The sequence below is a fragment of the Enterovibrio paralichthyis genome (assembly GCF_019209835.1).
In the GTDB taxonomy this organism is placed as follows: Bacteria; Pseudomonadota; Gammaproteobacteria; order Enterobacterales; family Vibrionaceae; genus Enterovibrio; species Enterovibrio paralichthyis.
In genome coordinates this window covers 57672-115342 of sequence record NZ_JAHUTS010000012.1, presented here as the reverse complement: position 1 = coordinate 115342, position 57671 = coordinate 57672, and the positions used below count along the sequence as shown (strand labels likewise).

Below are 57671 nucleotides of genomic sequence, written 5' to 3'. Positions count from 1 at the left end.
TGAAAAAGCTTAAACGGATGGTAGATAAGCACACAGTGCAAAACCTTGCGCCAGTGGCACCGGAAACCCTCTCTCAGATCCCCTGCACCGGACACAACCGCATTGTGCTGCTTCCTATTGAAAGTGTTGAAGGTGTCTACAGCGATCTCAGTGGTGTGCATGTCCATACCGCCGACAAAACCGCCACCACCCAACTCACCCTGAAAACGCTGGAAGAAAAAACACCGCTGTTGCGCTGTCACCGGCAATACCTTGTCAGTATCCACCATATCCGGGAAATAAAATTGCTGGAAAATGGCTTGGCAGAAGTGATCACCACGAGTAATTTCACCCTTCCGATCAGTCGCCGCTACCTCAAAACGCTCAAAGAAATAATCGGGCTTTCCAGTTTTTGATTTCTTGACCATTTTAGCAGGGGCTTCCCGCCTCCCTGCTTTCCTTTGAGTGTCACAGATACGTGGCAACTGCACGTAAAATAATGGGCTATCGTCCAGAGTAATCCATTGGGTTATCCACGCTGCCTGGATCCGATACCACTCTACACTCAACAGGAATAAACGATGTCAAACCCGTCTTCCGAACCTCATCATAAGCACATCAGTATTTGGGGCGTCGCGGCGCTTGGCATCGGTTCTATGGTGGGTGCCGGCGTGTTTGCGCTGCTGGGGCAAATCGCCATCAATGTGGGCGGGGATACCTGGGTTGTATTTGTGATAGCAGGTATTGCGGCGCTTCTCTCCGGCTACTCCTACGCAAGGATGAGCGCAATTTTCCCTTCACGGGGTGGTGTAACCGACTTCTTTGCCATTGGCATTTCATCGGCACGTTTCGAACGCACATTGTCCACCTTATACCTCATTACCCTGGTATTAACGCTGGCTTTGATATCAAAGGCATTCGGGGCTTACCTTGCCCGCGTATTGCACCAGTCATCCAGCCCCTTCTGGGTTAATGCGTATGCGTCAGGCGTCATGATAGCGCTGACGCTGGTCAATATGCTGGGCGCAAAAGTGGTGGGACGGGTTGAAGTGGTGCTGGTGACCATCAAGCTCACCATACTGACCATTTTTATTGTGGTGGGCGCCATTACACTTCGCCCAGCCATGCTTGAAAACCATGCCCACACAGAGACATCCATGATGTTTTCCAGTGTTGGCCTGGCGTTTTTTGCCTATTCCGGCTTTGGCCTGATGGCCAGTGCCGCCGCCGATGTCACCGACCCAGAGCGGGACATGCCCCGCGCCTTTATGCTGGCGATAGGGCTGGTGATGGTGCTCTATATTGTCTTGTCCCTGGTAGTTCTGGGGAATGTGACACCGACCGATCTCGCCAAGTACACAGATACAGCAGTGGCAGAAGCTGCCGAGCCTTTCCTCGGCACCTTTGGCTTTTTCCTGGTGTCTATGGCTGCCCTGGTGGCAACGGCGTCATCCATTGTTGCCAACATATTCTCCATGCTCAATGTGGCTTCACAAATGGGTGACAATGGCGCCCTGCCTTCCCCCTTTCGCAAGAAACTGGTCGGCGGCGGGTCTCCGGGCTTTTTTGCATTGATTGTGCTGGTGATCATACTCACCAACTTCTTTAACCTGTCATCCATTGCCAATGTGGCCAGCGCCACCTTCCTCGGCTGCTATCTTGCGGTTTTCATTGTCTGCTGGCGCAAGCGTAAAGAGTGCCACGCCAACCCCTGGCTGCTGGCAATTGGCTTTATTTTTATGCTGGTCATCTTTGTTTCGTTTATCGGCGAGATGATCATTGCCAAGCTCTGGTTACAGGTCGGGCTGCTCGCAGCGGCGGCAATTCTTAGTTTGATGATTGGCTGGCATGCGCCTCACCACACGGCGAACAAAGAAAAATGATGGGAATAGCAACACGCTTGAATGGATTGAGCGGCGAGTCTAAAGGCCGTGTATTTACGCTGTTGGGTGTGATGATACTGAGCTTCGACAGCCTGCTGGTTCGCCTGATTGACTGCGACGAATGGACGTTGATTTTTTGGCGCGGTTTCCTGCCCGCGACGGTCTTTTTTATCGCCCAGTGGATCATGGATAAAAAAGTGCTGGAAGAACATTTCTTCCACCCCGCCCCCAGCACCCTGTTTACGGCAGTGCTGTTTTCAGCTTCTACTATCTGCTTTGTGTTTTCGCTCGACCATACTCAGGTCACCAGTACCTTGGTGCTAACCAATACTGCCCCGCTTATTACGGCAATACTGGCTTTCATTTTTCTCAAGGAGAAACTCTCAGTCTCTACGATTGTCACCATCATTGTTTCCGTGGGCGGGATATGGCTGGTCTTTGGCTATAAGCCCACAGGCGCTGAGCTCGAAGGTGATTCGCTGGCGCTGGTGACGGCGGTATCGCTTTCGGTTTACCTCATCATGCTGCGTAAAACCAAGGCGCGTTATGGCACAGTTTTCCTGATTTATTCCGGCTATCTGGTGGCGGTAATTGCCTTATTGGCAGGGGCGAAACCCTTCTCGTTGAGCTTTCAGCAGAACATCTACATTTTCCTGCTGTGTTGCATTGTACTGCCTGGATCATTCCTTTTAATCATTGGGCCACGCTACCTGCCTGCGGCTGAAGCCAGCCTTATCCTGCTGCTGGAAGTGCTGTTTGGCCCTTTGCTGGTTTGGCTGTTTATTGGTGAGAAGCCAACAGAATCCGTCGCCATTGGTGCTGGCATCGTGGTATTGGCACTGGCGGGACACACGCTGTGGTCACAGCGGCACCAACACCAACAGAATTAATCTTTTTTCATCAGCCCTTCGCCGGAATGCAGCAACATATCGAGCAGCTGATCATTACTAATAGGCTCGCCGGAAAGCACACTGGCGAGCACGACACTGCCAAAGAGCTGGGGTGCTAAGAGCACATCGGCATTCACGCGTTTCACTTTCTTGATGTTCTTAGCGTCATTCACCGCCGTGACCGCTTTGATGTTCGGAGAGATGGCTTTTACCGACAGCACAATAAATGCGTTGGTCGCATCATCATTGGTGAGCGCCAGCACGGCCTGACAATCCTCGACCCCGGCGTCCGTCAGCACATCACTGTCCGTGCTGTCACCGGAGACAATATCGAGCTTCGCCCCAATGCGTTGTTCAATCTGGGTGAACTTATCTTCGTCTTCCACCGTGATCACCGTGACATCAAAGCCCCGTTTTATCAGTTGCAATACCGTCGCAGAGGCCAGTACCGACGTTCCACAGACGATAAAGTGGTTTTTTCTGTTCATGGGCTTTTTAACTCCTCGCACGAGACGGCTTAACCCCCCGCTGATAATGGGTGCAAATACAGTGGTTAACGATGTGGCAAACACCGTGATACCGGCAACGATGACCGACACGGTAAACAGACGTGCAGCCTCGGTTTGTGGCGTAATATCGCCATAGCCGACCGTGGTCATGGTCACCATGGAAAAGTAAAACGCCGTGGATAAATCCTCAATAACCGGCTTGAAGCCGTCGCCGAAATACATCGCGCCATAGGTCGAATAAAACAGCAACACAGCAAAACTGATAAACGCGGCTATCCCCCCTGCTGTGGCGCTGGAACGGTTGAAATCCTTACTCATTAAAATGAGCAGTATGGCGGCGCCGGACGCCCAGTAGATGTTGATGCCGAGGTGGGAGAAAAAATGCCAGGTGAAAGTGAACACAATCATCAGCAGGATCAGGGTGACGGCCCATGCAATTCTCGCCCGGAACAGAAGCCCGACGGCATTGAGCATCAGGAAAAGCCCGAGCAACAGCCAAGGCCCGTTCGCTGCATCTGACCAGTTGATGTCCTTGAACGTTTTTATCTGGAACAGGGAAAGAAGATTGACGTTATCGCCCCAAACGGAGCGAAAAATCAGGAAACCCGTGATAAACACGACAATTGCAACAAGGAAGTGGCGCAGATATTGCCACATCGAAACCAATTGCTGCCAAGTAAGAGTTTTCAAACCAAACAACGCCCGCTAATAAAATTCCTCAAAGTATAGCCAGCCCACACTCGGGGCTTTGTTTTTTCATCAAGACAGGATGCACATAGGTTTGTGTTTCAACGGGACTTTTCAGACAAATGCGTCGGGGAATAACAGGGGTGAAGTAATTCAGGGATTAATTCGGCAAAGGTGTCGCCATGGGTGGAAAAGGTGTGGCCGTTGTTGGGGGGAAAACAGGGATTGCATGTCACTCAATCCCTGATGTATCAAACTCAGGCAACCGCTTCGGTGGCCATACAGTCAATTCTGGTGATCCCGCCGTTTTGAATCAGGAAAAACGCATCCTGAGGCAGATCCTGCGCCCAAACTTCCTGATAGCTGAGATCCAGCAAGATCCCCCTCAAAACAATCCCCGTCAGGCCATGGCTGATCACCACGATATCCTGCTCTTCCGGCAGTTCAGAGATCCAGGACAGTAGCCGTCCTTTTACTGATTCATACGTTTCACAGCCCGGCGCCTGAATGTACCAGTCCCTTCTTTCCAGCAACGCGGGATTTTCTTCAATGAGGGATGGAATGGTTCGCTGTTCCCACTCGCCCAACGAAAACTCTTTGAGTCTGTCATCCTGCGTCAGCGTGGATTGGTCATAGCCAATCGCGTCACAAATAATCTGTGCGGTTTGAACAGCGCGGCCAAGAGAACTGCAGTAGACGTGATAAGAACGGTCGGTGAGATACTCTCTTAACGTAGTTCCAACAGAGAGTGCCTGAGACTCACCTTTGTTGGTTAAAGGCGAATTGCAGTGTCCCTGCAACTTTTGCTCTGAGTTGAACAGCGTTTCACCGTGTCTGATTACGAATATTTTCCTGGTCATGCTTTGGCCCGTGGTATGTCATAGGCCATCAAAAATATAAGAACCGCCCGGCAATTGCAAAATGCCGAATCTGGGTCATTTGTGACCCAATTGGCGACAAAATCAGCGTATTTTCGCTTTCTGACTCAATCTCAGTCACTTATAACCAAATGAATCAATCGCAAATAATTATATGCTTATTAAGCATTTAGCATTCTAGCGATTTCACTTGCTGGTAAATTTTTATTGCCCGATAATCGCGCAGTTTTCTCACCTTTTCTGCATCCACTTTCTCTTAGGATCTGAGATTGAACACCTACTTTTCTTCCCTGCGCACACATTGTGATGCGCAATTTTTCGGCCGCCTGATTGGTATCGGTTTGCCCATTGCGCTGCAAACCATGCTGTTCTCCAGCCGAAGCCTTGTCGATATTTTGATGCTCGGCCAATTGGGCGAAGCCGACGTCGCCGCTATCGGTGTGGCCGGTAAAGCGCTGTTTGTCGCCACCATCCTGATCTTTGGTGTCACCACCGGCGGTGCTTTGCTGACCGCGCAATACTGGGGCGCAGGAAACCTAGAAGGGTTTCGCCGTAAAACCGCACTTACCGCCATCATGACCGGATCAGTCGCTGTCTGTTTCGCGGCGATTTTTATGGTATTGGCCGAAAGTGTGATGGGGCTGGCGACCAATGATGCCCGCGTCATCGAACTCGGGGCGGAGTATCTGCGCATTACCGGCGCTGCCATGGTGACGATTGCCCTCGGCAGCAGCTTGTCTGTTTCCCTGCGCGCCATGAACAAACCGGGGATCAGCACCTTTTTCAGCTTTATCGGTATCAGCCTCAACATGTTCCTGAACTGGGTACTGATATTTGGTCATCTCGGCTTCCCGGCCATGGGGATTGCCGGTGCAGCATGGGCGACGCTGATCAGCGGTATCGTTGAGGTCAGCCTTCTGTATCTGTTCGTTTATCGCAACCAGATGGCAGCGGCATTTAACTTCCAGCATATCCGCGAAGCGTTCGAGCCTGTTGGTATGAAGCGCTTCCTGTCGCTGTCTCTGCCAACCGCAGCCAATCACCTGATTTGGTCGAGCGGCATCTTTGTCTACCACGCCATTCTTGGACAAGCGGGCGTAGAAGGCTTGGCAGCGCTTTCGGTGATCACACCGATTGAATCTTTCGCACTGGCGCTGCTGATTGGCCTTTCCAATGCCGCCAGTGTGTTGATGGGTAACCAACTCGGCGCCAACCGCTTGGAAGTGGTTTACCCGCAAGCCTGGGGCATTGCGCTGTTCAGTTTCGGCGGTTCAGTGGTTATCGCGGGCATTATGCTGCTGGTGTGCCAGCCGGTATTAGGACTGTTCTCCGCACTGTCACCGAGTACTTTGGCGCTGACTGAAAAATTCTACTGGGTATTTGCGGGCATGCTGATCATCAAATCTGTTCCGATGAGCATGATTGTCGGCGTGCTCCGCGCTGGCGGTGATATCCGATTCTGCCTTTATCAGGACATCGCTGCCCAATGGATGATTGGTATTCCGGTTGTCGCTTTTGCCGCGCTGGTGTTGAAAGTGCCGTTGGAGTGGGTTTACGCCCTGTTTGCGGTGGAAGAAATCGTGAAATGGCTGGGCTCGATCTATCGCGTACGCAGCAAGGTATGGATTAAAAACCTGGTGGCTTAACCTCACAACGGGTACAAAACGAAAACGCGGGCTGAATCTATTTCAGCCCGCGTTTTTTTAGTCTGTTCGACGCGCAGATTACTGGGATTACTTGATATCAACCCGCCGGTTCTGCTCCCGCTGTTGCGCACTTGCGTTGTCATTCAAAGGCTGCTTTTCGCCAAATGACAGGGCATTGAGCTGTTCTCGTTCTACGCCGCTTTGTTCAAGATACGCTTTCACTTGCTCCGAGCGTTTAAGTCCGAGGGCAAAGTTATACTGACTTTCCCCTACCGCATCCGTATGGCCTTCAAGCTCAAACACATGCTTGGTCTGTCGGCCAATAGAAGCAATCCGGTTAAGCACCTCGATTGACTGAGGTGTAAGCTGGCTGCTGTCAAAGTTGAAATAAACACGCGCCAGCAAACGATCCCCGTTCGAGAGGCTTTCGCCGCCATTAACCAGCAGGAATTCCGCACAGGAAGGATCAACTTCGAACAGGTTGGAGAGAATTCCCACGAGCTGAGGATCTGACTCTACCTTTGACGCCATCAGGTTCATCCCACCCGCTTTTGGAATAATGCGAATTGCCTCACCAACCTGCACGGTCACTGATTTATCTACATCCGGTTTGGCGCAGTAGTAATTGAGAAGCTCAGAAGGCGTACTTGCCGCGGCGAAATTTGCAAAGAATCCAGCAGCCACTGCCAATGTCAGTATTTTTTTGTTTTTCATATCGTTACTTCAGGTGACCAATTTCTTCTGAGATAAGGTTTAGGATAATGTCGAGCAGTTCATCGGGGTCAGCCGCGTCATAGACATTCTCTCTGCCTACGCAGTCTGACAGCGCCTTGTTGTCCTGTATCCGGTAGTCAAAGCCAACAAAGGCCATCTGGAAGTTAACCGGACGGTTATCCGCCGTTTTTCTTGCGTTTAACTTTTCACGGATAACATCGCACATGCCTGCCCTCACTAAGCTGGCTGTTGGCACGCCATTCGCAAAAGTTCCTCTTTCCACATTGTCTATCCCATCAGAAAGGATAACCATCAGCTGTCGAGGGTTGGGCGAATCCAAACGTTCAAAGTACTGCGCCGACTTGATAATGCCTTGATACGATCCGGTCCATCCACCGGGACGGAATTCATATAGATCGTCCTTAACGGACTCAAAGCGATCTGTAAAGGGGACGTTGTAAAACCGGTACGACCTGTTTTCTTCGTAACGCATGAAATTACATACCATGTCACGGTCGTTGGCCTTGCTCTGCCACAAGGTCGCAAGCGTGGATCCTGTGTCTACCTTGTTCTGGTCGCCGAAATACCGTAGCTCATCAACAAAACCTAATGGCTTTCTTCTTTCGTCGTACTCTCTGTCACAACTTCTTTGGCATGAGTTCAGCCTTCTGGCACATTTATTTCGACAGCCATTGTTCCAACAGGAAGAGACACACTGATTGTAAGTATCGATACAGTCATCTTCACATTGCTCTAGCTGGTCTTCAAAGCGACAATCGGTGATCCCCTCAGTCGGTGATTTATCGGTGTACTCCGAATACGGGATGATGGACACCCGGTTCGGTGTTAACCCGACGCCCTGATATTTTTCCAGTTCATTCAATACATTGTTTACGATATCCCTGACAGCAATGTATTTGCGCTTCCCTTTCCAATAGTTCTCCATAGAACCGGAGTAATCGACCACAAAAGAGATATCAATGCTGTCACCCTGGTATTTACGCGCAATACCGCTGTGCGCCACTTCATAGTCACCGTCAAAGCCGACCATTCCATCCTGCGCCGGTAACCATGGGCTGTGTTTGGTGACAATCTCGATAGCATATTGGTTGTAGCGGGTTCCGCCTTCGCAATCAGTTTGCTGGCTGGCTTTGCACTCTGTGCGGACAACCTTGATTGATTCGATGCTCTCTTTGTCTTTGATATAAGCGTCAATGTAACGTGTCGCCAGCTGCTTGTTTTCCCAGTCGCTGTCACTGTTCTGCGCTGCCAGTGCCAAGGCAGACACTTCGGCCGCATCCCCCAAACGCGCTTTGTTTTGCATCGCCCTTGAGCCATCAATCGCCAGGGTGAACAGCCCAAACAACGCCGGGATCATCAGGATGAACATTAAAACGGCATGGCCACGTTGCTTGCGAAAACTGCTCTTCATATCAACGCCCCATCATGATTGAAGAAGATTGGACAGTGGTAAACTCTGTATCAAACGAGGCACCTGCCCAATTATCTGTTTCATAGCAAATGGTTACCCGGTATAGCGACGCCCGACGTCCCCAGCTGGTCATCATGGAAAGGTCCTGATGATCTGCCAGTGTGTCGGTCAATTGACAGCCACCACCCTGTTCAATGGTATCGAGCGTTTGTCTGCCATTTGGAAAAGTGAGCGACTCAAACGTTGTGCCCATTTTCGACGCATCATAGTTTGAAACCATACGGCCGAGTGAATGGCTAATAATGCTGTTCAGCTCTCGGGTGCTTTGACTGTCAATTTCCATGAAATCAGGGTCATACAATTGGGTTCGTTCTTTCAGCACGTTCACCATGGAGTAGGAAAGACGGTCCAACTGCCCCTGCATCGACAGCTTAATAACAATGTCACCGGTCAGGATGATAAACGCGGCGAACACGACAGCCAGTAAGGCAAACTCCACCGAAAAGGTTCCCCTTTGCTTAAATGGCAAATGCGTCACGCTCATACTCCTGAATAACGATAACTTCACGGCGAAGCACGCTGGGATCGGCAATTAAATTGCTGAATATTGGGGTGTAATCATACTCAACCGCATACAGTGCCAGCGCGCTGTGCTTGGAGCGGCCACATTCAATCTCCTGGGCGGTATCGTCCTTGCTCCGGCAATCGCCCTGATAGCGTTCAAGATCATCCACGCTATCAAGGTACTGCACGGTAAAACGGAAATTGTCGTTATCCACCAAGCCGCCATAACGCTCGGTTTCCTCCGTCACTACACGCTTGAAAATGCGCATAAAGCTTTGCGGACTCCCTTGCCTGTTGCCGTGGTCAAGGGATGCTACCTTGGCTTCCCTCGCCGCTTCAGCAATGGCTACGTCGGTGACGGCCGAGACATGGGCCAGGTATCCAATCTCAATCCAGGTGATGCACAATAAAAAGAAAGCACCAAAGCCAACGGCAAATTCAACCGACGCGATACCTTTTTGCTTATGCCGCATTTGATTTTTCATTGTCTTGTTCACGCAAACTTTCTAGTGCATCGCCCAATGGCATTTGTTGTGTGCTGCTTTCAATGGCCAGAATAATTTGCTCTGGTTCTTCGATATCAAAGTGTTGCTTGATCATTTCAGCCGCTTGTTCTTTTTGGCCATTTTTAACCAATGCGATGATCAGATTTGAATAAACCGTTGGGTCATTCGGGGATTCAGAATAAAGCAAAGCCAACATATTCACGGCTTTGTCGTAATTGCCCTGCAGGATATAAATCGAAGCCAGATTATTTTTTACTTTCTTGTCGTCATAAAAATAACGACGCGCCTGATTAAAGGCATTTTCTGCTTGATTAAAATCACCCAACTCGACATAAATGGCACCCAGAAGGTTATAAAGTTCGCCCTCTTTTTGCGTCAGATTGATGGCGCGTTCCGTTGTATTCATCGCAAGCTGGTATTCACCCAACATATAGTGCGATTTCGCCTGAATTTTAAGCACATCAGCACTGCGCTCATTGTCTGGTATATCTGAGAGCGCAAACAGCGCGGACTCAGCGTCGCTTTCATTCAGATAAACCTTGGCGAGTTTGATACGGGTGTCGAGGTTCTCGTTTTCCTTGAGCTGGGTCTGGTAAAGGACGATTAACTGCTCAGCATTCCCGCTTTTGACCAGCATGGCCTCGCGGTTATCTTCCGTGGCAAGGTAGCTCTGAGCGTCGTTTTGCACTTGCTGGGCACACGCTGTCAGCAGTAATAAAGACACAGATAGCATTAAGGTTTTATACATTGCCGGTCAGCCTCATAATTCCAGGGGCAACAATTACAAACACAATCGGTAGCATGATGAAGAGAATCAGGGGGACCGACATCTTGGCGGCCAGCTTGCCGATTTTCTCTTCCGCCTGAAGCATATTCACCATGCGGATGTCAGCTGCGAGCGTGGTCAGGATGCCGTAAATGGAAGAGCCGTAACGCAGGCTCTGTTTCAGTGTCATCACAAAGCTTCGCATCTCAGGGCTCGGGATCCTCGAATAGAGTTCATCCAGCGCCCTGTCCAGGCCCACAACGCCTGATCGTTCATTCATTTTTGCCAGCAACTTGGCAAGGTTTTTATCAAAGCTCTTCATCTCTATCGCCAGGTAGCTGATCGCCGCTTCAAGCGTCATACCGGTTTGCACACAAATAGCGAGCAAATCCAACAGGTAAGGTAACTGACTGGAGGTTTTCTGAATCAAGGCTTTTTTACGGTAGCCAAGGTAGCTGTCAGGCAGAACAATACACACCGTCAGCCAAACAAGAATCGCCACCAGCAATTTGCTTGTCTCAATGCCTGAAGATGCACCCATCAAACCAATGACAATGGCACCCAATACAAAAACGGAATACTTGAAATGCATGTAGTAGCTTTTGTATTTAAATGTCTCCAGACCTGCATCCAGGAATTTCTTATTGATCTCTTCTTCGGTAGAAGTGAACTGGGACAGCATCGAGTTAAAGATATCTTCGACTGATGTTTCTACCGATGTAACTGGCTCTTCACTCAAATAATGGTGAAATGTTTTCTTGCGTTTGTAATTGGCATAAACCAGATAGAAACAAAGCGATAAACCAAAGAACAACACAACCAATGCGATAAACAGCGTTAATTGGGCACTCATTATTTCTGTGCCCCTCGCATTAACATCCACACAATGGTCAGCCCAATGGTTTCACTCACAATCAAATAATAAAGAAGCGGCTTACCCGCTGGGTTGAACATGATGAACTCATAATTCTGTGGGCTTAAAAACTTCATACTGAACAGAAAGATAAAGGGTATAACCGCAACAATTTTGGCCGACGTTCGTGCCTCGGATGTCATCGCATATTTCTTTTTCTCAATGGCACGGTTATCAAACATCAGTCGGTTCAGACGGCTGATCACTTCTTTGAGCTGACCGCCGCGCTGCATGTTTGCACGCAGGGTAATAACAAAGAAATGAAACGCCGGATACGGAAAGCGGTCACAGGACTTTCTAAAGACAGAATCAGCGCTCTCCCCCATTTGAAGACGCTCGCCCATACGTTTGAACTCTTTGCCAACGTCGCCTTCCAGAGAGCGGCCAACATACACAATGGCATGCATAATACTCTCGCCCGCACTCACGGCGCTGGCGAGCATATTGAGGGCATCCGGAAACGCCTCTTCAAACTGCTTTTTTTCCCTTTTTTGCAGCCAGAAATAGCCCATTGTCAGCCCTGCAATTTCGACGATTGCAGCAACAGCAACATAACTGCCCCTGACCAGATGGGTGTTGAGCATGGAAGCCAATGCAGCCAGAGCGACAACCAGCGCCAGTAGTTTGAATACCGCGAAGTCACCAATCTGGCGCTGCACACGTTCCACCGTCTGGAACAGCTTCACGTGTACTTTTCGGTCTGAAAGTGTTGCCAGGTCAACCGCTTGCTGTGCTTCATCAATCGACTCAACGTGGTAAACCTTGATGTCTTCTTCGAGGTAGTACTTGCGGTTTGAGTTCTTGGCAGTCGGCCAAAAAGCGATCGCCACAGCCACCCCGCCGAGGAGCAATGCCAGCCAATAGATCATGCCAGCTCTCCGACTTTGAACACCTCACTCAGTTGTTGCTCAAGGCCAAAGAAGCGTGCTTTTTCAGCCAGGACAGAACGGTGCATCAAGCCTGCGGTGACATACTTGCCGTTTACTTTTCCATTTTCCTGAATGGATGACGGCTGGAACCGGAAGATCTCTTCCAGAACTACATTGTCACCTTCAAGGCCAACCACCTCTGCAACACTCATCACCTTACGGCTTCCGTCATGTAAGCGGTTGATCTGAATGATGATATCAACCGCACTCACAATGCTGCGGCGAATCGCCGTCAGGGGTAAGCTGCTGGTCGCCATCATCACCATTGCCTCGACCCTGGCTAATGCATCACGCGGCGTATTGGCGTGCAGCGTTGACATTGAACCATCGTGGCCAGTGTTCATGGCCTGCAGCATTTCAAACGCTTCCGCACCACGACACTCACCGACCACAATGCGATCAGGACGCATACGAAGGGCGTTAATCACAAGGTCTCGCTGGGTAATTTGGCCATTACCTTCAATACCTGCGGTGCGGGTTTCCAGACGCACAACATGCGGCTGAAGCAACCTGAGTTCTGCGGCATCTTCGATGGTCACAATCCGCTCTTTTTCAGAGATAAACTGAGAAAGCGCATTGAGCATGGTGGTTTTGCCTGAGCCCGTACCACCGGAAATCAGGATGTTGAGTCGGCAGCGCGCAGCAATCATCAACACTTTGGCCATTTCCGGGCTCAAAGCGCCAAAATCAACCAGCTGCGAGAAGTTGATAGATTGCTTTTTAAATTTACGGATCGAGATCGACGTACCATCAATCGCGATAGGCGGAATGACGATATTCACCCGGCTGCCATCTTCCAAACGCGCATCACAGGTCGGAGAGGATTCATCCACTCTGCGTCCAACACGGCTGGCAATGCGTTTGGCGATTTGAAGCAGTTGGGCTTCATCAATGAACATGGCATTGGTCTGCTCAACAATACCGTTGCGCTCAATAAATACCTTTTCATGCCCGTTGATCATGATGTCACTGATGGTGTCATCGTCCATCAGTGACTGCAGCGGGCCCAGGCCATGAAGCTCGTCAACCAGACTCTGAACATATTCAGCCCGCATCAGGGCAGACACAGACAGCCCAAACTTCTCCACCAGCATATCGACGGCATTGGCTAACTGCTGGGACAGGGCACTCTTGGAAAGCGTCTTGACGGCATCGGCATCCAGGGCTTCAAAAATCTGCGCCCGGATCTGCGCAAACCCCTTTTTCGTCATATCCATCATTTACCCCTTTTCAGTAAACGTTGGATAAAGGAAGCCCCTTTCTGCTCTTCAAGGCCGAGCAAAAGCTGGGTGATGTTAAAGACGCTACGGCCAAACGGCAGCTGAGCCTGGAACATGTGCGTTCTATCCAGAATCATCTTGCCCATCTTTGGCTCGAACGGGCAGATAACATCGGGCGCATGGCCGAGGTAATCTTTGATATCAGATTCGGTAATGGTCGCGGCATTCTCTGGCATGGTGTAGTTCAGCACGTTAACGACACGGGCATGCGAGTTCTGCGCTTCAATATATTTCTGTGCGCGTTTGGCTTCGCGTAAGCTCGACACCGTCGGCTCAATCACGATCAATATGATGTCTGAGTAGCGGGAGATATATTCCAGATCCGCTTTGGAGTTGGTCGAGCGGGAAAGGTCTTCAAGAATAAAGTTATACTGGCCCGCCAGCTTATCCGCCAATGAACGGATGTATTCCTTCATCTCCAATTCATTCAGCTCATCCGATTCCAGTGACAACAGCGCTGCCATGTTGGACAGCTTCTTCACCATGCTCGCGGCATACGTCGCATCAGCACTCGCCGTGATTGAGCTTCGGGTGACGGTTTTCTTCTGGTGTTTTTGCAAAAACAGGCAAATATCCATGTTTCCACCACGAAAATCGTGGTCAATGATCAGGCATGAACTGTTGCGCTTGCTGGAAAGCTTTAGCGCGATCTCCGAGGTCATGATGGTAGCGCCAACGCCACCCTTCGAGCCCCAAATCGCGACCCTTTTCGCTTCGCGATCTTTACCCAAGCCGCTTTTGTGCTTGCGGTTGTTGTCTACGTTACGGACGAAGTCAATCAGCTCTTGTTTTGGAATTGGCCAGAAGACGTAATAAAAGCCCATCGCTTTCAGGTTTCGGATGGTTGAGATCGAATCTTCACTACCGATAACAATCACAGAGGCATCGTTTGGCAGCAGATGGCTGATACGCTCCATGTGTTTGGACACATTGGCGCTTCGGTTCGCTTCTACAATCACCACTTCAATGTGGGAGTCACGCACGTGCTGGCGAATATTCGCATCGGTGTTTTCCAGCATTGAAGGCGCAACAAGGCCTTCAAAACGGAACGCCTCTTCGACCAAATCCACACACTCTTGTGTTTGGTGGAACAGAACCGTCGTGATCAGCTCTTCTGCCACGGCTTTTTCTTCGGTCCGGCTCTTTAAGATATCAACAAGATCAAACATTTAAATACCTGATAGTTCGAGAGGATGCGTTACTTGTAGAACTTGCCTGGAAGCATTTTTTCTGGGTTGACCATTGACTGCCAACGCGCTGAATCTGTGAAGCAGCTGGATTCATTCCAGCCAAATTTGCCCACTTGCTGGTAGCTGCAAACCGGCGCAACCACTTTGTATTCAGTCAGCACAAAACGAATGCTTTCGCTTTCGGCTAATGACGTTTGCTGTACATCAAACGTGTCAGGACGGAGTCCAAATTGCGCCGCATACTGTTTTGCATGGGCGAACAGTTTCTTGCCTTGAGACCCGCTCCATGCCACCGAAACGCCTTTGGCTTCAATCGAGGCGAAATTTTGCTGAATGAACTGCTCGATTTCTTTTTCAGCCCCTTCAAGGCTGCGACCCGGTACGGAAAGCGTCAGGGTTTGCGTCACTGGCACCAAGGTAATGTCCGCACCCTGACGTTCAACAACCCGTTCAGAGCAACCGGCCAATACGCCAAGCATCAGCAATGTGGTGAGATGTTTAACGGCCAGTCTGGAAGAAATGCCAATCACAGTTTGAATCCTCCGGTTGCCATGATTTCCTCAACCCATTTTTCGGTTGCGGTTTCGTAGCCTTTTTCAATGTGGAAGAAGCGCTCCATCGTGGCGGTTTTCTTCATTGTCGGCAGTTGAATTGACGTCGGCTCTACCGGCTGAACAAGGTTCACCGTTGCGACGATAATAAGTTCGGTTTTCGAGCGGACTGTTTCTGTGTTTCTGAACAGTGCCCCCAGAAGCGGGATGTCGCCGACAAGCGGGATCTTGCTCAGTGACTCTTTGTCTTCGGTACTCATCAAGCCACCCAGCACAAAGCTTTTGCCATCGCCCAACTGGACTGTCGTTCTTGCACGGCGCGTTTTTAATGCAGGCAGGTCGTAAGCGCTGTTGGTGTATTGGGCATCCAGCGAGCTGACTTCAGGCATGAGTGACAGCATGATTTGGTCGTCTCTCAGCACCTTCGCCATGACATCGAGCCGGATACCAAACTCTTTGTAATCCACATTGGTGGCGCCATCGATAACACTCACCACAGGCAATTCACCACCCACCAGAAAGCTGGCAGTTTCACCTGAAATAACGGAAAGATTTGGTTCAGCCAGCACCTGGCCGACCGTGTCATTCCCCATCGCCGTGATCACAGACACAATGTCTGAGACGCTGAAATTGGTCAGTTGGTCGACAAACACCCCGGTGCCTTGACCTGAGCTGCCAAATTTGATGCCGAACTCTTCAAGGAATGAGTGAGATACTTCCGCAACGGTGAGCTTAACGTTGACCTGTTTCGCCACGACGACTTCAATGTTGTTCACGATGCCGTCATAGTGAAAACGCTTCATAAACTCCAGTTCGTACTCTTCTTCACCGCCCGTCCAGTTCACCTTGAACTCTTGCTTTTCTTTTTCCAGCAAGGTGCCGACCAGTTGATTGATCTGATCTTTTTCTTTTTCGGTTGCGACAAAACCCGACAGGACGACCTTGTCACCGATATTGGTGACGGACACCTGGGCTTGCGGGTAAAGAAGCTGGATTTGCTGCGAGATGACGTCGAATGATTTGTTTACCCAGATTTTGCGGGTTGCGAGTGTGTCACCACCGCTGCCGTAAACAGCGAACGAAACATTACCGACGCTCTTGCCGAAAATAACGACTTTGCGCTTGTCGATAACCTGGTAGTCGGCAATGTTTGGATCAGAGATAAAGACGGATTCGATATCCTCGTTCACTGTAACCGTGGTCATCCCGCCTTGATCGAGATTGGTAATACGCTGCGCGTGCGCCGCGGTTGCGACACATAGACTGATCAACAGCAGCCACAGACGCGGAGCGATGAAAGAAAAGCGTTTCATGGAAAGGCACACCCGTGATTAATTAATCGTTACTGACTCTGCGCGGTATTCGACAACCGATTTAAAGTTGCTCAACACGTCTCCGGCATCGGCGTGTAAGTCAGCCTTTTGGTATTCACCAATCGATTTGTGTACTTCAATTTCTGAGATTCGTTTTGCAACGGTAAGTGTTGCGACTTGCTTGCGGGTGAGTTCCAGGATGAGGTTCACTTCCGTGGTACCCGTTTCATTGCGGGAACCGGGAATAAGCTGTTTATCCACTTTGAGGACTTTTACGCCAGTGAGTACGGGCGTAACGTACATATTGCGCTTACTTTCGGTAGACGCTTCGGAAGCATCCATCGAGAAAGCACTTGGCAGGGAAAGCGCCAGGATATCGACTTTAGAGCCATTCGTGATCACGCCGCCAACCACAGATTCAGGCGACACCTGAATCGCGTAGGGCACGCGCTCTTTGGCAATGATCAGGTCGATATATTGCTCATCTTCGGGGTTGACCATCACATCAGCAAACGCGACAGCGCCCGCTTCCAGTGAGGATTCGTACACGGCACCTTGCTCATAGTCCAGGGCCATATCCTGATTCACACCCAATTCGTTTGCCTGTGACTTTGGCATATTGGTGACTTTGAAGTGGGAACGCTTGACCTCCTGGCCGCGCGTTACCGGCTGATTGAGTTGCCAGACCGTCAACGTGCTCTCTTGGGCAGGCTGACCAGCTACAGCAGATTGTGTTTCGGCGTTTTTCGCCAGATTTCCGGCAAGGCCATACAGGCCAAACAAAATCGCCCCAACAGCAAGGCTCAAAATCACAACTTTTTTCATGGTGTCCCTATGGCAGCAAGGATACTCAAACTACAACCCAGGCTTATCGCAATCCCATACGGGATGCCTCTGGCAGGCTTTTTAAACAACCTTGTTCGGATGACATAAAACAGGCTGATCAAACCACCCAGCAGCGCGATGATGAGGACAGTAGTGGATAGAAAGTTAGAGGGAATCGCCAAAGAATAGGCAGCAAGAAGTTTGCTATCTCCGCCTCCCAGAATGCGGTAGTGGCTCAACAGCACACCGATTGCCATCACAGCGAAGGGGTGAAACATATTGCTCCACTGGTCGTTAGCAACCATCAGGCCGCCACACAACAGCGCAGTAACAATACAAAGGGAGTTGGGTATTCTTCGGTATTTACAATCACTCACCGCAGTGAGGAATAAGAGAATGGCCAACAGTGACATCAGCCATTCAATTGGGCTCGGCATTAAAGATCCTTAGATCCTTGTTAACCGCTTAAGACGTAGGTCTTAGCTGAGTTGCGATCTTGTCAAATGCGGCCTTCAATGCGCCAACAATACCGGTATCACCAGAGCCAAAAGCAACAGCAACAACACCTGCGATTGCTGCAGCGATCAGGCCGTATTCGATAGCCGTTACACCAGCTTCATTTTTTTTGTAGCTTTGAGCGGCTACGGATGCTTTTACAAATAGTTTTGTCAACATTCTTTATTATCCTTGGCTGAAAAATTGGGATTTAAGTGATTTAGCTCCCAAATTGGCGCGCAAAATATCACGCAGATTTCACACCATCAAGATAAATGTCTCACTTTATGACGAATTCTCACTTTAGACTCAGACATGAAAAAGATGATGACCCCAAGTGGGGACTGGCATTGGCTGACACCCCCTTTATCGATGACTTTTCTCTCCTGTATCCACATTAAGGGCTGAAACTGTTTCAGCCCGCGTTTGTTTGTATCAACGCTGTTACAATACACTGCATCCTAACGGCCTATTTTTTGGACTCTGTCGGAAAAATAGACGTCGAGTTCTACATTTGACGCATTTTGCTGATCCAGATCCCAGTTCAAATCCCCATCATGTGTGGCACCTTTCCAACTATCAGATAATGCTCGCAAATCTAGTTTGTATTTTCTCTGGATGGCCCATTTGCCCCGCAACACCGCACCATCCAGACCGTATCAGGATGTACTTTTCATATGTGGATACCGTCCAAGCTGACCACACCAGCCCCACTGCACAAGTCAATCCAACGCGCACGACTACTTACCGAACTTGAACAGGGACACCACTACCGTTTGGTGCTGTTCCAATCGCCAGCCGGTTTCGGCAAAACCACCATGGCCGCCCAGTGGCTGTCCGGCTGCGACAATGTGGGTTGGTTCAGTATTGATGAATCGGACAACGACCCGTTTTCCTTCGCCAACTACTTTATCGGTGCGCTTAATAAAGCCACCAACGACAGCTGCCCGAAAACTGCAGCCATGGTGCAGCGCAGCCAGTTTGGTAACCTGAAAAGCCTCTTTACCCACCTGTTTGCAGAAATTGCCCCTTGGCAGGAAAAAGCTTACCTGGTGCTGGATGACTATCACCTGATTGACGATGCTGACATTCACAGCGCGGTCAGCCATTTCATCAAGCACATGCCGCAAAACCTGACGCTAGTGATCACCTCCCGCACCCAGCCACCTCTGGGCATTGCGAACCTGCGTGTCCGTTGCCAGTTGCTGGAAGTAGATAACACAGCGTTGGCGTTTGATGACGAGGAAACCCACCGTTTCCTGAGCCAGTTCAATACCAAGCTTGCCGATGAAGAAATCAACCGAGCATTCCGGGCGCAGGTGGAAGGCTGGCCTTCAGCGCTGCAGCTTATCGCATTGAATGCGCAGCAATCCCGGGCGATCCCGACGCTGTCAGATTCCATCACCCTTACCCACCTTTGGGATTATCTGGCCGAAGAAGTGTTCGACCTGCTTGATGAGGAAAGCCGCGAGTTTTTGATGCAGTGCTCGGTACTGGATCGCTTCAACCCTGAAATTGTCAGTATGGTAACCGGCAGGGATGATGCCCTTGCCCGCCTGACCAACTTCAACCGCCACGGCCTGTTTATCAACGCTGTGGATGCCGACGAGCAGTGGTACCGCTTTCACAACCTGTTTGGTGAATTTCTCAGCCACCAGCGCCAACGCCTGATCCCAGGCATGGAGGATGCGCTGCGTGAACGCGCCGTCAATGCATGGCTGACCACCAACAACCCGAAGCAGGCGCTCGCCTGTGCCATGGAAGCCAAAGACACAGCCCTTCGCGTAAAAGTGCTGCTTAACCACGGCTGGTATCTGTTTAACCATGGCAATATCCGCCTGTTGAGTGCAGCGCTGAAAACCCTGAGTGATGACGAGCTATACAGCCAGCCTCCACTGGTTCTGCTGCGGGCTTGGCTGGCTCAGGCACAGCACCGATACAATGAAGTGGGCGAATTGCTGGAACAGGGTATGCAGGAAATGGCTGCCCGTAATATCACCCTGAAAAGCACTGAACAGGGTGAATTTGATGCCCTTCTGGCGCAGGTGGCTATCAACCAGAACCATGCAGAGCGGGCACTGGAACTCAGTGAGCGAGCCTTCGAGCAACTGCCGTCGAACACCTTCCATTCACGCATTGTTGCGACCTCCGTGGTCGGTGAAGTGCACCATTGCCTCGGCCAGTTGAGCCGCGCCCTGCCCCTGATGCAACAGACCGAGAAGCTGGCGCGCCAGCACGAGGTTTATCATCAGGCGCTGTGGGCAATGCTGCAGCAGTGTGAGATTGATGCCGCCCGTGGCGCACCGCATTCCGGCCTGGAAATTCTCGATAAAGCCGAAACCCTGGTGAAGCAGTACCACCTTGAGCAAGTGCCAATGCACGAGTTCATGCTGCGTCTGCGCGCACAGGTGCTGTGGGGGCTGAACCGTCTGGATGAAGCCGAAGCGCTGGCTAACCAGAGTCTGGATGTGATGTCCTACTACGACACCACCCGCTCCCTGCCTGCCTACACCACGTTGGCGAAAGTCTTTCTTGCGCGTGGTGAATTGGACAAAGCGGAACGTCATCTGGATCAGTGTGAAAAGCTGCTGGAGCAGGAAGAGTGTCACCTCGACTGGCGTGCCAATGTTTACATGGCGCAACTGGTGTTATGGCAAATGCGCGAAGAGCAGGAGCGCGCAGCCCTTTGGCTGAAAACCGCCGAAACCCCCGCAACGGCGACCAACCACTTCCTGCAGTTGCAGCACCGTAACCTGGCGCGCGCCCATTTTATCTGCGGCAATTACGACGAAGCACAGGCCATACTGACCCACATTTTGCAGGTCAGCCGTGAGTTGGAACTGATTGCCGATATGCAGCGCAACCTCACCCTGCTGAGCGCAGTGCTGGAAAAATCTGGCCAGCAGGAAGATGCGGAAGTGATCCTGACAGAAGCAATTAACCTGTCCACCTCAACGGGAATGACGGTCTGCTTCTACCTTGACCGCGTCTACCTGCAACCTGTGCTTAACCGTTTGTCGCGCCAAAGCAACGTCGACCAGTTGGTTCGCCACCAGATCCGCACGCTGCTCGAATCCATGCACCAAAACAACCTTTCCCGTGCGGTGCATTTTGACGAAACCCTGGTAGAAAAACTGCTGGCAAGCGACAGTCTGCCGGAAGCGGTGCGCACCAGTCCGCTGACATTAAGGGAGTGGCAGGTGCTGGGGCTGATCTATTCCGGTTTCAGCAACGATCAGATCTCCTCAGAGCTGGATGTGGCGCCGACCACCATCAAAACCCATATCCGTAACCTCTACCAGAAGATGCAAATCGCCAACCGTGAACAGGCCATTGCGATTGCAGATCGCCTGATCAAAGCGATTCACTTCTAAACGCAGCAGAAAATCCCCACAGGCGTAGCCAAAAGGCGTGGTTGAAACTCACCACGCCTCCTCCAATGCCTCCACCCCCTCTACGCCTGCCCGGCGTCCATCTTCCGTCACTCAAGCAAATTTCCGACTACCAGCACCAATCTCTTTAGCCCGACAAAACTTTTTTCCGCGCTACGCCCCCCTAAATCCGTAATAGATCCCACTTTTTCAGGCCGCTTCCCCGTCTTTTGTGAGCCGAATAACAACAATTCGCTACGCCCCAATTTCTCATCCCTAAGTTTGTTTTTCGGGGAGGATGAAGCGCCCTATCCGCCATAGCAAACTGGTATCAGTGAATTAGACACCCAAAACCAAATTAGAACTTTCAACACTGCTCCCCTTAAATGACGAGAAGAGGCAATAGCATGAGAACTCAAACCCAAGCGGCTGTGTTCGATAAAGAAGAATTCAAGAAAAGCGTATTGGCACACCTGACCAATACCTATGCGCAGCTACCTGAAAACGCGACCACCCGCGGCTGGTACCTGGCAATGGCGAAAGCCCTGAGCGACATGAACATCGGCAATCTGGCAGAAACAGAAGCCGCACTGAGCAAGAAAAACGCCAAGAAAGTTAACTACCTCTCTATGGAATTCCTGATCGGCCGTATGACAGGTAACAACCTGATCGCGCTCGATATCTACCCGGAAGTCACTGAAGTGATGGCGGAATTTGGCTTGAACCTGACTGACCTTCTGGAAGAAGAACGCGACCCGGCACTGGGCAACGGTGGCCTTGGCCGTCTTGCAGCCTGCTTTATGGATTCGCTGGTAGCGCAGGAATTCCCGGCGGTGGGTTACGGCCTACATTACGAGTACGGTCTGTTCCGCCAGTCATTCGAAAATGGCGAACAAAAAGAAGCGCCGGATGCATGGAAAGGCATGGAAGGTTACCCGTGTGAAGTGGCACGTCCTGAACTGACGCAGAAAGTCGGCTTCTGGGGCAGCGTAGAAACCTACCTGGATGAAGAAGGCAACACCCTGCGCCGCTGGCAACCAGCCCTGCAGGTAGAAGGCCGCGCGTGGGATATCCCGGTTGTCGGCTACAAGAACAACAGCACCTACCCGCTGCGCCTGTGGGAATGTCACGCGCCAGCGCCGTTCGATCTGGCACGTTTTAACGATGGCGATTACGTCAATGCCCAGTTCAGCGAACTGGAAGCCGCGAACCTGACCAAAGTGCTGTATCCAAACGACAACCACGAGCAAGGCAAAGTACTGCGCCTGATGCAGCAATACTTCCACTGTGCCTGTTCAGTGGCCGATATCCTGCGCCGCCACCTTTCCCTTGGCCGCTCGCTGGAATCCCTGTCCGAATTTGAAACCATCCAGCTGAATGACACCCACCCTACCATCGCCATTCCCGAGTTGATGCGCGTATTGATGGACGACCACGGTTTTAGCTGGGACAAAGCATGGCATATCTGTAGCCATACCTTCGCTTACACCAACCACACCCTGTTGCCGGAAGCGCTGGAGACATGGAGTGCGGAACTGATGGGTCGTTTGTTACCGCGTCACATGGAGATCATCTTCCAAATCAACGCGCAGATGCTAACCGAAGTGAAAGCCAAATGGCCGGGCGATGCGGAGAAGCTGCGTAAGTTGTCACTGATCCAGGAAGGCGAGCAGCAAATGGTGCGCATGGCGAACCTGTGTGTGGCGTCATCCTACGCGGTGAATGGTGTGGCAGCGCTGCACTCAGACCTGGTGAAACGCGACCTGTTCCCGGAGTTCAATGCCCTGTACCCGAACCGTCTGCTGAACGTGACCAACGGTATTACCCCACGCCGCTGGCTGAAGTTCTGTAACCCTGCGCTTTCTTCGCTGATCAACCAACACGTGGAAGGCGACTGGGCGAAAGATCTGGATCTGCTGGGTAGCCTCAACAAACTGGCAGGCAACAAGAAATTCCAGAAGCAATTCATGGCGGTGAAGAAACAGAACAAACAGCGTCTGGCTGACTGGGTCTCTGCCAACATGGGTATCACCCTGAACACCGACGCGATTTTCGATGTGCAGATCAAACGCCTGCACGAGTACAAGCGCCAGCACCTGAACCTGCTGCACATCCTGTCTCTGTACCAGCGTCTGCTGAACGAGCCGGGCTTTGATATTCACCCTCGCGTGTTCATCTTCGCGGCGAAAGCAGCGCCGGGTTATGCGCTGGCGAAAGACATCATCTTTGCCATCAACCGCGCAGCAGAAACCATCAACAATGACTCACGCATCGGCGACAAACTGAAAGTGGTGTTCATTCCGGATTACCGCGTCAGCCTGGCGGAAATCATTATCCCAGCGGCCGATGTCTCAGAGCAGATTTCCACCGCAGGTAAGGAAGCATCCGGTACCGGCAACATGAAGATGGCACTGAACGGAGCCCTGACCATTGGCACCATGGATGGCGCGAACGTTGAAATCCGCGAGGAAGTGGGCGACGACAACATCTTCATCTTTGGTATGGAAGTGGAACAGGTGATGGAAGCGCTGGCAAACGGCTACCACCCTGCCGAGATCTACCACCGCGACCCTGTCATCAAAAATACCATCGACATGCTTTACGGCGATGCGCTGACACCGGATGCACCGGGACGTCTGGCCAGCATTGCGGACAATCTGGTGCACAGCGACCCGTATCTGGTGCTGGCAGACTTTGCCGATTACGCCCGCGCCCATGCCGATATCGACCGCGCTTACCGCGACCAAAGCCACTGGGCGGAGATGGCAATCATCAACGCCGCATCTGTAGGCAAGTTCAGCTCAGACCGCAGTATCCGCGACTATGTGGACACCATCTGGCAACTGGAAGCAATCAACCTTTAAGCCCTAATCAGGCGGCCTGTCACAGGCCGCCTTTAAGAGAATGAATAGAAATGGATACACAAAAACTAAAAGCGGTAGCAAGCCGCGCCGGGCTTGCTGATACCTACATCAGCGCCTGGGGAGAGCCAACCAACGTCAGCGATGCCGTACTGGTAAAACTATTGGCTGCGATGGGATACGACACCAGAGACGACGAGAAACTGGAAGCGTCGGCAGAACGAAAACACCAGCAGGATTTGCTGGCGCCGGTCGTTGTGTTGCGTGAAAACCAGCCTGTGGATGTCACCCTCACGCTGGGTAAAACCGTGCGCATCGGTGATTTCAGCTGGTCACTCACCCAGGAAAATGGCGACGTGATTGAAGGCTGGCTGGAATCTCAGGTAGTCAGCGACACCCGCGCGCAGGATGGCAAACTGGTCTTCCGTCTGGCAGAAAAACTGCCAATGGGTTACCACCAGCTCACCATGCGCCGCAAACGCCGCAAGAGCGATTTCAGCTCGACCGTTATCGTCGCGCCAAAAAGTTGCTACAAACAGGCTTCCCTTAATGCAGACGAAAAACTGTGGGGTACCACGGTTCAGCTTTACACCCTGAAGTCCGAACAAAACTGGGGTATCGGTGACTTTAGCGATCTGATGCAACTGGTGGGCAACGTTGCCAGCCGTGGCGGTAATTTTGTTGGCCTGAACCCTATTCATTCTCTGTTCCCGGCTAACCCGGAAGGCGCAAGCCCATACAGCCCGTCTTCCCGCCGTTGGCTGAACGTGTTGTACATCGACGTTATCAATGTAGCGGAATTTGCCCTGAGTGATGCGGCGCAGCAGCGCGTAGGCAGCACCGAATTCCAAGCGCGCATCAAAGCCGCCCGTGACGCGGAATGGGTGAACTACAGCGAAGTGGCCGACCTCAAAATGAGCGTGCTGCCAATGCTGTGGGAAACCTTCAAAACCCGCCAACTGGCAAAACAGACCGACCGCGCACAATCTTTCAACCGCTACGTCGACGAAGGCGGCATGAGCCTTCTGCATCAGGCAGCGTTTGATGCCTTGCATGCTGAGCTGAAAAAGACTGACGACTCAATCTGGGGCTGGCCGGTCTTCCCTGAAAAATACCGCCACTTCTCAAACCCAGCGGTTCAGGCGTTTATCAAAGAAAACCAGGATGCGGTTCATTTCTACATGTACCTGCAATGGCTGGCGGAAGAACAACTGGCAGCGGTGCAGCAACTCGCTACTGACCGTGGCATGGACATTGGCTTGTACCGCGATCTGGCAGTTGGCGTGTGTGACTCCGGTGCAGAAAGCTGGGCGGACGAAGGCGCGTTGTGTCTGGATGCCAGCATCGGCGCACCACCGGATATCCTTGGCCCACTGGGTCAGAACTGGGGCTTGCCACCGCTGAACCCGGACTATCTGGTCAAGCACGCTTACACCCCTTACATCGACTTGCTGCGCGCGAACATGAAACACTGCGGCGCCCTGCGTATCGACCACGTACTTGGCCTGCTGCGCCTGTGGTGGATCCCACGCGGCGACTCTGCGCAGGACGGTGCTTACCTCTACTACCCAGTAGAAGAAATGTTGGCGATTCTGGCGCTGGAAAGCCACCGCAACCAGTGCAGCATCATCGGTGAAGATTTGGGCACTGTGCCGGACGAGATTGTCGAGCCATTGTTCGAAGGCGGCGTGCACTCTTACAAAGTCTTCTTCTTCGAAACAGCAGAAGATGGCGGTTACCTGTCCCCGGCGCATTACCCTGTGCAGTCCATGGCGACCCTGTGTACCCACGACATGCCAACCCTGCGCGGTTTCTGGCATTGCGATGACCTGCGTCTGGGCAAAGAGCTTGGCCTCTACCCTGACGAAGCGCAGCTGGAAGGACTTTTCACTGCCCGCGCTGAAATGAAGCAAAAGATGCTCGACAGCATCCGCTGGCATGGCTGGTTGCCGGAGCATATCGGTCAGGATGCCCTCTATGTACCGATGGACCAAAGCTTGTCCCACGCAATGCAAATGCATTTAGCGGCGGGCAGCAGCGCCCTGCTTGGCCTTCAGCTGGAAGACTGGCTGGAGATGGACAAGCCGGTGAACGTACCAGGCACCGTTGACCAGTACCCGAACTGGCGTCGCAAGCTTTCAGCCACTCTGGATGAGCTGTTTGCCCGTCCGGAAATCAACTGCCTGTGCCAGCGTCTGACTGACGTGCGTGCACAAGCCAGCCAACACAAGGAGTAATAGGCATGCTGGCAGATTCAGCAATCCCGATCACTACACTCCGTGAGCAGCTCGAAAGAGCTGCTTTTCCGTCTCCGTTTTCCGCGCTGGGGCCGAATGCCACGCCGGAATCGGCATTGACCGTCTGGCTACCTGAGGCCAAAAGCGCCTCACTCTTGCTGGATGACAAAGCCATCGCCCTGAACGAGGCGGCGCCGGGGCTGTTTACCCTTTCCAGCGACAAAGCCGCACTGGAAAACAGGCTGTACCGTATTCATGCCCGTTATACCGACGGTGAGCATACCTTTATCGACCCCTATCAGTTCCGCAATATTGCGCTGGAGGGTGCGCGCCTGCACACGCCTTCGACAGCCTATCGCGAAATGGGCGCCCAACTTTGCACCTTCGAGCGTGACGACAAAACCGTCGCTGGCACCCGTTTTATGGTGTTTGCGCCGAATGCCTCCGCTGTCAGCGTGATTGGCGAATTCAACCATTGGGATGGCCGCCGCCATCCTATGCAGCGTCTGGATGATGGCTTTTGGGCGTTGTTCGTACCGGGCATTGAAGCCGGTGTCAGCTACAAGTTCGAACTGAAAGATGGCCTTGGCAACCGCCTGCCACACAAGGCAGACCCTTGGGGTTACCATGCCGAGCAATACCCGTCTTTTGCCTCCAAGGTGTTCGATCAGAATGGCTACCAATGGCAGGATGAAAACTGGCAGCAACGCCCGTTTTCCCCGCCACACAAGCAGCCTTTGTCTTTCTATGAACTGCACGCCGGCTCGTGGAAACGCCACGAAAATGGCGAGTTCCTGACCTACCGCGAACTGGCAGACGAGCTTGTCCCTTACCTCACCGACATGGGCTACACCCACGTTGAGCTAATGCCGGTATCGGAATACCCGTTTTACGGTTCCTGGGGTTACCAGCCGGTTGGGCTGTTCGCCCCTACCAGCCGTTTCGGCTCGCCAGATGACTTCAAATTCTTCGTCGACCGCTGCCATCAGGCAGGCATTGGCGTGATCCTTGACTGGGTACCGGCACACTTCCCGTCAGACGATCACGGGCTGGCAAACTTCGATGGTACGGCGCTTTATAACGACCCGGATCCTCGACGCGGCTGGCACCCGGACTGGAAGAGCTTTATCTACGATTATGGCCGCGCGCATGTGCGCGAGTTTCTGGTCGCCAATGCCCTATTCTGGCTTGAGCATTTCCATATCGACGGTCTGCGCGTTGATGCGGTGGCGTCCATGCTCTACCTCGACTATTCGCGCAACCACGATGAATGGATCCCGAACCATGATGGCGGCAACCACAATTACGACGCCATTTCCCTGCTGCGCTGGGTGAATGAGGAGGTGTACCGACACTATCCGAACGCCATCACCATCGCGGAAGAGTCCACGGCGTTTCCTGGTGTGACCCGTCCAACCTCTGAAGGTGGCCTTGGCTTTGGTTTCAAGTGGAACATGGGCTGGATGCATGACAGCTTAAGTTACATCAAGGAAGACCCAATCCACCGCCAGTATCACCACAACACTCTGACCTTCCCGATGGTTTACGCCTACAACGAGAATTTTGTGTTGTCCTTGTCGCACGATGAAGTGGTTTACGGTAAAGCCTCTATCCACAACAAAATGCCGGGTGATGAGTGGCAAAAAGCGGCTAACCTTCGCGCTTATCTTGGTTACATGTACGGCCAGCCGGGTAAGAAGCTGAACTTCATGGGTACAGAGCTGGGTCAGACCGCAGAATGGAACCATGACGGGCAGCTGGAATGGCACTGGATGCAGTATGAAAAGCATCAGGGTGTGCAAAATCTGGTACGTGACCTGAACCATTTGTACCGTGAGACACCGGCGCTTTTCGAAGGCGATTGCGACAGCCAGGGTTTTGAATGGCGAATCGGGGACGACGCGCAAAACAGCGTGATCGCCCATGAGCGTTTCAGTGATGATGGCAGCCGCGTGTTGGTGATCAGCAACTTCACCCCTGTCGTGCGCGAAGGCTACGCTGTTCCTGTGCCGGTGGCAGGTAAATATGCCCTGCTGCTGAATACCGACGACAGCCAATACTGGGGCTCAGGGGTTTCTCCATCAAAAGAAATTAACGTGGAAGATGGGCACCTTTCCCTCACCCTGCCACCACTGGCAACCCTGTTCCTGAAGTGGATCCCTTAATCCTCATCTAAAGCCGAAGCCAATAAAAATGCCAGCGTTCAAGCTGGCATTTTTGTCTTTGCTAGGGGCTGCTGACCTTTGGTGATGATTTTTGCAGCAGTTTGTGGGGATTTTATGCAAGGCAGAGGCTTCGATGTGTAGCTAGCCTCCATGAGAAGCTGATAACGCAGCAGAAATTCCCCACAAACGCTGCCCGAAGGGTTCTGCTCTAAGCGTTTTATGCTTTGTTGAGGTGTATTTGCTTAGAATGACTAGGCGGCACACACCTCGCCGCGCCTGAAACGCTTATAGCTAGAACAAAATTTAACCACCAAAGGTCAGCAGCCCCTTAGGTTTTAGTCCTCATTCACCAGGTAGTTCGCCGCACGGATTTCGCGTTCCAACATGCCGTAATTTTCCAGCACTGGATACGCCCTGTCGGTTTCTGGCACGGCAAAGGTCAAGTCACCAAGAATATCCACGAAGTTCGACTCAACGCGATTTGGTTCCACCAGCTTGCCGTCAATATGCAGGGTGTTCTCTGCCGTATTCACCGTCAGGGTCTGGAGGCGTTTCAGCGGCAGAGTGTAATACTGGCGATGGCCGTCATCGGTATCAAATCCAAACGCCAGGGTTAACCCGCTTTCTTTGGCAGTGAGCAAATACTGACAAACCGCACCGGATTTTCTGAAATCCACCGCAAGCACATCACCCAGACCAAATGGCACATGGGCCGTTGCCTGTTCCCAACACGCCGGAAAATGCGGATAGAATTCAATGCGACCTTGCAACATATCCGGACGCACGCCCAGGTAGTCCTGATAGCCGTTGCGGTGGAACTCAGACACGGACCACGCCTGCGCATAAGTGCCGGTGGTCACCAGTTCGCCCGCGGCATCCAAAAACGCATCGAGGTTCTCGCTCATGGTGCCGCGATGGCCGAGCGTCAGGATCTGATCAGCAAGGTTTTTGGTCAGTTGGTAAGCCAGCTCGGTTTTGCCGTATTGGAGCATGGCCGACACAGAGAACCCCGCATTCCAGCCCCAAATGGTGCCGTTATGGTAGGCGGCATCCTTGTGGTACTCATCGCGGTTGTTGTGGTATGGGTGGAACCATGGGTCGTTTTGCGTCAGTGAACACACACCCCAAGGGAACATCAATTCGCTGAGGGCATTTTTCACCACATGCGCACCGGTTTCAGGAGCCACCAGCTCTCGGTTAAACGGCACTGTCATCAACATCAACTGGTTCGGGCGAACGCGGTAATCCGGCACGCCGTTTTCATCCACGCGGTCAGCCATGCACTGCGTTTTCTCATTCCAGAACAGCTGGTTCATGCTAGCCTGAACCTTGTCAGCCATGGTAGTAAAACGCCGTGCTTCCGTTTCTTCACCCACCAGTTGTGCCAACTCTGCCGCCACTTTCAGGCTGGTAAACCATAGCGCCTGAATATCGTTGGCGCGGTTGCCACGGGCTGACCAGGGGATTTGCCCCTGCAACTTGGCGTCCATCCAGGTATCAGGGTGGCGATGGGTCATCAGGCCATACTCATCAAGGTAATGGGTTTCCACCCCTTCGATGTACGCCTTCACCACCGGATACACAGCAGCCGCGAAGTCCCTGTCACCGCTGTAACGCAGGTATTCGCCAATTTCACGCACCATCCACGGTGTACCGTCCGTGGTGTTGTAAATGATATTGGTGGCGCTGGAAACGCGGTTGGGAATACGGCCGTAATTTACATCGCCTTTCTCTTTTTGCTGCATGGACGCAAAGTTGGTGATGATATCTTTGGCATCTCCGAAATCACCGTTTGCAAGCGTGATACCCGGCAAGGCGATAAAAGAATCCCGTCCCCAGCAGTCTTTGAACCATGGCAAACCCGCCCAAATCCCAGTGCCAAATTCGCGGGAGACAAACACCTTACCCGCCGCTTTTGACCACATCAGGGCGCGGTTGTAGGTCTCATCAGACGTCCAGAGATAGCTTTTGGTCAGCATGTCGTAAGTCGACTGAAGATGCTGCGCATAGCCATTGTTGGCGCTGGCCGCTTTCGCCATGCTCACCGCTTCTTGCTCCGTCACCGCAAAGGACAGATACACCGTCAACGCTGTTGTAGGCTCCAACGCTTCTATTACAGGCTTTACATGCATACCGCTCAGGTGCATGACCGAATCCAGTTGCGGGCAGCGTTTCAGGGTTTCTTCACGGAAGCTGAATGGCTGATCGGCACTGATGGCAACAAAGGCTGGGCTGTCTGACTGGCGCAGCGAAGGCTCCAGCGCATACACCACACAATCGTCACAACGTGAGACTGTGCTTTGGTTTATGGCAAGATTCAGCAGCGGCGCAACGCCCAGTACCGCTTCGTTCTGACTCTCAACGCGCAGCGCGGCGGTGCGGCTTCCTGAAAAAATACTCAGGGTGTCGGCGATACCCCCTGCGTAGTGGTGGGTAATGCCAAAAGGATACAGCGCCGCTTCAATGGCCTCGGTTTTATCCTGCAATTTACCATCCACCAGCGCCCCGAAAGTTCCCAGATACCAACCCTGTTTGTGGCGGTATTTTCCAGCTGCCACAAAGCGGTGAGTCTGGCCTTCATAGCAACCATCCACATTGTCACCAAACACAAACGGGAAGCTTTGTGGCTCGAGGATAGCTATGGCATCAAACAAAGCCTGTGGTGCCAGTACCGGCGACGCCTTGACGACAAGCGCCACTTCTGGGCTGCGGTTTGCTTTTATCTCAGCACTTAGCAGCGGTCGGTTTGGCTCGGCATCTATATTCTCGCCGCCCTGCTCAATACGCAGCACAGGTTCACGCCAGTTCTGAACCACCAGCGTCAGGGTATACAGGCCGGTTTGCGGCGCATCCAGAATAAGGTCATTACCAATACCTTTGGCAGGCATCAGCACCATTGCCGTTTCCAGTTGGCACTCGGTCGCCTTTCGTAGATCGGCAGAAAAAGTCAGTGCTTCCGTGCCATCTCGATCAGAAATCTTGAACTGGTGGCGATCAGCGGGAAGGCAAAGCGTCGCCTGATAACAGTGCTCGCCAACGTACTGCATCGGCGAATCATCACCCCAACCGTTAAAGGTGCCACGGATATAAAGGGTCTCAGAGATAGGTGGAATTGGGCTCACGGTACATCCTATACAAACAGAAAAGCCCTCAATCAACATCGAGGGCAAATAGAAATGAATGGTTATAAATCAGCGCGGTTAGTCATCTTCAGATTAAGGGCTCACTTCAAACACCAAAGCCGCCAACGGTTTGGCAGACAGGGACAACCAGCCTTCGCCGTTTTCAACAAACAACACGGAGGATTGCTGCCCATAGAGGCATTCTTTGAGTGGGTAGGCGCCGTCGGTGAGGTGCCAGTTTTCGATGACGTTTGCCGGGATTTTCAGCGATAATTCGCCTTTGTCGTTGTCGTCGAAATGGCTGAACAGGATAAGTTTTTGCGCGGCATCGTCGGTGCTGCGGGCGAAGGCAAACATGGTGCCGTCATAACCGTTGGCAGCGGCGCGGTTTTCATCGTGCAGCTCAAAGCAATCACCATCGAGTGCAGGGGCGCTCACGGTGAAGGTTAACAGGCGCTGGTAGAAATCACGCAGTTCACGCTCCTGTTCACTCAGCTGCCCGCCATCAAACGCGCCGTTATTCATCCAGCGTTGGTGCGCAGGGACGCCGCAATAGTCGAAAATTGAGGTGCGGGACTGGCGGCCAAACCCCATGTCACCCTCTGCGGCTTCCCCTACTTCCTGACCGAAATAAACCATGGCTGGCGCCGTGCCGATGCAGGCAGAAAGCAGCATGGCAGGTTTGCCCAGCTCGGCGTTTCCGGCAAACTGCGGGCTTGCCAGTCGCTGCTCGTCGTGGTTTTCCAGAAACTGCAGCATATTGGGTTCAATGTCTGCCAGTTCGCGGCGGATAGCGACAAGTTCGTCCGTGGACGCCTTGCCTTGCATGACTAACTTCAGTGCGTCGTAGAAATCGACTTTGTCATACAACGCATCCATTTTTCCCAGATGAACATATTGGCGATACAAATCAGGCTGGTAGACCTCGGCAAGCAGGAAAGCATCCGGGTCGATGTATTTGATGGCTGAATTGAGGTAGCTCCAGAACTCCACCGGCACCATTTCCGCCATGTCATAACGGAAACCGTCGACACCCAACATCAGCCAGTATTCGGCGACCTGGCGGAATTTCTTCCACGAATCCGGCACGGATTTCCCCTGCCAGAACCGGTAGTGCTGCTCATGACCCAGCTGCATGTACTCTTCCGGCAGAGCGTCAAAGTCCTTGCTGCCGTCTGGTCGCACGCCGTAATTGACCTTGACCGTTTCATACCAGTCATCAAAATCCGGCTTGGCTTTCTGTGCGCCGTTGCCTGTCCACTTGGCGGGAAACTCTTGGTAAGGCTGGCTGAGCATTGGGTGCTCTTCGCCGCCTAACAGCTCAAAGGTGTCGGCGAAGTCTGGCAACGCCAGCGCTTCATCCGGCAGGTAGTAAAAATTGTTGTCGCGGTGATAGGCCAGCGAGGTATCGTCATCCGCGCCGAAATCGACCACACCGTCAGGGTTATTCAGCCCCTGATAGCAACGGGCGACGTGGTTCGGCACGATGTCGATGATCACTTTCAGCCCTGCCCTGTGGCTTCTGTCCACCAGCGCTTTGAACTCGTTCAGGCGGTTGGCCGGATCGTTCGCCAGATCCGGATTGACGTTGAAATAGTCTTTCACCGCATACGGGGAACCGGCGCGGCCTTTCACCACCGCGGGGTGATCGTGGCTGATACCAAAATCGGCATAGTCGCCCACCAACGCATGATGCGGCACACCGGTATACCAGATGTGGGTCACGCCAAGGGCTTTGATTTCCGCCAGCGCTTTGTCGGTAAAATCATCGAACTTACCGACGCCGTTTTCTTCAAGGGTTCCCCACGGTTTGTTGGTGGTGTTTGTATTGCCAAACAGACGGGTGAACACTTGATAAATAACTTTTTTATTATTGTTTTTCATGATGTTGTTTTGCATTTATTCGCCTACTGGCTGACCAGATTGATAAAGGTCGCTTCCGCGCTTTTCGAGCCTGCGCGTTTGGCTTCTTCCAGCCATTTCAGTGCCAGTGCGATATCGCCGGACTCAACTGCCTGGGTGATTTTCTGGTTATAGAAGACTTCGCTTTCCGCCATCATGCTTTCTGTCGTGGTCTTTGCAGCCACTTCCTGCGGCGCTTTTTCGGCCAAAGGTTTGGCTTTCACTTCATCAACGCGGTAAGCGCGAAGGCTCAGGGGTTTGAGCGCCAATTCGAGCGAACCGAAGTTGCTGTGCTGGATAACTGGGTCAGTCACCATTGGGCGCGCCATGCCTAACTCTTCTGCGCGGATACGCTCAGGATGGGGAATGGTAATTTCGCCACGGCGGTACTCTTCCGGTGAGTACACCACCAGATACGGCGTTTGCTCCCTGTCCATCACAAACTGGGTTTCGTAACTCGCCAGATGGAACATGTCTGAGTTTTTCTGGCTGAAAGCATCCAGAGAAACGGTTTTCACCGGCTTGAACGCCGGGTCCAGCAACAGAATTTTCGGCGCGAATACCCCTTCTGAGCTCATCCAGCTGTTTAGGGTAATTTGCAGACGGTTGATGTTTTCCGGCATCGCAAACGCGGCAAAGTAGCTTTTACCACCCTCGATATCGGCAACCGGGGAATGGGCATCAATGGCGATATCCAATTGGTCGCCAGTCAGTGGGATCCAGCCAAACTGGCTGTAATCCGTGCAGCAAACGCTCTGTTCAATGGCGATGTTTTTCGCTGCTGGAAGGTCTGCGGTGGCACAGCCTGATACTGTGGCTGCCAGTAAAGCGGCGAGAAGTGCATGCCGTGTTTTCATAATGTTCTCCTTCGTCTGCGGATTGGAATGATGTCTGAGACGATAGCCCTGCACTCTTTGAAAAAACGCAGGGCTACAAACTCAAACAGGCAGCCCGAAGGCCGCTTAGGGTCTGTTGACCATTGGTGATGGCTTTTGCAGCAATTTGTGGGGGCTTTATTCAAGGCAGAGGGTTCGATGTGTAGTCGCCTACATGAGAAACCGATAACGCAGGAGAAAGTCTCCACAAATGCTGCCCGAAGGGTTCTGCTAAAAGCGTCTTATGCTTTGTTGAGGTGTACTTGCTTAGATTACTAGGCGGCACACATCTCGCCGCGCCTAAGACGCTTTTCGCTAGAACAAAATTCAACCACCAACGGTCAACAGACCCTATGTATATTTAGAACCAGATTTCAGCGTGGATACCGAAGATGGTGTCGTTGTCGCCATCTTTAATACCAACGTGTTTCGCGCTCGCCTCGTCATCAGTCTGGATGTAGCTGATGTAAGGTTTGATTTGTGGACGGCCGAAGTAGTCAGCGTTCACAGTGAAGACAGTTGCGATTTCAGCATTCAGGGTGTGGGTTTCAACCGCATCACCGGTGCGGCCCCAGTAGCCTTCTTTACCGGTTTCGTAACCGTAAGAACCGGTGAACTCCATGCGGAAGTTGTCGTTCACTTTGTAGCTAGGACGCATTGCCACGATACCGCGCTTCAGGTCTTCAGCACCGAACAGGGTGTCCAGCGCCTGGAACCAGGTCGCTTCTGTACCCAGTTGCCACTTGCTGTTGATGTTAGCCACACCGTAAGTGGTCAGGAACAGGGATTCATCTGACTCGATCAGCGTGCTCCAGCCACCGAAGTTCACACCACGGTTTGCTGCCAGGCCTTTACCGTAAGCAATCGCCGTTTGTGACCAGCCGTCGAAACCGTAGAAGTCGCGGTTGTAGGTGATAGCAAAGCCAACGCCGTTTTCTGCCGGATCAGAATCCACTTTTGGATCCTGGTTCGCGCGGTACATCACTTTCATGTCGAAATCGAAGCTGCCGCCCAGCGCCTGAACGCCGTAGTAGTACATATCCAGTGAGCTAACCGTTGTACGGTCGCCGTCTGCCGGTGGGTTGTCCGCAACGATGTCACCACATGGAGTGCCGCCGATTTCCGTGCCGTCTGCACAGATAAAGTCATTCACCAGACCTGCTTCTGGGTCTGCAGACACCACCGCGATACCACCGCGCTGGCCGTCATCGAACTTGGTTTCAAAACCCGCGCCTTGACCGGAAGACTGTTTCCAGAATTCACCAGACAGGCCACCCGCAGCGCGGTTCAGGAAGCGGCGACCCGCCCAGATTTCGCTGTCAGTTGGCAGGTAAGGCAGGTTACCCAGCACCACGTAAGCTTCTTTGATTTCAAACTGAGCGGTGTTGTTGGCTTTTTGGTTGCCCGAAGAGGTGTAGTAGTAAGAGTCGCCGTTGCCGTACTCAGAGCGCACGATAAAGTCGCTGAAAACGCCATTGCCGTATTCAGTGTGCTTTTTGATCACAAACTCGACCTGTGAGCTGCTCTTGCCCATGGTGCCTGCCGTTTTGTAATCCGGCTTGCCGAATTCGTTGTCGAAAGACTGGCCGTCGTTCATGCGGTAGTTCATTGAGCCGTAGCCGTGAACTTCCCAACCGTCAGTCAGAATGTCAGTCGCTTTTACGCCACTGTCGGTAGCAAACGCAGAATAAGAGGTAATTGCAGCCAGTACCGCTGCAGCAACTGGTAAGCGTTTCATTTATATGTCCCTTTTCAATGTTATTTGTTTTTTTAAATAACCAATTGGTCTCGGGGCACATGTTTATGCGAACGCGGATATGCAACATCCTCCACCCTCAGGGCGTAGTCAGGCGTAGTTGGGAGGCGTAGGCAAAAGGAGGAGTTGATGAGTGTGTATCGGCAATCACACAATGGGGGCGTAATTGCCGGAAAATTCGTGACAGGGCTATAAGAAAAACTGATAGCAAAGGGCAAATCCAGTGCCACAGGCACGGCGATGATGCAAAAAGCCGGGCTTAATTTTTTGTTAAAATTAATTCAGAGCCGTTGCCCGCTCACTGATGAGCTTGAGTAAGGCGTGAAGGTGATCACCCTGTTCGTGGTGATGATAATAAATCCCGACCGTTCCGCGCTGGCAGGAGCCGGTGTTCGCATCTGCGCGTGGCAAGGCGACAATGCCACGCTCGGCAAAAAAGTCTGCCATTTTCGCGGGATACGGCATCACCGCAGGCAAGGTGCGCAGAATGTCCATACTGGCGGAAAGCGACCCGACGTTATAGACAATCCGCTCCCCCAACCCTTTGCTTTGTGCTTCCCTTTGCTTGGGGCCCATATCGTCCAACAGGTGACGGTAAGATTCCGTATCCGGCGTCACGCGCAGCAGCGGATACAAACCCGCTTCCACTAACGGATTAGCACTCATCAGCAAGGGGTGGTTTTCCCGCACATACAGGGCTTCTTCATCCTGGAACACCGGTAGAAAAGAGACGGCACAGCGGCTGGAAAGCCCGACAATCTCATGCCCCATGAAGAGGTCGATATGACCTTGCTGCAGCAAATCCATCAGTTTGAGGTGGTTACCGAATTCCAGATCGACCGAAATCGCCGGGTTACTGTGGGTATATTCCGCCACCACATCTTTGATAAATAGCTCCCACCATGCATCGCCCGTCCCCATTTTGATTTTCTGGGTTCGCCGCGCTTTCAGATCCGCCATTTTATCCACCATGCGTTGGTGACGGCGCGCCATTTCCTGCGCCTGTTCACGCAGCAGTTCACCGAACTCCGTCAGCTCTACCCCTTTGGATTTACGGACAAACAGCGGCACACCGAATTGGCTTTCCAGCTTTCGGATAGTGGCCGTCAATGTAGGCTGGCTGAGGTTCAATTCAGCGGCGGCAGCGCTGATACTGCCTGACTCGGCGACAGCCAGAAACTGGCGATAACTTTTATCCACGGTGTGCTCCAACAATGGCATTTGACGCAATTCACAGTCTGGAAAGACGCTAAATTCAGCAGACCCTGCGAATTCGTGACGGGAGTGGCCTTTATACCCAATGATATAAATATTTTCTATATCACTCGCCTGTTCTTGTATTTCCGGTCACCCCGATTTGTTCCTAGTATTGCGCCAAGCATTCAGACTTATTACAGGTGAACCCATGCACACAACTTCACAGGCCAATGCCATTTATCCAGCAAATAATCCTTGGTGGCACAACGCTGTGGTTTATCAAATCTACCCGCGCAGTTTTTGCGACAGCAATGGCGACGGTATCGGTGATATCCAAGGCATCATCAGCAAGCTCGATTACCTGAAAACCCTGGGCGTGAACGTGATTTGGCTGTCTCCGGTGTATAAGTCACCGATGGACGACAACGGCTATGACATCTCCGACTATCAGGACATCGCGCCGGAGTTCGGCACCCTGGCAGACATGGATGAACTGCTCGCCAAAGCCCGCGACCGCGGCATCCGCATCATCATGGATTTGGTGGTTAACCACACCTCGGACGAACACCGCTGGTTTGAAGAAGCCAAAAAAGGCAAAGACAACCCGTTCCGCGACTACTACATCTGGCGCAAGCCAAACGAAGACGGCTCTGCGCCGGACGATCAGGGCTCTTTGTTCGGCGGTTCCGCATGGCAGTATGATGAAGCTTCCGGCGAATACTACTTCCACCTGTTTTCAAAGAAACAGCCGGATTTGAACTGGGAAAACCCGAAGGTGCAGGAAGAGGTTCACCAGATGATGAACTGGTGGATTGACCGCGGTATCGGCGGCTTCCGCATGGATGTGATTGACCTTATCGGCAAAGAGATCGACAAAGGCATCACAGGCAACGGCCCACGCCTGCACCCACTGCTACAGCAAATGAACCGCGCCACCTTTGGCGACAAAGATTTGTTGACCGTGGGTGAAACCTGGGGCGCAACACCGGAAATCGCCAAGCTTTACAGCGACCCAGCCCGTGAAGAGCTTTCCATGGTGTTCCAGTTTGAGCACATCACCCTGACTTGGGGCAACGGTGACAAATGGACGCCAGTACCGCTGGAACTTCCAACCTTTAAAGCCGTGCTGACCAAATGGCAGACAGAGCTGGCCGACAACGGCTGGAACTCCCTGTTCTGGAACAACCACGATCTGCCGCGTGTGGTCTCCAAATACGGCTGCGACGGCGAGCACCGCGTCAAATCCGCCAAGATGCTGGCAACCGCCATGCATCTGCTGAAAGGCACGCCGTATATCTATCAGGGTGAAGAAATTGGCATGACCAACGTGGCATTCGACACCATCGAAGAATACCGCGACATTGAAACCCTGAACTTCTACCGCGAACGCACTGAAAACGGCGTTTCACCAGAAGCCATGATGGCCGCGATCCACGAAAACAGCCGCGACAACGCCCGTACGCCAATGCAGTGGAGCGCTTCGACCCACGGCGGTTTTACCGAAGGCACCCCTTGGATTCAGGCCAACCCGAACCACACTGAAATTAACGTCGATGCTGCTCTGACAGACACAGACTCTGTGTTCTGGCACTACAAACACCTGGTCGAAATGCGCCAACAGCACCCTGTGATTGTTTACGGCTCATTCACCCCACTGTTCGCCGAACACCCAAGCCTGTTTGGTTATGTGCGCGAACTGGACGGTGTGAAGATTGTCGCCATCAACAACTTCTCCGCCGACACCATCACTGTTGATGTTCCGGCCGAATGGCAAATTGGAGGGGAATGCCTGGTTCACAATGGCGTTGCCCGTTCAGCACTGGAACAAATACTGACGCTCACGCCTTATGAATCGTTCGCGATTTTGGTTAAGTAAAGTCAGTTGGACAATTTGTGAAGTAGAAAAGACGAAGCCCCGAGTGATGATACTTGGGGCTTTTTTTTATTGGGAAGCTGCAAAAGCTGTCGGGATACTGAGCATTTGGCTCTTTTAGTCCCTTCCCCTTTTCAAGGGGAAGGTTAGGATGGGGTTGGCTCTTTGGGAGTTCTCACTTGATGCAGTACTGAGCAGCCTAACACTCAGTATGCACTCAGATGCATCAATGGGAATTTTGGTATAAAGTACATGACCTTGCGGTGTTAATCTATGTGTGAGTGAAATGCATGGCTGCTATCTGTCAACAAAAACTGGAATTTCTTAAAGTCCGTAAACTTAAAAATCTAATTGAGTTAGAGTTAGATTTCGATGGTTCGCCCGTAACTGCAATTCTAGGCCCAAATGGTAATGGTAAATCGACCGTCCTCCATGCGCTAGCTTGTGCCTATCAACCAGCAGATAAAGGGGAAAACCTAAAATTTAGTAATTTCTTCCTTCCAAGTACCGATGCACTTTGGAATGACTCTTACATGGAAATTACCCATACATATCGTGATGGCCCAACACTACATAGAAGCGTCAAAACACCATACGAAAAATCATCTCGATGGAAGCCAATTTACGCTCGACAACCGAAGCGAGATCTTTTCTATATTGGTATAGATAAATGCGTACCGATGATAGAAATGGAGAAGAAACAAGCAAAAATCAACTACTCTACAAATGAAGTAGCAGAAGATATATTTACAATCATCCTACAGAAAGCCTCACTGATTTTGAATCGTAGATACCTGAAGTACAATATACACTCTGCTTCTGGAAAAAATTTCATGGGTGTTGAAGTTGAAGGTTTGAGATATTCTGCTTTGAGTATGAGTGCGGGCGAGCAAAAAGTATTTCATATCCTTACCACTCTTTATAATGCACCAAGTAACTCTTTAATTCTAATTGATGAACTAGATTTATTGTTGCACGACAAAGCAATGATGGCATTGATCAAGGTTATCCATGCAAGAGCTACTGAAAAGTCTTTGCAAGTTGTATTTACAACTCACAGAGAGACTGTAATATCCTTGTCGGATATAGTTAACATACGTCACTTATTTAGCACACCCAACAAAACATTGTGTTTCAATGAGACAACTCCAGATGCAATAAACAGACTAACTGGTGAACAACCAAAGCCACTAGAGATATTCGTCGAGGATGATCTTTCTTCTGCAATTGTCACTAAGCTTGCTTCTCAGTTGCGCGGAAAGCGCTTGGTTTCAATTCAGCGATTTGGCGCAGCATCAAACAGCTTTACTGCTGCTGCAGGCCTATTATTCAGCAACCAAGACATATCCAACACACTATTTGTTTTAGATGGTGATGTTTACTCAACTAGAGAACAAAAATCCGCACAATTGAATAGAGTTATTACAGGGACAGATCATTTATCTGATACGTATAGGGCAAGAGCAATTGATGTAATCAAACAATATCATCTCCCTGATGGGTCTAAACCTGAAACGTACTTGCATCAACTAATCTGCAATATTGGTCATTCTGAAAATGAAGAATTCCAAGAAATCATTCAGGCTGCCCTCGACATTGTTGTTGCTGATGAAAGTCATAAATATATAAATGACATTATCGATAGACTTGGTCTGGAACGACGAGTAGGTCTGTCAAAGATAGTAGATTTGGTCGCGACTACGAACGCTTGGGATGATTACACCGCAGATGTTAGAAATTGGTTGAGAGAAAAGATTGAACCTTTACTTGAGCCTAGAGATAGTGCCGCGTAATTAATATCTTAGACTTACAGTTGGTTTTCCACCTTCTACTGTTCCAGTCGAAACTTCATCATAAATTGGTTGATGCCCAAGAGCACCCCCATCTAACTTCCCCCTTAAAAAGGGGGAAGAACCAAAAGCCAAAACCAGCAGCAATCTCTACCACAAAATCTGCGCTGACTTCCCTTCCACCGTCATCATCAACTCACGTTCACTGGCTTTCACGCTCTTGCTGCCAAACAGCGTGCTGAAACAGGTTTGCGTTGTGCCGGTTTGCCAGAGTGGCAGCGAAATGGTGGCTTGATCTTCGCTACGGTTGACTGCGCAAATCACGACGTCATCACCCAGGGTTCGTGCGAAAGCGAGCACGTCACCTTTGGCGTAAAGCCATTGCAGGCTGCCGCTTTGCAGGGCGTTGGATTCGCGGCGCAGTGTGGTCAGGGTATTGATGAAAGCGACCATATCCTCGCGGTTGTCCAGTTGCTCCCAGGGGAAGGTGCGGCGGTTGTCCGGGTCGTGCCCGCCTTCCATTGCCACTTCCGTGCCGTAGTAAATGCATGGCACACCAACCCAGCAGAACAGGAACATCAGCGCACTTTTCAGGGTAGCTTCATCGCCGTTCGCCATGGTCAGGAAACGCATGGTGTCGTGGCTGTCGAGCTGGTTGAGTTGTGATAGCTGGTTTTGCCACGGCACTTTGGCCATGGCTTCCATCAGCCACGCGGCGAAGGTTTCTGCATCCAGGTAACAAGGGTCGAACGAGATATCCAATCCGGTAAAGAAGGCGCGAACAGGATGGGCGAAGCCGTAGTAGTTCATTGCGCCATCTTCCTGATCGCCTTGCAGCCATTGGGTGGCTTCGAAGAAGTGTTCGCCCAGCACATAACAGTCCTGATTGACGGACTTGGCCGACTCGCGGAACGCTTTCACATAGTGCGCGTTGTTGGTCGCCCCTTCCCCTTCTCCCAGCATGTGGATGACATCAAAGCGCCAGCCATCAATGCCATAAGGCGGGCGCAGCCAATGTTTGATCACTGCATCTTCGCCTTGGTAGAAATAGTCCCGTACTGCCTGATTGAGGTAGTTGAGTTTGGGCAGGCTTTTGACGCCGTTCCAACCCACGTAGTCGTCGGAATCGCCGTCAAACTGGTAATACTCGCGGTATGGCGACGACGGATTTTTCCACGCACCGAGGCCATCTTCGCGACGCTCAAAACCATCAAACCACGGGTGGTTGAGTGAGGTGTGGTTGAACACCGCATCCAGCACGATTTTCATGCCGCGCTGGTGAAGGTCTGCCACCAGTTCGGCGAATTCTTCATTGGTGCCGAGGTGCGGGTCGATATTGAAATAATCTGAGGTGTCGTATTTGTGGTTGCTGGGCGCGGTGAAAATCGGGTTCAGGTACAGGGTGGTGACACCCAATGCCTGCAGGTAATCCAGCTTGTCGCGGATCCCTTTCAGATCCCCGCCATAGAATTCGCACGCGCCGTTGGTGCCATGTTCAGAAACCGGTTCGCCCCACGGTTTTGCCAGCGTTGGTTTTTCCTTGCCCTGCAAGCAATATTCGCCGTCTTTCACGCTGATTGACGGGTTGCCGTTAGCGAAACGATCCGGAAATATCTGGTAGAAAATCTGGTGTTTTACCCAATCTGGCGGCTGGTGCGCAGCGTTGTAGCGGAACTGCTTTTCCAGCCCCGGCACACGGATAGAGACCCCTTCACCGTGCAGCCACCACTGCTGGTTTCCCTGTACCGCTTTGAAGCAATACACAGTAGTGGGTTTGTCGCGGTTCAGTGGCAGTTCTGCCTGCCAGGTTTTCAGGCGGGAGGCGGCGGCGTTGTCGGTTTTCACCTCGTTCATCGCAATCAGCTTTTGCTCATTGTCCGGCTCACAGCGCACGTAAAAGGCAGTCGGTTCAAAACCGGCTTCGGTCACGACACGAACGGTCAGGGAATCCTGCGACGGGATCACCCAATGGCAATCCTGTCCGTGATAAAGAAAAGGTGTATTCATCGTCCATTCACCTCAATATCAAAAAGAGAAAAGCACAGCCCCATGTCGAGGCTGTGCTGAGATTCAGTTAACTCGGCGTTTCACCATCAGTTCGCCACAGGTGGAATACCCGCGCCGCGGCTGCCATTACGGGTCAGTTCGAACACGGCTGGCGTCCATGCCGGAACCACAATCGCGGTGCCATCCACACGCGCATCCCCTTTCAGGTCGCTGGTGTGCTTGGCGCTGAGTGCCAGACCGGATTGGCCCATCTCCACGATTTGCTGCTGCGGCGAGGCATTAATCACCACCACCAGACCGTCCACATTGCTGTCGAGGTCGTCACCTGCGTTGATGCCGTTATCAATCGTCATCACCACCAGGCCAGCAATTTGCGAAGCCCCGGTATTAAGGAAGCCAACACGGCGCAGCACGTCGTCTGCATTGCCTAACGTGATCAGCGGGTAATGGGCGCGAAGGCTTCCCAGCTCTTTGTAATAGCTGACCATGGTCTGCATTTCTGCCTGACCCGGCTTGGCATTGTCGCCATGGCCTTCAATCACTGTGTTGATCATGTCGTAATTCGGGCCGTCTTTGTCCTCACGCGGCAGGCCTTTGTTCCAGTTGTTGTCCTGCAGGCTGTAATCGACACGGTTGTACCAGTCACCGGAGTCGTACGAGTCACGCTGCATGGATTTGGAGCGCAGCAGTTCAACGCCCTGATGGGTGAACGGCACGCCCTGCCCCAACATGGCGGTAGCCAGTGACACCGCCTGCATGCGCACGCGGGTATCGAGTGGCGCTTCGTAAGGGATCTTGTACTGGTTGTTGTCCCACAGCGTTTGGTTATCGTGCTTGGAAACATAGTTCTGCACTTCTGTCGGCTGGTCGGCATAACCCGCAGGCTGGCCGTTGTAGTCGATGTGCTCGCCGCGTTTGCGCTCACCGGTGTAGGTGGTCAGCTCATAGCTTTTCAGGTTGCCCGCCATGCCAAGGCGAACCAGATCGGTGCTGTGTAGCGCGGTTTCGCGGCTGACGCCATTCATGTCATTTGGCATGACATACGCACCATTACCAAAGCCCTGATTGGCGCGCAGCGCATCACCGCCGTCGAACGGGCCACCGCCGCGTACGGCATCACGCAGACGATCGGAGAAAGTCCCCACGCCGGTTCCGGCCATGTTGCCCTGAATCGCCTGCTCAAAACGGGTGTTGTTGGCCACTTCGCCGAAGTTCCAGCCTTCGCCGTAGAAGTAGGTATCCGGGTTGACCTGGCGCACCGCTTCACGCGCTTCCAGGATCTGTGCTTTCGGGTGGTGACCCATCAAGTCGAAACGGAACGCATCCACTTTGTAGTCTTTCGACCACACCACCAGCGAGTCACGGATCAGACGTCCCATCATGGCGTTTTCCGGTGCGGTGTTAGAACAACAAGTCGAAGTTTCCACGCCGCCGGACTGGGTGTTCAGGCGTTGGTAATACCATGGCACTACCTTATCCAGCACTGAGTGATCCGCATCCGGGCCAACCGCATTGGTATGGTTGTAAACCACGTCCATGATGACGTTCATGCCGATGTTCTGCTTGATGCTCATAACCATTTCGCGGAACTCGCGGATACGGGTCATGCCATCAGGCGCGGTGGAGTACGAACCTTCCGGCGCGGTGTAGTGGTACGGATCGTAACCCCAGTTGAAGCTGTCATGACCTGCCACCAGTCGGTTGAGTTTCTGCACCAGTGGCGAATCCGGGCCATCGCTGGCTTTGAGGATTTCAAACACTTGCGCAACGGTTTTGTCGCTGTCGCAGTAGGATGCAAATTCGCTGTTTTTCGCTGCCGGATTGATATCACACAGGCGGCTGAACGGCTGATGAATATCAATCACCTTCGCCGGGTCTTCGTTGACAGAAACGATGTCGAACACAGGCAACAAGTGCAGGTGGGTCACGCCGCTTTGCGCCAGTGATGTCAGGTGTTTAACCGGCGCAGAAGCGGTTTCAGTCAGTGCCTTGAATTTGCCGCGATGCGTTGCAGAAACCGAGGCATCCAGCGCGGAAAGGTCGCGGATATGTGATTCGTAAATCACCATCTTGGCCGGGTTTTGCTGACTGTGCGGGCTTTGCAGCGCATCCCAGCCCGCCGGTTTCAGATCGGGATGGTCAAGGTCAACCACCTGGCTGAATGTCGAGTTCATCGACAGGCTGAGTGAGTATGGGTCGGTCACTTCATAGTGACGCACTTCGTTGACGGCCGGGTGATACACCGTCATGTCGTAGCGGTAGAAATCGCCGTGACCCAGTTTGTCTGTTTCCACAAACCAGCTGCCGGATTGGGCATCAAACTGCATCGGAACGGTGCCCGTTTTGGTCTTGTCGCTGTCGTAACTGACAAGGCTGACGGACTGCGCTGTCGGTGCCCACAACCTGAAGGCAGTTTTGCCATTGGCGACAGTTGCGCCGTAAATCAGGTTGTCATCATTCGCTGTGCCGTGTTCGACGTAAAGGGTATCCAGCACACCGGCGATTTGTACCTGAGTGGCTGACACAATCTTGCCTTCGGCATTTTTCGCCACGGCCACCAACTGCCCCCTGAGCAGGGATTTTGCCTCGTCATTGGTCAGCGGCAGGTGCCAGCTTGCCATGCCACCCAGATGTGGGAATCGGGACTGCCAGCGGCTCTCTGCATTGGCTGTCGCGTCGAGCTTTTTATCAAAGCCTGAAATCTCATCACCGGAGATATTCACACCGCCCGTGAGCGACTGATACAACTCAACATGGGTAACATCCGCAGGTGTGAGCAGGGTTTGTGCGTCTACCCAGTGCGCGGTTGCGCCTGTCAGGTTCAGTGGCGGCAGTTCCAGCGGTTCGTAGTAAACATTGCCATCGCCTTTGAAGGTAAAGGCGCGGAAGCCAATTTTCGCGGCTTCTTCGATATAAGCTTTTGCATCCTGTGACAGCGGTTTTTCATCGCCACGGTGCGGAATGAAGTTGATGCAGCCCTGGGTTGAATCAAGGATTGGCAGATCCCAGTACGCGCCGAATGCGTCGTCCACACCATCAAACTGAAGGCCACGGTTCCAGTCTGTATCCGTGCCTTTGTAGGCTGAACACTGCTCATTGTTCCAGACGTGAAGTGTCATATCCTGGTAGTCATTTTCCAGCATGTTTAAATACACACGCAGGTGACCCGGTGCCGGTGAGCCGGTGTTGGGTGATTTTTCGTTTTCAGAAAAAGCGCCACAACCCGAGAGGGAGACGGTTGAAATAATTGTCATTGCTGCTGCCAGTTTTGAAATTTTAAATGTAGGCATTGCACATCCTTAAAACAATACACAGAGGGTAGAATTTAATAATGCGTTTATTATTAATGTCTGGATTCTTGCATACGTTCTATTTCTTCGCTTTGCGCAGAATGTGATGACATGCCAAATATTGAAAATGAAATACACAACTCAAATAAACCCAAAAAAGAAAAGCCACCCTATTTAAGCGATGGCTTTTGGTTATGGGATTTATTTGCTGATAATTAACTGACTTCGATTCTCCGAAGACAAATTAATTACCCAGAATTTCTGCGGTTCGTGGTTTAATTTCTCGCCGCTCCAATAATCAAACCAATCGATGGCTTTATCGCTTTCCAATGTGACAGTCACCGGCTCCCAGTCATCCTTGAGATAGGTCATCGCAGCATGCAGCGTTTCGCCACTCTCAAGCGCCAGCTTGCCGTAGTTCAGCGACAAATCCGTAAACTGCACGGGCGCAGAAGTAAGCTGGCTGCGCTGGATAAGTCGGGAGAACGACGCTCTGGCGCTGCTGTCCATCTCTGCCAGCGGGTCGCCGGAAAGCAGCAAACCGCCGACAGCAGCGACCACATCGCGGTGGTATTGGTAAGCGGCGTCGTCCGTTTCCTGCCCCGGAATATCGGTCAGGGTGACGCAATCCGGGTCGATATGCCAAAGTTGCTGGTGCTGCCAGCTGCGGAAGAAACTCTCTCGGGCAATTTGGCTGAAACGGTGCGGCACACGCTCGACATCGTCTGATACGCGCATGGCATCCACCATGCCAAGGGACGGCCACATCGGCGCATTGCATCCCAGCAGCCAGGCATCGCCTGCCCCTTTTGCGATGGCTTCCATTCCCCGTCGATAGGCTTCAATACCTGTCACTTGTGGGTTGGCGCGTTTGCCTTTCAATGCGCCCCAATAGTTGGCATCCAGCTTGAACAGCGCTACGCCCCACTCTTCACGCATGGTTTTAACGGTTTGGGTCAGATGGTCGCAGACTGCTTGCTGGCTGGTATCCAGCATCAGCCACGGCAGGCAGCGCCAACCGCCATAGGTCACATCTTCCGCTTTCAGGGTTTGGCCATTTTCAGCGCGCACGAACCATTCCGGGTGTTCACGGAACACGGCAGATCCTGGCTCGGCGATAAACGGTGCCATCCAGATCGCAGGCTTTTTGCCACGCGCTTTGATGTCGTCAATCACGGCTTTTACGCCGCCCGTGAAGCGCTCGGAGGGTGTCAGCCAATCGCCCATAAAGGCCTGGTAGCCATCATCCAGCAACACCCATTCGATATCGTTGAGATCGCCACGCATCTGGTCGAGGTTAGTGCCGATGTCTTCGGCAGAAACCCCCGCGTAATAGGCGTACCAGGAACACCAGCCGATGGGCGATGCGTCTGCAACATGGGCTCTTGGCGGGTGATTGACAGCAATGGCCGCGGCAAATTGCTCATACACTTCTGCCAGCGTTTTGCCTTCGAAAACGTCGACGGATTCGAGATGGTGCTCGCCCGGTTCCAAGGTGATGTATTCGCCGTCCAGAACCGCGGTCACCTGCCCGTCTGTAAACTCAAAGAAACCGGCAAAACGGTGGCAAGAGGTAAAGCCGAACAGGGTGTAGCCTTCGCTTTCTTCAATCACCAAATAGTTGTAATAACGCTGTTTATCGTCTTTGCCATATATCCGGTAACTCTCATTATTATCCGGACAGCGTCCAACAGACTCATTATTATTTATTGAACCCGTTGTTTGGCATAGCATTTGAAAACCATCTCCAATAACACGACAGTTTTCATTAAATTTCTTTTCAAACCTGATAACAGGAAAATATTCAGGCAAATTTATTTCTTTATCTGAAATAATTTTCAATGCAATTTGATCGTTTCTCTTTGATTCAATTAATAAATCAGACAGCAAAGAATACGATTGTAGGGTGTTATTATTCATCGCATTTTACTCAATAAAAATGCCTGACATTTCGCCAGGCATGTTATACCCAAACAGCCTGAATCCTGCATCTTCAGGTAGTTTGGGGATATATTTAACCTTTAACGCCACCTGAAGTCAGGCCGCCAACCAGGAATTTCTGAGCCAGCAGGAAGACGATAGTGATAGGCATTGCCGACAACACAGCCGCTGCGGCAAAGTCACCCCACAGGTAGTTTTGCGGGTACAGGTATTGCTGCATGCCGACGGCCAGTGTGTAGCTGTTTACGTCAGTCAGCAGCAGCGACGCGACCGGCACTTCTGTCACCACACCGATGAACGACAGGATGAACACCACCGCAAGGATTGGCACAGACAACGGCAGCAATACCAGACGGAATGCCTGCCAAGGTGTTGCACCATCCAGCGCTGCCGCTTCTTCCAGCGATCCATCAATGGTTTCGAAATAGCCTTTGATCGTCCAGACATGCAGGGCAATCCCTCCCAGGTAGGAGAAGATCAGACCGCCGTGGGTATTAAGGCCAAGGAATGGAATGTACTGGCCGAGACGGTCAAACAGAGCATAAATCGCGACCAGACCCAATACCGCCGGGAACATCTGAAAAATCATCATGGCTTTCAGGATGTTGCTCTTGCCTTTAAAGCGAAGGCGGGCAAACGCATACGCACTGGTGGTGGACATACACACGATGATCAGCGACGTGATTCCCGCAATTTTCACCGTGTTCCACAGCCACAACAGCACAGGGAAAGGCGGTGGTGTCACGCTACCATCGTCGTTAGTGACATTCAGCCCCAGTGCCAGGCGCCAGTGATCCAGCGTTGGGTTGCTTGGAATCAACTCACCGCTGGCGAAATTACCCTCACGCAATGAGATAGCAATGATCATTAGCATAGGGAACAGGATGAGGGACAGAAACACACACAATCCGGCATGCGTTGCCCAAACACGGTACTTCTGCGATTTTGATTGAACCATAGGCATGGCGGTACTCCTTAATCCTGCGACAGCTTGGTAAATTTCAGGTTCAGCAGTGCCATACCGCTAACCATCAGGAAGATCAGGGTTGCAATGGCACCCGCAAGGCCAAAGTCCTGACCGCCACCACCTTCGAACGCAATACGGTAGGTGTAGCTCACCAGAATATCTGTGTAGCCCGCTGGCTCTGAGGTGTTGAGCATGTTCGGGCCGCCGTTGGTCAACAGCATGATCATCACGAAGTTGTTGAAGTTGAACGCGAAGCTGGCGATCAGCAGCGGTGTCAGTGGCTTCACCAACATCGGCAGTGTGATGTGGAAGAAGTTCTGTATTGGACCCGCACCATCAATCGCTGAGGCTTCGTACAGATCTTCCGGGATGGATTTCAGCAAGCCCATGCACAGGATCATCATGTAGGGGAAACCCAGCCAGGTATTGACCATCACTATCATGATCTTGGCCATCAGCGGATCGGAGAACCAGTTTGGTTGGATGCCGAACATGGCTTCCAACATCATGTTGATTTCACCAAAACTTTGGTTGAACAAGCCGCGGAAAATCAGGATGGAGATAAACGAAGGCACCGCGTAAGGCAAAATCAGGAGCACGCGGTACACACCTGCACCCTTCAATGGCTCCCACTGAACGATACACGCCAGCACCATGCCCACAGCCAGTGTCAGTGCGACCGCCAGGAAAGCAAAGACAACCGTCCAGATGAAAATGCCGACAAACGGCTCTTTAATACCGTCATCGGTCAACACGCGGTGGAAGTTATCCCAACCCACGTTCACCACAAAACCCGGAGAGACAGGTTTGCCCACGAACTGGCCTTCCGCATCGATTTGCTGGTAGTAGCCAATCTCGTGGTTCGGTTTGAAGTAGGTTTGCTCACGGTTGTTGTAAAGGGTTTCACCATCGCTTTGCATGGTGTAAAGCGGGCCTTCAGCGGCGAACTTGCGCAGGCCACTCATGCGGATTTCTTCGCCGTCCGGCATGATCAGCAGCAGTTTGGAAAGCTCGGTACGGTTTTGCACAATCTCTTTGATCGGCGCTTTTTTACCGTCAAACGATGTGGAATCTACCAGAGTGATCGGCTCTGTTGGCAAGTTTGCCAAATCCAATGTGCCCGTTTGCAGCAACTGGTCGCCGTCTTTCACCACAACGCGGTAGCCGTTTGCTGTGTTGTACAAATCAAAACCATACGCAGCGCCGGACTGGTAGGTGCGGCTCATGAGTACCGACTGGGCGCGCTCCAGTGTTAACTGGTTTGCGGCGCTGTAGTTGGTAAACGCCAGACCCACGGTATAAACCAGAGGGAAGATGATAAAAATAACCATCCCGGCAATACCGGGGTAAATGTAGCGGTGAGCGTAAGTTTTGTTACTGCCGAAAATGAAAACAGCCAATGCTGTGAGGAAAACGGTCAGTAACGCAAAGGCGGTTTCACCCTGCGCGTACATCAGAACAGTGGCATACCCGTTGACCGCAGCGATCAGGGTGAGGATTGTCCACTTCAGGTAGTTTGGATGGGCGGTTTTTTTTGTTTCAGACTGCGGCTGCAAAAAGCCCGCATCATGCACTGGCTGCATACCAGCTCCTTACTCTCAAAATCCAATTTTGGAAGGCAAATATAAAAGCGATAACAACGGGGAGTGCAGGGAGAGCGAGCCCTCCCTGCTATTGGGTTATTTCAGCATTTGCTTGGCGGCTGCATTCAGCGCGTCGTCTACAGACTGACGTCCGTCTACCACGTTCTGGATGGCGTTACCTTCGGCATACCAGAATGACTGCATGGCCGCGATGTTCGGCATGATTTCACCGGTTTCCGCATTCTGCATGGTCGCTGCAATACGGGTGTCAGCTTCCAGTGCTTCCTGGAAGGATTTCAGTGCAACCGCACCCAGTGGCTTGTCGTTGTCTACCATTGCCAGACCTTCGTCAGTCATCAGGTAGTTTTCGATAAACTCTACCGCCAGATCGCGGTTTGGAGACGCTGAGCTGATACCCGCAGAAAGAATGCCGACAAACGGTTTAGACGGGTTGCCATTCAGTTTTGGCAGTACCGCAACGCCATAATCCAGACCGGATTTGTCGATGTTGCTCCAAGACCATGGGCCGTTGATGGTCATCGCCACATTGCCTTTGTTGAACTCAGCTTCAGAGATGCTGTAGTCCATATCCGGCGAAATAACGCCTTGGTCAACCAAGCCTTTCACAAAGCTCATTGCGCGGCGCGAACCTTCGTTGTTAACGCCGATATCTTTTGCGTCGTATTTCTCGCCATCAAACTTGAATGCGTAACCGCCGTCTGCCGCCAGTACCGGCCAAGTGAAGTACGGTTCGCGCAGGTTCCACATGATGGCGCGCTTGCCGTCTTTCTGTAGTTCTTTATCCAGTGCTGCAATGTCTTCCCAGTTTTTCGGTGGGGTTGGTACCAGCGCTTTGTTGTAGATCAGTGACAGTGCTTCAACCGCGATTGGGTAGCCTACGGTTTTTCCGTCGTACTGCACCGCATCCCATGCAAAATCGACCACTTTGTCTTTCAGCTCGGCAGAAGGTTTGATTTCAGCCAGCAGACCTGCCTGCGCGTATCCACCAAAACGGTCGTGTGCCCAGAAAATGATGTCCGGGCCGTCACCGGCAGCCGCAACCTGTGCGAATTTGTTTGCCAGATCGTCCGGGAACGCAACGGTAACAGGCACACCCATGTCTTCTTCAAATTTCTTACCCAGCTCAGCCAGGCCGTTGTAGCCTTTGTCGCCGTTGATCCAAATGGTCAGTTGACCTTCTTCAATAGCGGCTGTCGCGTGGGCAGAAGCAAGCGCTGCAAGGGTACACAGTGCGACACGGGAGAGAACTTTTTTCATCTTAAACGTCCTTTCTGATTGTTATTGATAGCTGCCGGACTCGTCCGACCTTTCATGCCTGATGTAACAGCGTCATCTTCCCCTAGCGGTATGGGAATGAGATCATCCTCCGAACTACGCCCCCAGCCGCCGCAGCTCAAAAACATGAGGTAGCTCTCACAGACAATGTGAGCCATATCTTAAAATGCGCACCCTATGTGACGCGTCGCACATGGTAATGCCAATAAAAATCGACATCAGCCAATGGAAAGCAAAAGTGTGACGGATGCACTCATCCCCCTCATCCCCCACTAATCCCCCATAACAGGAGGATGTTTCGACGGCCTGTATTCAACAGAATGGCGCCAAGTCCACTGCGGAAAGAGTGTGCTCTTTTCAGGAAAGAATGCGGTTCGGCTGTCTAAAAGGTCGGCAGCCGACGAAAACTACTTAGAGGAAATAACGCAATGGCGAGCGTAACCCTACGAAACGTCTGTAAAGCCTACGGCGATAACCTGATATCCAAGAACGTTGACCTGGATATTGAAGAAGGCGAATTTGTTGTCTTCGTTGGCCCGTCTGGTTGTGGCAAATCTACCCTGCTGCGTTGTATTGCAGGCTTGGAAGACATTACCTCCGGTGATCTTTACATCGGCGGCGAACACATGAATGAGATCCCGCCATCCCAGCGTGGTGTGGGCATGGTGTTCCAGTCTTACGCGCTGTATCCGCACCTGAACCTGTTCGACAATATGTCTTTTGGCCTCAAGCTGGCGAAAGCGGACAAAGAAGAAGTGAAACGCCGCGTAGAAAACGCCGCCAACATTCTGCAACTGGGTCACTTGCTGGAGCGTAAACCGAAAGCGCTTTCCGGTGGTCAGCGCCAGCGCGTGGCTATCGGCCGTACTCTGGTTTCCCAGCCAAAAGTGTTCCTGCTGGATGAGCCGCTTTCCAACCTTGATGCCGCGCTGCGTGTGCAGATGCGCATTGAGATCGCCAAGCTTCACAAGCAACTCGGTTGCACCATGATCTACGTGACCCACGATCAGGTTGAAGCAATGACCATGGCGCAGAAGATTGTGGTGCTGGATAAAGGTTTCGTTTCCCAAGTAGGTAAACCGCTGGAGCTGTACCACTATCCGAAGAACCGTTTCGTGGCTGGCTTTATCGGTTCGCCGAAGATGAACTTCGTCAGCGTGCAGGTTGAAGCGGTGGAAAATGACCGCGTGATGGTGCAATTGGCAAACGGCCAGACCATGTGGCTGCCAGTTGATGGCCGCACCGTTGAGCAAGGCGCGCGTATGTCTTTGGGTATCCGCCCTGAGCATCTGGTTGATTGCGAAGAAGGCGATGTCTGCATTGAAGGCGATGTACAGGTGGTAGAAAAGCTGGGTTACGAGACGCAGGTTTACCTCAAGCTCAAGCACATGGATGCCGATTTCATTTACCGCCGTCCAGACACTCTGGATATCGAACCGGGCACGGTTTACAAAGTGGGTATCCCGGCGCACCGTTGTCACCTGTTCCACAGCAGCGGCGAAGCGTGCCAACGCCTTCATCAGGAAACCGGCGCGTAAGGTTCTGCCCTTCACTTTCCAAAGCCCGCCTCCCCCGCGGGCTTTGTCGTTTTATTCACTCCTTTTCTGCGTTCACACCCTTTCATTTTTATTTGATATAAGTCGCACTTTTATCTTGACGCAAACGATTGCGCAGATATGATTCGCGCACATACCTCTTCTGTTATTGTTTGATTCGACTCATGTTCAAAACGTTATCTCTCAGCTCTTTGCTTCTCGCGACGTCCTTCAATGCATTTGCCAACCAACCTATCCTTGTACAGGGCGCGATGGATATGGAAACCAATGTGCTTATCGAAGCGCTGGACAACGCGAAGGAAGTGACCCGTGGTTCCTGGACTTTCTGGGAAGGCGAAATCAAAGGGTACCCTGTGGTGGTTTCCCGCACGGAAATCGGCCTGGCAAACGCAGCCGCTTCCACCACGCTGGGCATTGAACTGTACAATCCGAAAGCCATCATCAACCAGGGCACCTCCGGCGGTCACGACCCTGATCTGCAACGCGGCGACATTGTCGTAGGCAAAGAAAGCTTCAACATGGGCGCTTACAAAGTCGCGTTTAAAGAAAAAGGCGAAGGCATTCACCCAACCGCATGGGAAAACTTTGATGTGGTCATGCGCCTGCGCAAAGACGGCGAGCTGGTGAACTACGCCCACTACGAAGGCGACCCAGCCCTGTTGGCTCACACCATGAAATACGCCGAAGGCTACAGCCACGGCAAAGTGGTGGAAGGCAAGATTGGTTCTGCTGACGAATGGAACCGCGAAATTGACCGCATCAACTGGTTCCACGAAACGCTGGGCACCTCAACCGAAGAAATGGAAACCTCAGCAGCGGCGCTGGTAGCCGAAGCCTACGACGTGCCATTTATCGGCGTGCGCGTGCTGTCTAACACAGACCTGCACAAGCAGGACTTCGATCCGGCAACGGCGAAACACTGCCAGGAATTTGTGCTGAAAGTGATTGATGGGCTGGTTGCGCAGTATAAGTAACGCTCTCTATCCATAAGCCCGCACTCTATGCCCAAGTCATAAAATCACGGCTTGGGCATATTTTTTCCAAGCCCCCCTTACTTTCAGGAAGATGCATTGAAGTTGAGAAACCGCCTTATATTAGGGCTTCGCTAAACCTTTACCTGATTCAACGATTTACCAGAGACAAGCAATTTGGTGAGATGCCTTAACAACCATGGGCTGAGGTTACGTAATGGCAATGTTCTCCTCTCTGGAACACTTTCGCTTTACCCTTAACCGGTTACGGGAACGGCTCTGGGTTCGGCCGTTGATATTCTGCCTGCTCTCCATCGTCGCCTCTCTGGTTGCAAAGCTGGCCGACGGCACAGGATTGGCGGCGTTGGTTCCTCATGTAGAACAAAGCTCCATCGAGACACTCTTAACCACCATGGCAGGTTCCATGATGGGCGTTGCCACGTTTTCTGTCGCTTCTATGGTCTCTGCCTACGCCTCTGCCAGCAGCACAGCAACCCCACGCTCTTTCAACCTTGTGATCGCCGACGACGTATCACAGCATGCACTTTCAACTTTTGTGGGCGCTTTCATTTTCAGCGTGGTCTCTCTGACTGCGGTCATGAACGACTTCTTTGGCATTGCGGGCCTCTTCCTGCTGATTTTCCTCACCATTCTTGTGTTCTGCTTTGTCATTCTGACTTTTGTCCGCTGGGTTGACCGGATTGCAAGGTTAGGGCGGCTTGGCTCCATCATCGATAAATGTGAAAAAGCGACCACACGAGCAATGGAGCGGAGAAAATGCCTGCCAAACCTGAACGGCGTTCCCGTCAACACATCGCCAGAAGGCCACGCGATTTACGCAACCAAGGTGGGTTATGTGCAATACATCGACGTTGCCTGTCTTCAGTCTTGGGCTGAAGCCAATGAAGTGACGCTTATGGTCAATGCTCTCCCCGGCACGTTCGCTGCGCCTGGCCGTCCACTGGCTCATCTGAAAACCAAAACATCAAAGGAGTTGGATTGTGCAGACGTCATCAAGGCTTTCCAGATAGGTTCGACACGGCTTTTTGATGATGACCCGAGGTTTGGGCTGGTTGTCCTTTCAGAAATCGCGTCGCGCGCGCTTTCCCCGGCCGTCAACGACTCCGGTACCGCCATTCACGTGATTGGCGCAATGGTCAGGTTGCTGACGTTATGGCAGCAGGATGATGATGGGTGTGAAAAAGAAGAACCGAAGTTCGACAAGGTAGAGATACCTGAAATCAATATGGACGATATGTTTGATGACGCCTTCACCGCCATCGCCCGTGACGGCGCAGGATTGGTCGAAGTCGCCGTTCGCCTGCAAAAAGCATTCAACTCGCTCGCCACGTCAAACTTGCCGGAAATGCGTTTAGCCGCCAAACGACACGCCGCGATTTCACTTAAGCGCAGCAGATCAGCCATGCCAATTGAGGAAGACTACACGGCAGTGTATGAAGCGGCGAAGTTGTTAGATTAAAGGGTGACGTTTTTTTAGTTAACGCAACCCGCTGCTCGGAATATCTGTATCTGTTACAAGCTACCTTGCGTCAAGTTCTGCGGATGAAACGGCATTCGGCTCGAATGAGTTAAGAATAGCTGCCGAAATGAGCCTGATGGCAGTTTTCCGCATCTACCAGAATTCGCTTTGCAACCGTTGGGATTCATCGTCTAGAGAATATGAGCCTTCATAGGCATTCTGCGTTAACTGGTTTTCATAAATGTAAAAGTTGAGCCGAAGCACCGTATCAACCAATACTATTGACCTGCTCCAGAACACGAGAGAATAATTGGCGTTGCATATTTTTCCTTCTCAATCGTAGTTAGGGCTTAAATGCACACAAAATCACCCTTATCGGAAAAATAGCAATCTCAACGAAGCAGTTCATCCAGCCACGCCAAATGGCCTTCAACGCGCACCCGAAGGTCGACTGCTTCCCCCATTGGAAATCTATCTTCATAAATTTTCGCCATAGCCCAGTAATGCATAAACGTTAGCGCATACTCTGCAAGGTACTCTGCCTTGTCTTTCACACCCCAGTCGCGAATGCTTAGTAAACCTGATGCTGAACTCGACATCGCGGTGAAATAGCTACGAGGCATTTCCTGACTATGGTCATCCAGTTCTTCCGAATCTTTGTCATAGTATTTCTTTATAATGGCGAAAGCATCATCATTACTTTTCTTATAGCACTCACTCAAAAATGCGCTGATTGACAGCGCATCCAAATACTCTGAGTAATCATATAGTTTAAAAGACGATATATCTTTATTTATATAGCTATGAAGCAACGACTCAGCTTCTTCTACTCTGCCAATAGAAATAAGATACACAACGAGAATATTCGCCTTATCTATGTCTTTTCCACTGGTTGGAGAGAACTTTTTGCTAAGCGATTTCTTAATCCTAGCCACGATAGGACTACTTTCAAGTTTAATTGAAAAAGTTAGCATTGGGAAATTTACTTCCTATCGTATAAACAATGTCAAACAATACAATTAGTACCTAATAAAATATATTACTCAGTTCAACCATTGAGAATAGATGCGAGTTTTTCCTTTTCTATCTGTAAGACCTTATCCCATTCATCGAGAATCTGCTTTTTGCTCTCCCCAACAAGGTTCGCGACGACTTTGTGCTGCTTCAGTATGCCCCTTATCTCTGAGCAGCACCCAAGGATTTGATCATTTATAGTTAGTCCTAGTGCTTTTGGGTCATCATAGGCTTTATACGTAATCGGTAACTTCATCTGCAAGTTGAACACAATACCAGTCAACATCCCCGTTACGCAGGTATTCAACCAAAGAAACATATTCGGCCACCCTTTGTTCGGATTGAGCCTTCTATTCTCTGCGCGAAAGGAAATAAGCCAAAATCGCCAGTGCATCCATTTTATTCCCAATTTGATAGCCCCTAGCAGCTTCCCCAATATCATCAACAAATGAGGCCAAAAAAATAAG

The 57671-nt window shown here is 51.8% G+C and carries 41 protein-coding genes (1 of these 41 only partly in view); 13 read left to right on the top strand and 28 right to left on the bottom strand.

All coding sequences use genetic code 11. The features are described from left to right. From btsR to KU854_RS15040, 3 genes are all read left to right on the top strand, one after another. Nucleotides 1-395: the 3' portion of a two-component system response regulator BtsR gene (gene btsR / locus KU854_RS15050; RefSeq protein ID WP_218359280.1), read on the top strand. Its footprint begins 334 nt before the window's first position; the window shows 395 of its 729 coding nt (coding positions 335-729); its start codon lies off the left edge, out of view; the stop codon is at nt 393-395. Nucleotides 396-560: 165 nt separating this feature from the next. After that, nucleotides 561-1862 (top strand): APC family permease, encoded by a 1302-nt coding sequence (locus KU854_RS15045; RefSeq protein ID WP_218359279.1) that lies wholly within the window; start codon nt 561-563, stop codon nt 1860-1862. Beyond that, entirely contained in the window at nt 1862-2752 is an 891-nt protein-coding gene (locus tag KU854_RS15040) for a DMT family transporter (protein ID WP_255555577.1), read from the top strand. Before KU854_RS15045 ends, KU854_RS15040 begins: the two co-directional genes overlap by 1 nt. On the opposite strand, the gene kch is transcribed toward KU854_RS15040, so the two are convergent. Both kch and KU854_RS15030 read right to left on the bottom strand, forming a co-directional pair. Next, complete coding sequence (gene kch / locus KU854_RS15035; protein ID WP_255555576.1) at nt 2749-3951, bottom strand: voltage-gated potassium channel protein; 1203 nt, start codon at nt 3949-3951, stop codon at nt 2749-2751. The genes KU854_RS15040 and kch overlap by 4 nt on opposite strands. Nucleotides 3952-4205: 254 nt before the next feature. Beyond that, entirely contained in the window at nt 4206-4808 is a 603-nt protein-coding gene (locus KU854_RS15030; protein ID WP_218359277.1) for a histidine phosphatase family protein, read from the bottom strand. Between the two features lie 287 nt (nt 4809-5095). On the opposite strand from KU854_RS15030, the gene KU854_RS15025 reads away from it, so the two are divergent. Beyond that, nucleotides 5096-6472 (top strand): MATE family efflux transporter, encoded by a 1377-nt coding sequence (locus KU854_RS15025; protein ID WP_218359276.1) that lies wholly within the window; start codon nt 5096-5098, stop codon nt 6470-6472. An 87-nt stretch (nt 6473-6559) separates the two neighbouring features. Here KU854_RS15025 and KU854_RS15020 read toward each other — a convergent pair whose 3' ends face one another. From KU854_RS15020 to KU854_RS14955, 14 genes are read right to left on the bottom strand one after another with little or no spacing between them, the layout of a single operon-like run. After that, nucleotides 6560-7186, bottom strand: a complete 627-nt coding sequence (locus KU854_RS15020) for an OmpA family protein (protein ID WP_218359275.1) — start codon at nt 7184-7186, stop codon at nt 6560-6562. A 4-nt stretch (nt 7187-7190) separates the two neighbouring features. Beyond that, complete coding sequence (locus tag KU854_RS15015) at nt 7191-8618, bottom strand: pilus assembly protein TadG-related protein (RefSeq protein WP_218359274.1); 1428 nt, start codon at nt 8616-8618, stop codon at nt 7191-7193. Nucleotide 8619: 1 nt separating this feature from the next. After that, nucleotides 8620-9162 carry a tight adherence pilus pseudopilin TadF gene (gene tadF, locus KU854_RS15010; protein ID WP_255555575.1) on the bottom strand — a complete coding sequence of 181 codons (543 nt, stop codon included), beginning with the start codon at nt 9160-9162 and terminating at the stop codon, nt 8620-8622. Beyond that, nucleotides 9137-9655, bottom strand: coding sequence for a TadE/TadG family type IV pilus assembly protein (locus KU854_RS15005; protein ID WP_218359272.1), 519 nt, complete (start codon nt 9653-9655; stop codon nt 9137-9139). The genes tadF and KU854_RS15005 overlap by 26 nt, the downstream gene beginning before the upstream one ends. Continuing rightward, on the bottom strand, nt 9645-10436 hold the full coding sequence (locus tag KU854_RS15000) for a tetratricopeptide repeat protein (protein WP_218359271.1): 792 nt from the start codon (nt 10434-10436) through the stop codon (nt 9645-9647). Before KU854_RS15000 ends, KU854_RS15005 begins: the two co-directional genes overlap by 11 nt. Then, a complete protein-coding gene (locus tag KU854_RS14995; protein ID WP_218359270.1) occupies nt 10429-11307 on the bottom strand; it encodes a type II secretion system F family protein in 879 nt (292 codons plus the stop codon). The genes KU854_RS15000 and KU854_RS14995 overlap by 8 nt, the downstream gene beginning before the upstream one ends. Next, a complete protein-coding gene (locus KU854_RS14990; RefSeq protein ID WP_218359269.1) occupies nt 11307-12236 on the bottom strand; it encodes a type II secretion system F family protein in 930 nt (309 codons plus the stop codon). Before KU854_RS14990 ends, KU854_RS14995 begins: the two co-directional genes overlap by 1 nt. After that, nucleotides 12233-13513: a CpaF family protein gene (locus KU854_RS14985; protein WP_218359268.1), complete on the bottom strand. Its 1281-nt coding sequence runs from the start codon at nt 13511-13513 to the stop codon at nt 12233-12235. The genes KU854_RS14990 and KU854_RS14985 overlap by 4 nt, the downstream gene beginning before the upstream one ends. Then, nucleotides 13513-14745 carry a CpaE/TadZ family protein gene (locus KU854_RS14980; RefSeq protein WP_218359267.1) on the bottom strand — a complete coding sequence of 411 codons (1233 nt, stop codon included), beginning with the start codon at nt 14743-14745 and terminating at the stop codon, nt 13513-13515. Before KU854_RS14980 ends, KU854_RS14985 begins: the two co-directional genes overlap by 1 nt. 29 nt (nt 14746-14774) lie before the next feature. Continuing rightward, complete coding sequence (locus KU854_RS14975; RefSeq protein ID WP_218359266.1) at nt 14775-15296, bottom strand: hypothetical protein; 522 nt, start codon at nt 15294-15296, stop codon at nt 14775-14777. Further along, nucleotides 15293-16630, bottom strand: coding sequence for a type II and III secretion system protein family protein (locus KU854_RS14970; protein WP_218359265.1), 1338 nt, complete (start codon nt 16628-16630; stop codon nt 15293-15295). The genes KU854_RS14975 and KU854_RS14970 overlap by 4 nt, the downstream gene beginning before the upstream one ends. Before the next feature lie 18 nt (nt 16631-16648). Beyond that, nucleotides 16649-17455, bottom strand: a complete 807-nt coding sequence (gene cpaB / locus KU854_RS14965) for a Flp pilus assembly protein CpaB (protein ID WP_218359264.1) — start codon at nt 17453-17455, stop codon at nt 16649-16651. Beyond that, the gene (locus KU854_RS14960) at nt 17452-17892 is read right to left on the bottom strand and encodes an A24 family peptidase (RefSeq protein ID WP_218359263.1); all 441 of its coding nucleotides are present in this window, start codon (nt 17890-17892) and stop codon (nt 17452-17454) included. The genes cpaB and KU854_RS14960 overlap by 4 nt, the downstream gene beginning before the upstream one ends. 28 nt (nt 17893-17920) lie before the next feature. Then, nucleotides 17921-18130, bottom strand: a complete 210-nt coding sequence (locus KU854_RS14955) for a Flp family type IVb pilin (RefSeq protein ID WP_218359262.1) — start codon at nt 18128-18130, stop codon at nt 17921-17923. 497 nt (nt 18131-18627) lie between these two features. Here KU854_RS14955 and malT point away from each other — a divergent pair, with 497 nt between their 5' ends. From malT to glgB, 4 genes are all read left to right on the top strand, one after another. Next, on the top strand, nt 18628-21324 hold the full coding sequence (gene malT / locus KU854_RS14950) for an HTH-type transcriptional regulator MalT (protein WP_218359261.1): 2697 nt from the start codon (nt 18628-18630) through the stop codon (nt 21322-21324). Nucleotides 21325-21728: 404 nt separating this feature from the next. Further along, a complete protein-coding gene (locus KU854_RS14945) occupies nt 21729-24185 on the top strand; it encodes a glycogen/starch/alpha-glucan phosphorylase (protein ID WP_218359260.1) in 2457 nt (818 codons plus the stop codon). Nucleotides 24186-24235: 50 nt separating this feature from the next. Next, nucleotides 24236-26419 (top strand): 4-alpha-glucanotransferase, encoded by a 2184-nt coding sequence (gene malQ, locus KU854_RS14940; protein ID WP_218359259.1) that lies wholly within the window; start codon nt 24236-24238, stop codon nt 26417-26419. Nucleotides 26420-26424: 5 nt separating this feature from the next. Continuing rightward, complete coding sequence (gene glgB, locus KU854_RS14935) at nt 26425-28584, top strand: 1,4-alpha-glucan branching protein GlgB (RefSeq protein ID WP_218359258.1); 2160 nt, start codon at nt 26425-26427, stop codon at nt 28582-28584. 335 nt (nt 28585-28919) lie between these two features. Here the strand turns inward: glgB and KU854_RS25055 are convergent, their stop codons facing one another. The 5 genes from KU854_RS25055 to KU854_RS14910 all read right to left on the bottom strand — a co-directional run bounded on the left by KU854_RS25055 (nt 28920) and on the right by KU854_RS14910 (nt 37439). Further along, nucleotides 28920-31706, bottom strand: a complete 2787-nt coding sequence (locus KU854_RS25055; protein WP_336245255.1) for an amylo-alpha-1,6-glucosidase — start codon at nt 31704-31706, stop codon at nt 28920-28922. Nucleotides 31707-31799: 93 nt separating this feature from the next. Next, a complete protein-coding gene (locus tag KU854_RS14925) occupies nt 31800-33605 on the bottom strand; it encodes an alpha-amylase family protein (RefSeq protein ID WP_255555574.1) in 1806 nt (601 codons plus the stop codon). An 8-nt stretch (nt 33606-33613) separates the two neighbouring features. Continuing rightward, complete coding sequence (locus KU854_RS14920) at nt 33614-34465, bottom strand: MalM family protein (protein WP_218359256.1); 852 nt, start codon at nt 34463-34465, stop codon at nt 33614-33616. 379 nt (nt 34466-34844) lie between these two features. Continuing rightward, nucleotides 34845-36221, bottom strand: coding sequence for a carbohydrate porin (locus KU854_RS14915; RefSeq protein WP_054778939.1), 1377 nt, complete (start codon nt 36219-36221; stop codon nt 34845-34847). Between the two features lie 294 nt (nt 36222-36515). After that, nucleotides 36516-37439, bottom strand: coding sequence for a LysR family transcriptional regulator (locus tag KU854_RS14910; RefSeq protein WP_218359255.1), 924 nt, complete (start codon nt 37437-37439; stop codon nt 36516-36518). 205 nt (nt 37440-37644) lie between these two features. On the opposite strand from KU854_RS14910, the gene KU854_RS14905 reads away from it, so the two are divergent. Together KU854_RS14905 and KU854_RS14900 are read left to right on the top strand one after the other, a co-directional pair. Next, the gene (locus KU854_RS14905) at nt 37645-39312 is read left to right on the top strand and encodes a glycoside hydrolase family 13 protein (protein WP_218359254.1); all 1668 of its coding nucleotides are present in this window, start codon (nt 37645-37647) and stop codon (nt 39310-39312) included. 287 nt (nt 39313-39599) lie between these two features. Then, nucleotides 39600-41102: an AAA family ATPase gene (locus KU854_RS14900; RefSeq protein ID WP_218359253.1), complete on the top strand. Its 1503-nt coding sequence runs from the start codon at nt 39600-39602 to the stop codon at nt 41100-41102. 147 nt (nt 41103-41249) lie between these two features. On the opposite strand, the gene malZ is transcribed toward KU854_RS14900, so the two are convergent. The 6 genes from malZ to malE all read right to left on the bottom strand — a co-directional run bounded on the left by malZ (nt 41250) and on the right by malE (nt 52165). After that, nucleotides 41250-43106, bottom strand: coding sequence for a maltodextrin glucosidase (gene malZ / locus KU854_RS14895; protein ID WP_218359252.1), 1857 nt, complete (start codon nt 43104-43106; stop codon nt 41250-41252). An 86-nt stretch (nt 43107-43192) separates the two neighbouring features. After that, nucleotides 43193-46396, bottom strand: coding sequence for a pullulanase-type alpha-1,6-glucosidase (pulA, locus tag KU854_RS14890; RefSeq protein ID WP_218359251.1), 3204 nt, complete (start codon nt 46394-46396; stop codon nt 43193-43195). Nucleotides 46397-46597: 201 nt separating this feature from the next. After that, nucleotides 46598-48316 carry a glycoside hydrolase family 36 protein gene (locus KU854_RS14885; RefSeq protein ID WP_218359250.1) on the bottom strand — a complete coding sequence of 573 codons (1719 nt, stop codon included), beginning with the start codon at nt 48314-48316 and terminating at the stop codon, nt 46598-46600. A 94-nt stretch (nt 48317-48410) separates the two neighbouring features. Beyond that, complete coding sequence (malG, locus tag KU854_RS14880; RefSeq protein WP_218359249.1) at nt 48411-49301, bottom strand: maltose ABC transporter permease MalG; 891 nt, start codon at nt 49299-49301, stop codon at nt 48411-48413. An 11-nt stretch (nt 49302-49312) separates the two neighbouring features. Continuing rightward, complete coding sequence (gene malF, locus KU854_RS14875) at nt 49313-50887, bottom strand: maltose ABC transporter permease MalF (RefSeq protein ID WP_218359248.1); 1575 nt, start codon at nt 50885-50887, stop codon at nt 49313-49315. 96 nt (nt 50888-50983) lie between these two features. Further along, on the bottom strand, nt 50984-52165 hold the full coding sequence (gene malE / locus KU854_RS14870) for a maltose/maltodextrin ABC transporter substrate-binding protein MalE (RefSeq protein ID WP_054778936.1): 1182 nt from the start codon (nt 52163-52165) through the stop codon (nt 50984-50986). A gap of 446 nt (nt 52166-52611) precedes the next feature. On the opposite strand from malE, the gene malK reads away from it, so the two are divergent. From malK to KU854_RS14855, 3 genes are all read left to right on the top strand, one after another. Next, nucleotides 52612-53721: a maltose/maltodextrin ABC transporter ATP-binding protein MalK gene (gene malK / locus KU854_RS14865; protein ID WP_218359247.1), complete on the top strand. Its 1110-nt coding sequence runs from the start codon at nt 52612-52614 to the stop codon at nt 53719-53721. Nucleotides 53722-53903: 182 nt separating this feature from the next. Beyond that, the gene (locus KU854_RS14860) at nt 53904-54713 is read left to right on the top strand and encodes a 5'-methylthioadenosine/S-adenosylhomocysteine nucleosidase (RefSeq protein ID WP_218359246.1); all 810 of its coding nucleotides are present in this window, start codon (nt 53904-53906) and stop codon (nt 54711-54713) included. A gap of 214 nt (nt 54714-54927) precedes the next feature. Further along, the gene (locus tag KU854_RS14855; protein ID WP_218359245.1) at nt 54928-56190 is read left to right on the top strand and encodes a DUF2254 domain-containing protein; all 1263 of its coding nucleotides are present in this window, start codon (nt 54928-54930) and stop codon (nt 56188-56190) included. 392 nt (nt 56191-56582) lie between these two features. On the opposite strand, the gene KU854_RS14850 is transcribed toward KU854_RS14855, so the two are convergent. Beyond that, nucleotides 56583-57125, bottom strand: a complete 543-nt coding sequence (locus KU854_RS14850; RefSeq protein WP_218359244.1) for a hypothetical protein — start codon at nt 57123-57125, stop codon at nt 56583-56585. Nucleotides 57126-57671: the final 546 nt, after the last annotated feature.

What these genes read in the sequence shown, in the direction of transcription:
- malF (WP_218359248.1), bottom strand. Translation starts at nt 50,887, where the DNA reads ATGCAGCCAGTGCATGATGCGGGCTTTTTGCAGCCGCAGTCTGAAACA.
- malG (WP_218359249.1), bottom strand. Translation starts at nt 49,301, where the DNA reads ATGCCTATGGTTCAATCAAAATCGCAGAAGTACCGTGTTTGGGCAACG.
- KU854_RS15000 (WP_218359271.1), bottom strand. Translation starts at nt 10,436, where the DNA reads ATGTATAAAACCTTAATGCTATCTGTGTCTTTATTACTGCTGACAGCG.
- KU854_RS15005 (WP_218359272.1), bottom strand. Translation starts at nt 9,655, where the DNA reads ATGCGGCATAAGCAAAAAGGTATCGCGTCGGTTGAATTTGCCGTTGGC.
- pulA (WP_218359251.1), bottom strand. Translation starts at nt 46,396, where the DNA reads ATGCCTACATTTAAAATTTCAAAACTGGCAGCAGCAATGACAATTATT.
- cpaB (WP_218359264.1), bottom strand. Translation starts at nt 17,455, where the DNA reads ATGAAAAAAGTTGTGATTTTGAGCCTTGCTGTTGGGGCGATTTTGTTT.
- malE (WP_054778936.1), bottom strand. Translation starts at nt 52,165, where the DNA reads ATGAAAAAAGTTCTCTCCCGTGTCGCACTGTGTACCCTTGCAGCGCTT.
- KU854_RS14970 (WP_218359265.1), bottom strand. Translation starts at nt 16,630, where the DNA reads ATGAAACGCTTTTCTTTCATCGCTCCGCGTCTGTGGCTGCTGTTGATC.
- malT (WP_218359261.1), top strand. Translation starts at nt 18,628, where the DNA reads ATGTGGATACCGTCCAAGCTGACCACACCAGCCCCACTGCACAAGTCA.
- tadF (WP_255555575.1), bottom strand. Translation starts at nt 9,162, where the DNA reads ATGAGCGTGACGCATTTGCCATTTAAGCAAAGGGGAACCTTTTCGGTG.
- KU854_RS14900 (WP_218359253.1), top strand. Translation starts at nt 39,600, where the DNA reads ATGGCTGCTATCTGTCAACAAAAACTGGAATTTCTTAAAGTCCGTAAA.
- KU854_RS14945 (WP_218359260.1), top strand. Translation starts at nt 21,729, where the DNA reads ATGAGAACTCAAACCCAAGCGGCTGTGTTCGATAAAGAAGAATTCAAG.
- malQ (WP_218359259.1), top strand. Translation starts at nt 24,236, where the DNA reads ATGGATACACAAAAACTAAAAGCGGTAGCAAGCCGCGCCGGGCTTGCT.
- KU854_RS14855 (WP_218359245.1), top strand. Translation starts at nt 54,928, where the DNA reads ATGGCAATGTTCTCCTCTCTGGAACACTTTCGCTTTACCCTTAACCGG.
- KU854_RS14925 (WP_255555574.1), bottom strand. Translation starts at nt 33,605, where the DNA reads ATGCAAAACAACATCATGAAAAACAATAATAAAAAAGTTATTTATCAA.
- malK (WP_218359247.1), top strand. Translation starts at nt 52,612, where the DNA reads ATGGCGAGCGTAACCCTACGAAACGTCTGTAAAGCCTACGGCGATAAC.
- KU854_RS14955 (WP_218359262.1), bottom strand. Translation starts at nt 18,130, where the DNA reads ATGTTGACAAAACTATTTGTAAAAGCATCCGTAGCCGCTCAAAGCTAC.
- KU854_RS14995 (WP_218359270.1), bottom strand. Translation starts at nt 11,307, where the DNA reads ATGAGTGCCCAATTAACGCTGTTTATCGCATTGGTTGTGTTGTTCTTT.
- malZ (WP_218359252.1), bottom strand. Translation starts at nt 43,106, where the DNA reads ATGAATACACCTTTTCTTTATCACGGACAGGATTGCCATTGGGTGATC.
- KU854_RS15045 (WP_218359279.1), top strand. Translation starts at nt 561, where the DNA reads ATGTCAAACCCGTCTTCCGAACCTCATCATAAGCACATCAGTATTTGG.
- KU854_RS14860 (WP_218359246.1), top strand. Translation starts at nt 53,904, where the DNA reads ATGTTCAAAACGTTATCTCTCAGCTCTTTGCTTCTCGCGACGTCCTTC.
- KU854_RS15020 (WP_218359275.1), bottom strand. Translation starts at nt 7,186, where the DNA reads ATGAAAAACAAAAAAATACTGACATTGGCAGTGGCTGCTGGATTCTTT.
- KU854_RS14990 (WP_218359269.1), bottom strand. Translation starts at nt 12,236, where the DNA reads ATGATCTATTGGCTGGCATTGCTCCTCGGCGGGGTGGCTGTGGCGATC.
- KU854_RS14915 (WP_054778939.1), bottom strand. Translation starts at nt 36,221, where the DNA reads ATGAAACGCTTACCAGTTGCTGCAGCGGTACTGGCTGCAATTACCTCT.
- KU854_RS14885 (WP_218359250.1), bottom strand. Translation starts at nt 48,316, where the DNA reads ATGAATAATAACACCCTACAATCGTATTCTTTGCTGTCTGATTTATTA.
- KU854_RS14920 (WP_218359256.1), bottom strand. Translation starts at nt 34,465, where the DNA reads ATGAAAACACGGCATGCACTTCTCGCCGCTTTACTGGCAGCCACAGTA.
- KU854_RS15040 (WP_255555577.1), top strand. Translation starts at nt 1,862, where the DNA reads ATGGGAATAGCAACACGCTTGAATGGATTGAGCGGCGAGTCTAAAGGC.
- KU854_RS14905 (WP_218359254.1), top strand. Translation starts at nt 37,645, where the DNA reads ATGCACACAACTTCACAGGCCAATGCCATTTATCCAGCAAATAATCCT.
- KU854_RS15030 (WP_218359277.1), bottom strand. Translation starts at nt 4,808, where the DNA reads ATGACCAGGAAAATATTCGTAATCAGACACGGTGAAACGCTGTTCAAC.
- KU854_RS14985 (WP_218359268.1), bottom strand. Translation starts at nt 13,513, where the DNA reads ATGGATATGACGAAAAAGGGGTTTGCGCAGATCCGGGCGCAGATTTTT.
- KU854_RS14960 (WP_218359263.1), bottom strand. Translation starts at nt 17,892, where the DNA reads ATGCCGAGCCCAATTGAATGGCTGATGTCACTGTTGGCCATTCTCTTA.
- KU854_RS15015 (WP_218359274.1), bottom strand. Translation starts at nt 8,618, where the DNA reads ATGAAGAGCAGTTTTCGCAAGCAACGTGGCCATGCCGTTTTAATGTTC.
- glgB (WP_218359258.1), top strand. Translation starts at nt 26,425, where the DNA reads ATGCTGGCAGATTCAGCAATCCCGATCACTACACTCCGTGAGCAGCTC.
- KU854_RS14980 (WP_218359267.1), bottom strand. Translation starts at nt 14,745, where the DNA reads ATGTTTGATCTTGTTGATATCTTAAAGAGCCGGACCGAAGAAAAAGCC.